General features: G+C 60.2%; 53 protein-coding genes and 1 riboswitch (1 of these 54 running past the window's edge). Of the genes, 21 read left to right on the top strand and 32 right to left on the bottom strand.

Annotated elements, in window-relative coordinates; genetic code table 11:
• Together FJ320_04660 and FJ320_04655 are read right to left on the bottom strand one after the other, a co-directional pair.
• Positions 1 to 289: the start of a queuosine precursor transporter gene (locus FJ320_04660; protein MBM3925267.1), read on the bottom strand. 431 nt of this gene lie to the left of the window's left edge; 289 of the gene's 720 nt are visible here — the first part of the coding sequence; its start codon is at positions 287 to 289; its stop codon lies off the left edge, out of view.
• A 409-nt stretch (positions 290 to 698) separates the two neighbouring features.
• Positions 699 to 1,694 (bottom strand): cation transporter, encoded by a 996-nt coding sequence (locus FJ320_04655; GenBank protein MBM3925266.1) that lies wholly within the window; start codon positions 1,692 to 1,694, stop codon positions 699 to 701.
• Positions 1,695 to 1,789: 95 nt separating this feature from the next.
• Positions 1,790 to 1,977, top strand: a riboswitch (cobalamin riboswitch).
• A 252-nt stretch (positions 1,978 to 2,229) separates the two neighbouring features.
• Between FJ320_04655 and FJ320_04650 the strand changes: the two genes are divergently transcribed.
• The 9 genes from FJ320_04650 to cobU all read left to right on the top strand — a co-directional run bounded on the left by FJ320_04650 (position 2,230) and on the right by cobU (position 10,794).
• A complete protein-coding gene (locus tag FJ320_04650; protein MBM3925265.1) occupies positions 2,230 to 3,198 on the top strand; it encodes an iron chelate uptake ABC transporter family permease subunit in 969 nt (322 codons plus the stop codon).
• A gap of 141 nt (positions 3,199 to 3,339) precedes the next feature.
• Complete coding sequence (locus tag FJ320_04645) at positions 3,340 to 4,347, top strand: ABC transporter substrate-binding protein (protein ID MBM3925264.1); 1,008 nt, start codon at positions 3,340 to 3,342, stop codon at positions 4,345 to 4,347.
• Between the two features lie 19 nt (positions 4,348 to 4,366).
• Positions 4,367 to 5,647, top strand: a complete 1,281-nt coding sequence (locus tag FJ320_04640) for an ATP-binding cassette domain-containing protein (GenBank protein ID MBM3925263.1) — start codon at positions 4,367 to 4,369, stop codon at positions 5,645 to 5,647.
• A gap of 13 nt (positions 5,648 to 5,660) precedes the next feature.
• Positions 5,661 to 6,242, top strand: coding sequence for a cob(I)yrinic acid a,c-diamide adenosyltransferase (gene cobO, locus FJ320_04635; protein MBM3925262.1), 582 nt, complete (start codon positions 5,661 to 5,663; stop codon positions 6,240 to 6,242).
• Positions 6,243 to 6,255: 13 nt separating this feature from the next.
• On the top strand, positions 6,256 to 7,323 hold the full coding sequence (gene cobT, locus FJ320_04630; GenBank protein MBM3925261.1) for a nicotinate-nucleotide--dimethylbenzimidazole phosphoribosyltransferase: 1,068 nt from the start codon (positions 6,256 to 6,258) through the stop codon (positions 7,321 to 7,323).
• On the top strand, positions 7,320 to 8,075 hold the full coding sequence (gene cobS, locus FJ320_04625) for an adenosylcobinamide-GDP ribazoletransferase (protein MBM3925260.1): 756 nt from the start codon (positions 7,320 to 7,322) through the stop codon (positions 8,073 to 8,075). The genes cobT and cobS overlap by 4 nt, the downstream gene beginning before the upstream one ends.
• Before the next feature lie 30 nt (positions 8,076 to 8,105).
• Positions 8,106 to 8,720, top strand: a complete 615-nt coding sequence (locus tag FJ320_04620) for a histidine phosphatase family protein (GenBank protein ID MBM3925259.1) — start codon at positions 8,106 to 8,108, stop codon at positions 8,718 to 8,720.
• Positions 8,721 to 8,734: 14 nt separating this feature from the next.
• Positions 8,735 to 10,240, top strand: coding sequence for a cobyric acid synthase (locus FJ320_04615; GenBank protein ID MBM3925258.1), 1,506 nt, complete (start codon positions 8,735 to 8,737; stop codon positions 10,238 to 10,240).
• Positions 10,237 to 10,794 (top strand): bifunctional adenosylcobinamide kinase/adenosylcobinamide-phosphate guanylyltransferase, encoded by a 558-nt coding sequence (cobU, locus tag FJ320_04610; GenBank protein ID MBM3925257.1) that lies wholly within the window; start codon positions 10,237 to 10,239, stop codon positions 10,792 to 10,794. The genes FJ320_04615 and cobU overlap by 4 nt, the downstream gene beginning before the upstream one ends.
• On the opposite strand, the gene FJ320_04605 is transcribed toward cobU, so the two are convergent.
• From FJ320_04605 to FJ320_04595, 3 genes are read right to left on the bottom strand one after another with little or no spacing between them, the layout of a single operon-like run.
• Complete coding sequence (locus tag FJ320_04605; GenBank protein ID MBM3925256.1) at positions 10,791 to 11,519, bottom strand: polyprenol monophosphomannose synthase; 729 nt, start codon at positions 11,517 to 11,519, stop codon at positions 10,791 to 10,793. The two genes, cobU and FJ320_04605, sit on opposite strands and share 4 nt — an antisense overlap.
• Positions 11,520 to 11,534: 15 nt before the next feature.
• Positions 11,535 to 11,789, bottom strand: a complete 255-nt coding sequence (locus FJ320_04600) for a hypothetical protein (GenBank protein MBM3925255.1) — start codon at positions 11,787 to 11,789, stop codon at positions 11,535 to 11,537.
• A 33-nt stretch (positions 11,790 to 11,822) separates the two neighbouring features.
• The gene (locus tag FJ320_04595; GenBank protein ID MBM3925254.1) at positions 11,823 to 12,773 is read right to left on the bottom strand and encodes a geranylgeranyl reductase family protein; all 951 of its coding nucleotides are present in this window, start codon (positions 12,771 to 12,773) and stop codon (positions 11,823 to 11,825) included.
• Positions 12,774 to 12,829: 56 nt separating this feature from the next.
• Between FJ320_04595 and FJ320_04590 the strand changes: the two genes are divergently transcribed.
• Positions 12,830 to 15,025, top strand: a complete 2,196-nt coding sequence (locus FJ320_04590; protein ID MBM3925253.1) for a hypothetical protein — start codon at positions 12,830 to 12,832, stop codon at positions 15,023 to 15,025.
• On the opposite strand, the gene glmS is transcribed toward FJ320_04590, so the two are convergent.
• Together glmS and FJ320_04580 are read right to left on the bottom strand one after the other, a co-directional pair.
• Entirely contained in the window at positions 15,012 to 16,856 is a 1,845-nt protein-coding gene (gene glmS, locus FJ320_04585; protein MBM3925252.1) for a glutamine--fructose-6-phosphate transaminase (isomerizing), read from the bottom strand. The genes FJ320_04590 and glmS overlap by 14 nt on opposite strands.
• Positions 16,857 to 16,924: 68 nt before the next feature.
• The gene (locus tag FJ320_04580) at positions 16,925 to 17,908 is read right to left on the bottom strand and encodes a YvcK family protein (protein MBM3925251.1); all 984 of its coding nucleotides are present in this window, start codon (positions 17,906 to 17,908) and stop codon (positions 16,925 to 16,927) included.
• Positions 17,909 to 18,045: 137 nt separating this feature from the next.
• Here FJ320_04580 and FJ320_04575 point away from each other — a divergent pair, with 137 nt between their 5' ends.
• The 6 genes from FJ320_04575 to FJ320_04550 all read left to right on the top strand — a co-directional run bounded on the left by FJ320_04575 (position 18,046) and on the right by FJ320_04550 (position 23,357).
• Positions 18,046 to 19,026: an NAD(P)-dependent oxidoreductase gene (locus FJ320_04575; GenBank protein ID MBM3925250.1), complete on the top strand. Its 981-nt coding sequence runs from the start codon at positions 18,046 to 18,048 to the stop codon at positions 19,024 to 19,026.
• A 10-nt stretch (positions 19,027 to 19,036) separates the two neighbouring features.
• The gene (gene mgtE, locus FJ320_04570; protein MBM3925249.1) at positions 19,037 to 20,437 is read left to right on the top strand and encodes a magnesium transporter; all 1,401 of its coding nucleotides are present in this window, start codon (positions 19,037 to 19,039) and stop codon (positions 20,435 to 20,437) included.
• Positions 20,438 to 20,642: 205 nt separating this feature from the next.
• Complete coding sequence (locus tag FJ320_04565) at positions 20,643 to 20,993, top strand: hypothetical protein (protein MBM3925248.1); 351 nt, start codon at positions 20,643 to 20,645, stop codon at positions 20,991 to 20,993.
• Between the two features lies 1 nt (position 20,994).
• A complete protein-coding gene (locus FJ320_04560) occupies positions 20,995 to 21,813 on the top strand; it encodes a biotin--[acetyl-CoA-carboxylase] ligase (protein ID MBM3925247.1) in 819 nt (272 codons plus the stop codon).
• Positions 21,803 to 22,585, top strand: coding sequence for an SDR family NAD(P)-dependent oxidoreductase (locus FJ320_04555; GenBank protein ID MBM3925246.1), 783 nt, complete (start codon positions 21,803 to 21,805; stop codon positions 22,583 to 22,585). The genes FJ320_04560 and FJ320_04555 overlap by 11 nt, the downstream gene beginning before the upstream one ends.
• A gap of 10 nt (positions 22,586 to 22,595) precedes the next feature.
• Complete coding sequence (locus FJ320_04550; GenBank protein ID MBM3925245.1) at positions 22,596 to 23,357, top strand: SDR family oxidoreductase; 762 nt, start codon at positions 22,596 to 22,598, stop codon at positions 23,355 to 23,357.
• An 18-nt stretch (positions 23,358 to 23,375) separates the two neighbouring features.
• Here FJ320_04550 and FJ320_04545 read toward each other — a convergent pair whose 3' ends face one another.
• The 5 genes from FJ320_04545 to FJ320_04525 all read right to left on the bottom strand — a co-directional run bounded on the left by FJ320_04545 (position 23,376) and on the right by FJ320_04525 (position 29,839).
• Entirely contained in the window at positions 23,376 to 23,600 is a 225-nt protein-coding gene (locus FJ320_04545) for a ribbon-helix-helix protein, CopG family (GenBank protein ID MBM3925244.1), read from the bottom strand.
• 119 nt (positions 23,601 to 23,719) lie between these two features.
• Positions 23,720 to 24,838, bottom strand: a complete 1,119-nt coding sequence (locus tag FJ320_04540; GenBank protein ID MBM3925243.1) for a hypothetical protein — start codon at positions 24,836 to 24,838, stop codon at positions 23,720 to 23,722.
• A 303-nt stretch (positions 24,839 to 25,141) separates the two neighbouring features.
• The gene (locus FJ320_04535) at positions 25,142 to 26,791 is read right to left on the bottom strand and encodes a thiamine pyrophosphate-requiring protein (GenBank protein MBM3925242.1); all 1,650 of its coding nucleotides are present in this window, start codon (positions 26,789 to 26,791) and stop codon (positions 25,142 to 25,144) included.
• Between the two features lie 256 nt (positions 26,792 to 27,047).
• Positions 27,048 to 28,715: a DUF885 domain-containing protein gene (locus FJ320_04530; GenBank protein MBM3925241.1), complete on the bottom strand. Its 1,668-nt coding sequence runs from the start codon at positions 28,713 to 28,715 to the stop codon at positions 27,048 to 27,050.
• Between the two features lie 2 nt (positions 28,716 to 28,717).
• Positions 28,718 to 29,839, bottom strand: a complete 1,122-nt coding sequence (locus FJ320_04525; protein ID MBM3925240.1) for a Gfo/Idh/MocA family oxidoreductase — start codon at positions 29,837 to 29,839, stop codon at positions 28,718 to 28,720.
• Positions 29,840 to 29,970: 131 nt separating this feature from the next.
• On the opposite strand from FJ320_04525, the gene FJ320_04520 reads away from it, so the two are divergent.
• Both FJ320_04520 and FJ320_04515 read left to right on the top strand, forming a co-directional pair.
• The gene (locus tag FJ320_04520) at positions 29,971 to 31,419 is read left to right on the top strand and encodes an amidohydrolase family protein (GenBank protein ID MBM3925239.1); all 1,449 of its coding nucleotides are present in this window, start codon (positions 29,971 to 29,973) and stop codon (positions 31,417 to 31,419) included.
• A 22-nt stretch (positions 31,420 to 31,441) separates the two neighbouring features.
• The gene (locus tag FJ320_04515) at positions 31,442 to 32,773 is read left to right on the top strand and encodes an MFS transporter (protein MBM3925238.1); all 1,332 of its coding nucleotides are present in this window, start codon (positions 31,442 to 31,444) and stop codon (positions 32,771 to 32,773) included.
• Positions 32,774 to 33,083: 310 nt separating this feature from the next.
• On the opposite strand, the gene FJ320_04510 is transcribed toward FJ320_04515, so the two are convergent.
• The 20 genes from FJ320_04510 to FJ320_04415 form a co-directional block, all read right to left on the bottom strand.
• Entirely contained in the window at positions 33,084 to 34,277 is a 1,194-nt protein-coding gene (locus tag FJ320_04510; protein ID MBM3925237.1) for an amidohydrolase, read from the bottom strand.
• A gap of 371 nt (positions 34,278 to 34,648) precedes the next feature.
• Positions 34,649 to 35,569: an ABC transporter permease gene (locus FJ320_04505; GenBank protein MBM3925236.1), complete on the bottom strand. Its 921-nt coding sequence runs from the start codon at positions 35,567 to 35,569 to the stop codon at positions 34,649 to 34,651.
• Positions 35,570 to 35,900: 331 nt separating this feature from the next.
• Positions 35,901 to 37,079 (bottom strand): hypothetical protein, encoded by a 1,179-nt coding sequence (locus tag FJ320_04500; protein ID MBM3925235.1) that lies wholly within the window; start codon positions 37,077 to 37,079, stop codon positions 35,901 to 35,903.
• Between the two features lie 44 nt (positions 37,080 to 37,123).
• Complete coding sequence (locus FJ320_04495) at positions 37,124 to 38,083, bottom strand: hypothetical protein (GenBank protein MBM3925234.1); 960 nt, start codon at positions 38,081 to 38,083, stop codon at positions 37,124 to 37,126.
• 193 nt (positions 38,084 to 38,276) lie between these two features.
• Complete coding sequence (locus FJ320_04490; protein MBM3925233.1) at positions 38,277 to 38,966, bottom strand: cysteine hydrolase; 690 nt, start codon at positions 38,964 to 38,966, stop codon at positions 38,277 to 38,279.
• The gene (locus FJ320_04485; GenBank protein MBM3925232.1) at positions 38,966 to 39,814 is read right to left on the bottom strand and encodes an SDR family oxidoreductase; all 849 of its coding nucleotides are present in this window, start codon (positions 39,812 to 39,814) and stop codon (positions 38,966 to 38,968) included. Before FJ320_04485 ends, FJ320_04490 begins: the two co-directional genes overlap by 1 nt.
• 2 nt (positions 39,815 to 39,816) lie before the next feature.
• A complete protein-coding gene (locus tag FJ320_04480; GenBank protein ID MBM3925231.1) occupies positions 39,817 to 40,932 on the bottom strand; it encodes a hypothetical protein in 1,116 nt (371 codons plus the stop codon).
• A gap of 139 nt (positions 40,933 to 41,071) precedes the next feature.
• Complete coding sequence (locus FJ320_04475) at positions 41,072 to 42,124, bottom strand: Ldh family oxidoreductase (protein ID MBM3925230.1); 1,053 nt, start codon at positions 42,122 to 42,124, stop codon at positions 41,072 to 41,074.
• Positions 42,125 to 42,381: 257 nt separating this feature from the next.
• Positions 42,382 to 42,930, bottom strand: coding sequence for a hypothetical protein (locus FJ320_04470; GenBank protein ID MBM3925229.1), 549 nt, complete (start codon positions 42,928 to 42,930; stop codon positions 42,382 to 42,384).
• A 68-nt stretch (positions 42,931 to 42,998) separates the two neighbouring features.
• Positions 42,999 to 44,189, bottom strand: coding sequence for an amidohydrolase (locus FJ320_04465; protein ID MBM3925228.1), 1,191 nt, complete (start codon positions 44,187 to 44,189; stop codon positions 42,999 to 43,001).
• Positions 44,190 to 44,543: 354 nt separating this feature from the next.
• Positions 44,544 to 46,634, bottom strand: a complete 2,091-nt coding sequence (locus tag FJ320_04460) for an MFS transporter (GenBank protein ID MBM3925227.1) — start codon at positions 46,632 to 46,634, stop codon at positions 44,544 to 44,546.
• A 293-nt stretch (positions 46,635 to 46,927) separates the two neighbouring features.
• Positions 46,928 to 47,449 carry a hypothetical protein gene (locus tag FJ320_04455; GenBank protein ID MBM3925226.1) on the bottom strand — a complete coding sequence of 174 codons (522 nt, stop codon included), beginning with the start codon at positions 47,447 to 47,449 and terminating at the stop codon, positions 46,928 to 46,930.
• A 14-nt stretch (positions 47,450 to 47,463) separates the two neighbouring features.
• Entirely contained in the window at positions 47,464 to 47,649 is a 186-nt protein-coding gene (locus FJ320_04450; GenBank protein MBM3925225.1) for a hypothetical protein, read from the bottom strand.
• A gap of 65 nt (positions 47,650 to 47,714) precedes the next feature.
• Complete coding sequence (locus FJ320_04445) at positions 47,715 to 48,815, bottom strand: metal ABC transporter permease (protein MBM3925224.1); 1,101 nt, start codon at positions 48,813 to 48,815, stop codon at positions 47,715 to 47,717.
• Positions 48,523 to 49,305, bottom strand: a complete 783-nt coding sequence (locus FJ320_04440; protein ID MBM3925223.1) for a metal ABC transporter ATP-binding protein — start codon at positions 49,303 to 49,305, stop codon at positions 48,523 to 48,525. The genes FJ320_04445 and FJ320_04440 overlap by 293 nt, the downstream gene beginning before the upstream one ends.
• On the bottom strand, positions 49,302 to 50,360 hold the full coding sequence (locus FJ320_04435) for a zinc ABC transporter substrate-binding protein (GenBank protein MBM3925222.1): 1,059 nt from the start codon (positions 50,358 to 50,360) through the stop codon (positions 49,302 to 49,304). The genes FJ320_04440 and FJ320_04435 overlap by 4 nt, the downstream gene beginning before the upstream one ends.
• Before the next feature lie 28 nt (positions 50,361 to 50,388).
• Complete coding sequence (locus tag FJ320_04430; protein ID MBM3925221.1) at positions 50,389 to 50,829, bottom strand: transcriptional repressor; 441 nt, start codon at positions 50,827 to 50,829, stop codon at positions 50,389 to 50,391.
• 64 nt (positions 50,830 to 50,893) lie between these two features.
• Complete coding sequence (locus FJ320_04425; GenBank protein MBM3925220.1) at positions 50,894 to 53,185, bottom strand: c-type cytochrome; 2,292 nt, start codon at positions 53,183 to 53,185, stop codon at positions 50,894 to 50,896.
• Between the two features lie 63 nt (positions 53,186 to 53,248).
• Positions 53,249 to 53,881 (bottom strand): hypothetical protein, encoded by a 633-nt coding sequence (locus tag FJ320_04420; GenBank protein ID MBM3925219.1) that lies wholly within the window; start codon positions 53,879 to 53,881, stop codon positions 53,249 to 53,251.
• 89 nt (positions 53,882 to 53,970) lie between these two features.
• On the bottom strand, positions 53,971 to 54,411 hold the full coding sequence (locus tag FJ320_04415) for a hypothetical protein (protein MBM3925218.1): 441 nt from the start codon (positions 54,409 to 54,411) through the stop codon (positions 53,971 to 53,973).
• 481 nt (positions 54,412 to 54,892) lie between these two features.
• Here FJ320_04415 and FJ320_04410 point away from each other — a divergent pair, with 481 nt between their 5' ends.
• The 3 genes from FJ320_04410 to FJ320_04400 form a co-directional block, all read left to right on the top strand.
• A complete protein-coding gene (locus FJ320_04410) occupies positions 54,893 to 55,903 on the top strand; it encodes a D-alanine--D-alanine ligase (GenBank protein MBM3925217.1) in 1,011 nt (336 codons plus the stop codon).
• Between the two features lie 11 nt (positions 55,904 to 55,914).
• Entirely contained in the window at positions 55,915 to 56,937 is a 1,023-nt protein-coding gene (locus tag FJ320_04405; protein ID MBM3925216.1) for a hypothetical protein, read from the top strand.
• 257 nt (positions 56,938 to 57,194) lie between these two features.
• Positions 57,195 to 57,671: lysine 2,3-aminomutase (locus FJ320_04400; GenBank protein MBM3925215.1), on the top strand; the 477-nt coding region annotated here is incomplete at its 3' end.

The raw sequence follows: 57,671 nt of genomic DNA, 5'->3' as shown, positions 1-57,671 counted from the left end.
CGGGGAGCAGGCCGCCGACCCACATGCCGCCGACGGCCAGGAGGTTGCACAGAAAGCCGAGCCATATGACGGCCCGGGCGCGTCGGAAGCCAAACACCTCGGTAAGAACGTCGCCGAGGATATAGCTGACTGGGAAGATGACAATGGCGGCGGGGAGGACCTCATCGGCGATGACAATGAGCTTGACGGCGATGATGTTGGCGGTGATGAGGGTGGTGACAAAGAGGGCGGCGACGAGGACGAAGAGGGGCGTTATGGGATGGGAGTGCTGGGCTTTAGGGTCTGACATGGCGTCCCATGCTAACAGTCTAGGGGGACGGATTCAACAGAAACTTGCGCTAAGTCCTCATAGACTGGCGGCGTCAATCTACAACTTTTGTCCATCCTTCTATCCAATTCTTCCTCTCAAGATGAGTGATGCTAGTTTTTTGGTACTAGTACTAAATATGAGGGGGAAAGGACAAGCCAGTGGGAGGTGTTGTGCGGCCTGGCGGACGAAGCGTTGAGCTAGTGTTTCACCATCATCTCTCCACGGTGAGTCTTCGACCTGCGCCTTCCCCCATCAAGGGGGAAGGAATTTTCCTGGTGGCTGTCAACCACTTCATACGCCTCTAACCTTAACTAGCATCGTGCGTTCAAAAAGAAAGAAACCTAGGGAAACGGGCTAGTGCGGCGTCTATTTTCACAGGAATGACAATTCATTCCTTTTTGTGAGCATGTTCGCGATCATGGTCGTGGGTTTCGTCCGTCTTAGAGACGAAGTGATGGCCGGTGATGTCGTGGACGAGGGCGCCGTCATCGGGGAAAGGTTCGATGTGGACGAGACACCGCTGCAGTTTGGAGATGTCGTGGAGCAGCTTGTGTTCGACTTCCTGCGATAAGCGATGGCCTTCTGACACTGAGATGTTTGGATTTACGCCGACGCTCAGCTCAGCGATGAGGGAGTGGCCGAGCCACCGGGCGCGCACGTCGTAAACGCGGCGGACGCCGGGGATGGCCAGGGCGGCTTCGTTGACCTGCTGGAGGAGGCTGGGATCCATGCGGTCAACGGCGCGGGAGATGACGGCGGGGCCGGCCTCGCGAATGAGGATATAGACGATGAGCAGGGTTATACCCAGGCCGACGAGGGCGTCGCCGATGGGGAAGCCAATGGCGGCGGCAATGAGGCCAAAAACTACGGCCAGGGAGCCCAGGCCGTCAGCGCGGGCGTGGTGGCCGTCGGCGACGAGGGCGGCGCTGCCGATCTGCTTGCCGACCCGGACACGGTACTGGGCCACGAGTTCAGCCACTATAAAGGTGGCTGCGCCGGCGGCCATGCCCAGGGCCAGATTGTGAGGCTCCTCTCGGTTTATAAGCTTATCGACGGACTGATAGCCGACGACAACGGCGCTGATGGCAATGAAACCCAGGATTATCAGGCCGGCCAGGTCCTCCATTCGCGAGTAGCCGTAGGGATACCGCTGGTTGGCCCGACGCTTTCCGAGGGCAAAGGCGATCCATAGGGGTACGGTGGTGGCGGCGTTGCTGCCGCCATGGAGGGTGTCGGCCAGGAGACCGGCGCTGTCAGTGAAATAGACTACCACGGCTTCGCCAACGGCGGCGGCCAAGAGGGCGAAGAAGGTGAGCCGGGAGGCGCGCAAGCCCTGGACCGTGTCGGCTAAAAAGGCGTCCTGGTGCGTGTGCTGGTGGGCCATATCAACTACCACTCCTTACACCAGTCTTAATTCCATAATACAACAGAGTTGATTGACAGAAAGTCGGGATAGCCTTTAGGATAGGGTTGCTCTTTAAAAGATTACTGTCCTTGAGCGCCTGAAAAGGCTGAAAAGGGAAGACGGTGAAAAGCCGTCGCGGTAGCGCCACTGTAAGCGGGGAGCCGCCGACATAAGACCACTGTCCCGATAATCCGGGGCGGGAAGGTGTCGGTCAAGCAAAGATCCGCGAGCCAGGAGACCTGCTCAGGAAAATTGGAGCCAAACTCTGCGCCTTACAGATTGCTCCTGCGGCAGGCTTTCACCTGCTATTGCCAAAGCGTACGTGATTAACCCCTGGCCAGAGTCGGCTAGGGGTTTTTTGTTGTCCGGAAATTAGGCAAGGCAGGGACGAGTGGAAGCAACGGTTGGACAGAGAAAAGCGTCGGGCTTGATGAAGGTGTCACGACACTCCAGCGTCGTGCGGCGGCTGACCGTTGGCGTCGCGCTGCTGTCGCTGGCGCTGCTGGGGACAAGCATGGCGTCGATGAGTATGGGGCCAGTGAACATACCCGTCGCCAACGTCGCCAGCGCGATGCTGGACAATGTGGGGATCGACGCGTGGCAGCACACCGAGACCGAGGCGCTGGTGCTGGAACAACTGCGGCTGCCGAGGATTGTGGTAGGGATACTGGTGGGGATGGCTCTGGGCGCGGCGGGAGCGACGATGCAGGGCCTTTTTCGGAACCCGCTGGCGGACCCGGGGATCATCGGGGTATCCATGGGCGGGGCCACCGGCGCGGTGCTGGCGATAGCGTTAGGGCTGAGCGGCCTCTTCTACATGGCGCTGCCGACGTTTGCTTTCCTGGGGTCCCTGGCGGCGGCTTTTGTTGTGTACAGCATCGGCGGCGTTGGAGGCCGGTTCTCTATGGCGACGATAATACTTGCGGGCGTAGCGGTCAGCTCGTTTTTAGGGGCGGTGATTTCAACGATTATCGTGGTGGAGGCGGATGAGGACTCGCTGCGTGGGATACTTTTCTGGCTGGCGGGGAGCCTGGACTCGCGCTCTTGGGAACATGTGGGGATATCGGCGCCGCTGATACTAGGCGGCGCGGCGGTAATCCTGGTCTTTTCGCGGGACTTGAACTTATTGATGTTGGGGGACGACGACGCTCGGTCCATGGGTGTTAGGGTGGGCCTTTTGAGGCCGATGCTCATCGGCGTGGCATCCATGATTACGGGCGTGGCGGTGGCGGTAAGCGGGGTGGTGGCCTTCGTGGGGCTGGTGGCGCCGCATATGCTGCGGATTATCTTTGGCCCGGACCATCGAGTCCTCATTCCGGTCAGCGCACTGGGCGGGGCCTTTTTCCTGGTGGCGGCGGATACCATCGCGAGGACAGTGATACAGCCGGCGGAGTTCCAGGTAGGCATTGTGACGGCCTTTGTGGGTGCGCCGTTTTTCATTTTCCTGCTGATTAAAAACAAGCGTAAGTCAGGAGTTTTTTAAGGCTCAACTAACGGAGGAAACATGATAGGAAGAAGGGGAATCGCTTTAATACTGGGAACACTGATAGCAATGGCCGCTCTATTGTCGGCGTGCGGGGATGACGCTACATCGACGGCGACACAGCAGCCCGCTGCTTCGCCAGTGGCCACCGCGACAGCAACGACGGCTCCGACAGCCACAGCGACTGCGACGGCTACGGCGGCACCTACAGCCACGCCTACGCCGCAGCCGAGCCCCTTTGCAGGCGTACCGGGGATCGTGAACCCAAACAACAGGGGCTGGCCCCGGCAGGTGGAAGTGCTGAACGGCATATTTGAGATAAGGGCCAAACCTGCCCGCATCGTAACGGTGTCGATTGGGCACGACGAGATAACCTACGCGCTGGTGCCGGCAACTCGTGTGGTGGGCGTCGGCGGGGTCTCCAAGGATACGACGTATTCCAACGTCGCCGAGATTGCGAAAGCAGCGCCGTCGATCAGCACCGAGCCTGAGACTATACTTTCGGTCAAGCCGGACATCATGGTCACCAGCGCCTTCTTCAATAAAGAAAAGGTGGCCGCCCTGGAGAGAGCGGGCCTTCAGGTGCTGGTGACGGACCTGAGCGGCGATCCGGCGGGCCGCAGGAACACGATTTTGCTGATGGGGTACATCTACGGCGAAGAGGAACGGGCTATCGCCTTTGCCAAGGAGATAGATGACAGGCATAAGGCGCTGCAGTCGGTGGTGGGGAACAAGCCCAGCAAGCCCAAGGTGTTGGCGGTGGCGTCGTACGGTGACCAGATATACACGGCGGGGCTGAAGTCCACCGAGGGCGGGATCATTGAGGCTGCCGGGGGCATCAACGCGGCGGCGGAGGCTAAGCTGGAGTTCAACCCGGTCATCAGCGCCGAAAGTATCATATCCATGAGCCCGGAAGTCATAATTATCACTCAGCCCAACGACAGCGGCGACCCATTCAAAGACCAGCTTATGAAGAACGCGGCGCTGGCCCAGGTGCCGGCGATAAAGAACAACAAGATTTACGTGGTAGACCCTAAGCTGTATACCACTCTTTCCCACTGGAACCTGCGTGGCGCGGAGGACCTGGCAAAGATATTGTGGCCGCAGGACTTCGCCAATAAACAGTTCGGAGGGTTCAGTTCCCCGTAATGAGAAGGCACGGACACAGATGAAGAATCCAGCGTCGGATTCAGGCAAACCCTTAGACGCCGTGGGGGTGACGGTGGAGGTGGAGGCGGCGCGCCTGCTGGACTCGGTCAGCATGGGAGTGGGGCGGGGTGAGCTGGTGGGGCTTATCGGGCCTAACGGGGCGGGCAAGACAACGCTTATAAAGGCGATGTCCGGGCTGATGCGCCGCCAAGGGGGCGCCGTGGCGTTGGAGGGGCGCGACATGGACGGCATGTCGCCGAAGGAGATTGCGCAGGCGCTGGCTATGGTGCCCCAGGCCGCGCCATACACCTTCGGCTTCACGGCCCTGGAGGTGGTGGTCATGGGCCGTTACCCGCACATGAGCAGGTTCCAGGTGGAAGGGGAGGCGGACCGTCGCATAGCGATGGAGGCCATGGCAAAGACGGAGGTGGAGGGTTTTGCCGACCGCCAGGTGACTACGCTTTCGGGGGGCGAGCGGCAGCGGGTGATGGTGGCGCGGGCGCTGGCGCAGGGGCCGAGGGTGCTGCTGCTGGATGAGCCGACGGCCAACCTTGATATCCAGTACCAGATTCAAGTTATGGAGCTGGTGCGGGGGCTGACGGACAGGGGGCTGGCGGCGGTGGCGGCCATGCACGACCTGACGCTGGCGGCGCGATACTGCCATCGGCTGATACTTATGAGCAAGGGCAGGGTGCTGGCGGAGGGGACGCCGTGGGATGTGCTGACACCGGAGAACATCGAGAGGGCTTTTGCGGTGAAGGCGCTGGTATATACAGACCCCGTGACGGACACGCTGGCGGTTCGAGTGCTTTCTCAGGCGTCAGATAAGGGCGGGAAGACGGGTACGCCTCAGAGGGTCCATGTGATTGCGGGTGGAGGCAAGGGAAGCCGTGTGATGTACCTGCTCAAAGACGCGGGCTTCGATGTGACGGCGGGAGTGCTGGGCGAGGGCGACACCGATTTCCACGCCGCGCAGATGCTGTCGATACCATGCGTGAAGCAGCCTTCGTTCGCGTCTATAAGCCCGGCTCTGCACCAGGAACACCTGGAGTTGATTCGGCAAGCTCAGTGTGTGGTAGTAGCGGACATATGCATCGGCGAGAACAACTTCTTGAATTTGGAGGCGGCGGGGGCGGCGGGACGGCTGGTGCTGGTGGAGGAATTGTGCTTCGAAAGCAGGGACTTCACCGGCGGGAAGGCGGCGTCGCTGTACGCAGATCTGCGCCGTCGAGGACTGGTGAGCAGGGCGGAGAAGGTGGTGGAGGGCGTGCGGCTGGCGCTGTCGCAGTCGAGAAGCTGAGGGAGGCAACAAGATGGAACCAAACAAGGGCGTGTGCAAGGCGGAGGAGCCGCAATCAGTAAAGGGGCCGGGGGTGAAGAAGGGGTTGGTCATCGTCAACACCGGCGACGGCAAGGGGAAGACTACCGCGGCCCTCGGGGTGCTTTTCAGGGCATGGGGTCGCGATATGAAGGTGTGCATGAGGCAGTTCTTAAAGCACACCGGCGCGCATTTCGGTGAGCACCGCGCCGCCAAGAAGCTGGGCATCGACCTGGAGGCGATGGGCGACGGGTTTACATGGCGCTCCAAGGATATGGAGCAGACCAAGGCCCTGGCGATTAAGCAGTGGGAGCGGTGCAAGGACTTGATCCTGAAGGGCGGCCACGATGTGCTAATCATGGACGAGTTCACTTACCCGCTGCACTACGGCTGGGTGCCTGTGGAGGAGGTAATCGAAACCCTTCGACAGAAGCCGCATATGATGCATGTCATCATCACTGGGCGAGACGCGCCGGAGAAGCTCATCGAGTTCGCGGACCTGGTGACGGAGATGAAGGTGGTCAAGCATCCGTACAAGGACCAGGGCATCAAGGCCCAGCCAGGCGTCGAGTTCTAGGGCGGGCTTCTGAATGTGGATAGATGACATAAATGAAGAGATTGTGCCGCTGGACCGGCGGGCTATGTCGTCGGCGCAACGGAGACAGGCAATCCTCACCAAGCCAGCGGGCAGCCTGGGACGGCTGGAGGAGCTATCGGTAAAGCTGGCAGGAATTTATAGAGAAGCGACACCTAAGGTTGGTCGGAAGGTGATTGTGGTGGCGGCTGCCGACCACGGCGTTACCGAAGAGGGTGTCAGCGCATACCCATCGGAAGTCACTGGGCAGATGGTGCTGAACTTTCTAAAGGGCGGGGCCGCCATAAATGTGCTAGCGCGACACGTGGAGGCAGAGGTGGTTGTGGTGGACGCCGGTGTGAAGGCCAAGCTGCCGCCGAGCGAAAACCTACGGTCGCTGAGAATTGGGCCAGGCACTAAGAACATGGCCAAAGGACCAGCGATGACCAGGGCGCAAGCATTGAGGTGCCTAGAGGAGGGTATGTGTCTGGCGGAGGAATTGGTGGGAGATGGGGCGTCATTGCTGGCGACGGGAGATATGGGGATTGGGAATACCACGTCAGCCAGCGCGGTGACATCAGCGATAACAGGCGCGCTGTCGGAGGCGGTGACGGGGCGAGGGACAGGTATATCGGAGGAGGTATGGCGGCGGAAGGCGGAGGTGCTGAGCCGGGCGCTGCGAGTGAACGGGCCGGACCCGGAAGACGCCATAGATGTACTGTCGAAGGTGGGAGGATTTGAGATAGGGATGCTGGCGGGGGTAATCCTGGGCGGGGCGAAGTGTGGGAGGCCGGTGGTGCTGGACGGTTTCATCAGCGGGGCGTCGGCGCTGATTGCCTGCGGGATAGCGCCAAGGGCACGGGAATACCTCATCGCGTCCCATCGGTCTGTGGAGCCGGGGCACAGGAGACAACTAGCGCATCTAAGACTCAAGCCGCTGCTGGATATGAGGATGCGATTAGGAGAGGGGACCGGCGCGGCGCTGGCGATGCCGATAATCGAGGGCGCAGCCAAGTGCCTGTCGGAGATGTCGACGTTTTCCAGCGCGGGTGTATCTGAACGGTCAGAGCAGAGGCAGGATTGAGGGCGTTTTTCACGGCCCTGGGATTTTTGACGATTGCTCCTGTGCCTAGGGCCATGATGGGTTCTAATTACTCCATGTCCATGGCCTATTTCCCAGTCGTTGGTCTGGCTATCGGCGCAGCTTTGTGGGGCATAGATAAGGGGATGGAAGGCCGGCTGCCGGACGCAGTTATCGCGGCGCTGCTGGTGGCGGCGTTGATGATCATGACTCGCGGGCTGCATACCGAAGGGTTCATGGACACCTGCGACGGCCTGCTGGGGGGACACACTCGGGAGCGGCGATTGGAGATTATGCGCGACCCGCATGTTGGGGCCTTTGCAGTGATGGGAGTGGTCGTCCTGTTGCTAGTTAAATGGTCAGTTTTGATGTCTCTTGACGGGCCATCTAGGGGCTGGACGCTCCTTCTCTTTCCTGCGATGGGCAAATGGGCTATGGTGATGTCGGTGACAGCGTTTCCGTATGCCAGATCGGAGGGGTTGGGGAGGGCATTTCAGGAAGGGCCGAAGGCGACACCTTTAGTAATTGCTGGGATATCCATACTGGCGGCGGCATTGCTGCTGGGTGGCGTCGGTGGCATGATTTTGCTGTCACTGGCGACGGGGGTGTCGGTGCTGCTGGGGAGGGTTATGGCATCGATGCTAGGCGGGCTGACGGGCGACACCTACGGGGCGATTAACGAATCGTCGGAGGCGGCGGTGCTGGTGATGGTGGCGGGGCTGGCTTCGACGGAGTTATCGCAGCCTTTTTTCTAGGAGATAAAATGCCAGCGAAGGCGACGAAAAATGGCTAAATGGTATCTGACACGCCATGGCGAGACCTCCTGGAACGCCGAAGGCAGGCTTCAGGGCCACCAGGACGTGACAATAAACGACCGAGGCCGCCGGCAGGCGGAGCGCCTCGGGGACAGGTTCTCGAATATCAAATTCGACGCCGCGTATACCAGCGACCTGATTCGGTGCGTCGAGACCGCGACGCTGGCGCTGAAGGGAACCAATGCGGCTGTCATCAAGTCGCCGCTGCTGAGGGAGCAGGGTTTTGGGTACTGGGAGGGACTGAGCTATGAGCAGATTGAGGTGCGAGAACCAAAGCTTTACGCGGAGATGATGAAATCTTACGAGAGTTTTACGCCGCCAGGCGGTGAAAGTTTTGGGTATGTGGGGAAACGGGTGAGGGTGTTTGCAGAAGAGGCAAAAGCAAGGCGTATCAGAGGCAACATTCTCGTGGTAGGACATGGAGGCTCGCTGCGGGCTTTAATTATGGTGTTGCTGGATATGCCGCTGATGAATGGATGGCGAATGAAGCTGGACTCGTGCGGGCTGACGGTCCTGGAAGTGGGCGACAAAAGCGTCACGCTGGAGATGATGAACAACACCTCTCATCTAAAGGAATCGACGTGACGGCCAGGGTGCTGATGGTGCAGGGGACGGCGTCGCACGTGGGGAAGAGCGTGCTGGTGGCGGCGCTGTGCCGGATATTTCGTCAGGACGGTTTCTGGGCAGCGCCTTTCAAATCGCAGAACATGTCGCTGAACTCCTATGTCACGCCGGACGGGTTGGAAATCGGGCGGGCCCAGGCCAACCAGGCCCAGGCGGCAGGTGTGAAGCCTTCGGTGGAGATGAACCCGATACTGCTGAAGCCCGAGGCCGACGCCAGGTCCCAGGTGGTGGTAATGGGGAAGCCGATGAGGACGGCGGGCGCGAGGGAGTATTTCGACATGCACACCCACTTGTGGGGAGTCGTGACCTCGGCGCTAGACAGGCTGAGGCAGCAGTACGAGGTCGTGGTCATCGAAGGAGCTGGAAGCCCGGCCGAGGTCAACCTGCGGGCGCGGGAGATTGTGAACATGCGGGTGGCGCGATACGCGGAGTCGCCGGTGATACTGGCGTCGGACATAGACCGAGGAGGCGTATTCGCCTCGCTTATCGGCACGCTGGACTTGCTGGAGCCGGAGGAGCGGGCGCTGGTCAAGGGGCTGATAGTGAACAAGTTTAGGGGCGACGCCAGCCTGTTCGACAGCGGGGTGTCGTTCCTGGAGGAGCGCACGGGGCTGCCGGTGCTGGGTGTGGTGCCTTTTTTCAAGGACATACACATCCCGGAGGAGGACGGGGTGTATTTGCAGGAGCGAAGGACTGATAAGCCTCCAGCTGTGCTCGACATCGCGGTGGTGCGGCTGCCGCACATATCAAACTTTGACGACTTCGACCCGCTGGCTAGGGAACAGGGTGTCAGGCTTCGATACGTAACATCGGTGAAAGAGTTGGGGGATCCGGACGCAGTAATCATTCCCGGCACCAAGACAACAATGGCAGACCTGTTCTGGATGCGGGAACGAGGGCTGGAGTCGTCGATTAAGAGGTTAGCGGAGCGAGGCAAGGCGGTTATCGGGATATGCGGCGGGTATCAGATGCTGGGGCGAAGCCTGCGGGACCCGCTGGGGGTGGAGTCGCCGGAGCGGGAGGCGGAGGGAATGGGGCTGCTGCCGGTGGACACCGGGTTTACGGCATCCAAAGATACCTACCGAATCGATGGTGAGGTAATGGAAGGACGCGGCCTGTTTGCTAAGGCGAAGGGTCTAGCGTTCCAGGGATATGAGATTCATATGGGGCAGTCGTCCCGCGCCGGGGGTGAACCGGCAATGCGACTGAAGCGCGGTTCCGCGAGAGGGGAGATTGTTTTCGACGGCTGTCTTGACGCCTCGGGCCGGGTCATGGGCACGTACGTACACGGACTGTTTCAGAACCCAAGGCTGCGCAGGGCGATTTTGGAGCAGATGGCGGAATGGAAGGGAGCTGCGCTGCCGCCGAGCGCTGACTTTGAGCAGGACTTGGAGTACGACAAGCTGGCGGACTGGGTGCGCAGCAGTCTGAAGATGGACCTGATTTACAAGATGACTGGGTTGGCCAGGGCAGCGATATGAAGGGGGAACTGGTACTGGTCACAGGCGGCGTGCGGTCCGGCAAGAGCGCCTTCGCGCAATCGATGGCTGAAAAGTCGGAGGGCAAAGTTTTGTTTGTCGCGACAGCGCAGGAGTTGGACAAGGATATGTGGGAGCGGATCCGGCGGCATCGAGAGTCGAGGCCGAGGGAATGGGCGACGCTGGAGGAGCCGCTGGATGTGGCGGGGGCGCTGCGGCGTTGGAAGGGCGGGTGTGACTTTGTGCTACTGGACTGCGTGACCTTGTGGGTGACCAACCTGCTACTGAGGGATGAGGACGGTCCCGAAGAATCTGTATTGGGGCCTGTGCATGATGTTTTGGAGTGGCGGCGCAGGATGAGCGTGTCTATGGTGCTAGTGACGAATGAGGTGGGCATGGGCGTGGTGCCGGCGAACACTATATCCAGGCGCTTCAGCGACTTACTGGGCAAGGCTAACCAGATGCTGGCTGGCGCATCGGATAGGGTGTATTTAATGGTCTCAGGGCTGCCGGTGCAGGTCAAGCCTGGGATGGATACAAAGAGCAGGAGAGGTTAACGCGGCAGCGCGCGCCGACGCTTTCGGAGGTCCAGGCAGAGACGGAAGAAGGTTATAACCTCGCCAGAGCCGAACTTGGACTTGCCAGCGCGGCGGTTGGCAAAGGTTATAGGGACCTCCACAACCCTGGCCTGCGGCGAGAGCGCGAGTACTTCCAGGAGAAGCTTGAAACCCGCGGGGCGCAAGTGTGGCGCGGCGTTCTCCAAGACGGACCGTTTGAACACTGCGAAGCCTGAGGAAGTATCGCTCATCTTGAGGCCCAGAATTAGTTTGGAAGACCAGATGGCGACTCGACTAGCCAGGTGCCGCAGCGGGGACCAGCCGACGATGCCGCCGCCAGGGACGTATCGAGAGCCGATGACGATGTCGGCGTCAGAGGCGGCGATTAGAAGTCGGGGCAGATCCTGGGGACGGTGGGAGAAGTCGGCATCCATCATGACGATGGCGGCGCCGGTGGAGGCTCGGAAGCCCTCCATGACAGCCGAAGCGAGACCCAGCTTGCCGGGGCGTTGGATGGCTTTTACCCGGGGATTGCCAGCGGAAACCTGCTGGACAGCGTCAAAGGTGCCGTCGGGGCTGCTGTCGTCGACAACAATGATTTCGTGGGACTGGTCCTGTAGGGTCCGGCCAAGGGCTTCGATGAGAGGGGCGATGTTCTCTCGCTCGTTGTAAGTGGGGATGATGATGGAGACGTGCTTGGCGGGGCCGTTCAAGTCGAAGTCCAAGCCAAGGTTGGCTGGCTACCTAGTGATGATGCGGGCGGCCATACGGGTGGCCAGGGGGCTGACGACCCGCAGGGCGCCAGAGAGGAGGGGGTGGCCCAGGGCGGTGACAATGGCGCTGCTGTGCCAGTCGAAGGAGAAATCCTTGCTGTTAAGGACATCGCGGCGGATGCCGTCGGTGGCGATGGTCTGCATCAGCGAATCGATCTGCCAGTCCTTGAGGCTCTCGAAGATGCGGCGGGCACTGCGTCCTACCTTCATATCGCGAAACATGACTGACTTCCAGGCCTTTTCGTAGCTGGACAGTTACGAGGCGGAGAAGTCATTTCGAGAGAGGGCGGAGTGGAGGGTGCCGGCGGCGCTTTCGCCGGCCAGGAGGGCATAGTAGATGCCGCCGCCGGTGGTGGGTTTGACCTGCCCCGCGGCGTCGCCGACTACTAGAACTCGGTCACGATAAGTGTGGGGGAGAGGCTCCAGGGGTATGCCCCACTGGCTGGAGGGCTTGATGACATTCAAGATCTTCTGCTGGGACCCAAGCATCGCAAGGAAGCCTGCCAGGCGCTCACGGGCGCCGCGGCGGGATATGAGACCCGCCAAGGCGCGGCCTGGACGGGTAGGCACCAGCCAGGCGAAAAAGTCAGGGGCCAGGTCGCGTCCAAAGAAGATGTGGACCGCATCATCGTCGGCGACTTGCACCTCGGCCTGAGCGCCGGTGGCGAAATCGCCCACAGAACCCATTCCCAACTGCTGGGGAAACTTGGAGCCGAAGCCGTTGGCGATGACGACGGCTTTTGCCTCCATAACCTGGGTGGAGCCATTATCCTCGGAAACAACGGCCACTCTATCATGTCTGACGTCGAGGCCAACCACCTGGCGCTGGAGATACCGGGCGCCGGCAGCGACGGCGCGGACGGCAAAAGAGTCCACGTAGCAGACACGGTCGAGGACATAGGCCTGGGTTGTGTCTTTTTGGAGACCCACGTCGACGCCAGAAGGCGAGGTGAAGACGGCGGCACGGGCCTCTCGAAGGACAGTTTCCGGCGGAGCGGGGAAGCGTCGGACGCATTCGGCGCCGACGATGCCGGTGCAGAGCTTGTCGCCGATGCGCTCTTTGCGTTCGATAACGGCCACGTCGTAGCCCTTTTGGGCTAACAGGCTTGCGGCGTTATTGCCTCCCGGCCCAGCGCCGATTACGATGACATCCAACAAAATGAGACCTCCGAGGCTATTGAGGATTAGGGAAATCCCTCGAAGCAATCAAGCGTCACATTATACTCGTGTCTCTAAACCATGGCTATGAAGCAGGCGCGGCTTTGGGCGTCAAGACTGACGGTAGGCCTGCCGGAAAGATACAGGGGGCCGCTTTTTTTGCCGTTCTATCTCTTTTAATCCTGGGCCCGCTGCTAACGCCTGGCTACATACTCACTTTAGACTCTCCAATAGCTTTTAACCAGGACCCGTGGGCGCACCTTGCAGGGTTGACCAGCATATCGACGAGCGTTTTTGGCGCGACGGACAATTCGGCGCCGCTGTCACTGATTTTGCGATTCTTCGACCTGTTCCTGCCAGGCTGGCTGGTGCAAAAGGCTTTGCTGCTGCTGATCTTCTTCCTGGCGGGCTGGGGGGCCAGCCGGCTGCCGATGCTGGAAGGGCTGGGCCGTTATTACTGCGGAGTCTTTTACGCCGTCAACCCGTTTACATATATCAGGTTCTTTTCAGGCCAGTGGGGCCTGCTGCTGGGCTATGCGCTGATACCCTTTGTGGTCAAAACCCTTCTGGACCTTTTAGACAGGCCGGACACGAAAAAAGGAATGCGGCTAGCTCTGTGGACGACGCTCATAGGGCTGGCGCAGCTACATGCCCTGGCGCTGTTCCTTGGGATTGGCCTGGTAATACTGGCGGCGAAGGTTGTATGGGGGCGGAAGGTTTTTGCTTACAAGCCGGCAGGGATGGCGCTGGGAGTTGGCCTGGCGGTATTTGCGCTGCTCAACCTGTACTGGATTGTGCCGTCGGTGGCGGACGCGGCGTCCGGCGAGACGGTGGCGGGAAACTTCGACAGGAACGACCTCGCGCTCTACCAGCCCCGGGCCGATTCGTCCTTCGGCGTGGCGTTCGATGTGGCGTCATTACATGGGTTCTGGCGAGGCAGCTACAAGTACGCGGGCGATTTCTTTTGGTCGTGGTGGCTGTTTTTTGTCGCCGCGCTTTTCCTGACGTTTTTGGGGCTGACCACGAAGGCAAACTATCGAAGGAAGGAGTGGCTGCCGTGGGCGGTGGGAGTCCTGGGCGTAGGCTCGTTTATCCTCGCCTTAGGAATGGCTACGGGCGTCACTTCATCTATTTTTTGGAGAGCGTGGGACATAGTGCCTGGATTCTCGATTTTCAGGGACTCGCACAAGTTCCTGGCAGGACTGGCGCTGGCATACGCTTTCCTAGGAGGTCTTGGAGTCCAGGAACTGAAGAGGCAGATAACCAAGAGTTTGAGCAGCACAGGCGGGAAGGCGTGGGCTGGAAGGGGCGCGGCGCTGGCGGTGGTATTGCCTATAGCCATAGCGTTCCCGATATTCGGCGCGGCGGGCCAGCTAGGCACTACGCAATACCCCAAGGACTGGCATGAGACGCGCGATATCCTGGGGCAGGATGAGCATGATTACAACGTCTTATTCCTCCCCTGGCATATGTACTCATGGTTCGACTGGCTGCCCAACGACGACAAAACGCTGGCAAGCCCGTCCATGGGCTTCTTTGGCCGAAACGTTATTTCGGGGGACAACATTGAGTATGGGACATACTCGCAGAGCAGGAACCCGGTCAGCGACTACGTGGAATACCTTCTCGCAAAGCCAAGCGAGGTGCATAACCTGGGGGAGCTTTTGGCGCCTTTGAATGTTAAGTATGTGATCCTGGCGCACGAAGCTGACTATGGCCAGTATGGATACCTGGACCGGCAAGGCGACCTAGAGGCGCTGATGCGCGGCCAATCCATTACCCTATACAAGAACAAGCATCTAGTCTCGCCGGTGTATTCACCCGGTCGGGTATACCGAATGAGCCGGTTCGACAGGTTTGTTGAAATAAGCAGGGAAGAGGATGTATTGGGTGGCGTATTTGTGTTAGAACGCCAGGTATCTCCAAGCGGCGTGCCGTTTAGAGGAAATCCTGACTTTGGCGTGCCCGCAGTGAAGAAAGAGGGCATGACCGGATATTCAGTGGACACATCTCAGGGCGAATATTTAGCGCTGGCGACCAAGTATGGGACAACGATGCGCCACTGGCGGAAGGACGGGGACCGACCGGTGGCGGTCAGTCTGGGCATGAGTCCTGTGTTTTCGAGTGACGGTTCGCCGGCTAGTATTACCTTCGGGCGAAGAAATTGGATGCTGATTTTAGTTGTGACTGCGCTTTTAACTGCTGTGGCGGGGTTGGCCTATGTCGTGCTGCCGGAGGGGCGGCTGAGAAGGCGTTGGCCCATAAAGCGCGTGTCCTCGGAACAGGCTATTCGACAGTAACCGACTTGGCCAGGTTGCGGGGCTGGTCGACGTCGCAGCCCCGCTGGACGGCAATGTAGTAGGCCAGTAATTGCAGGGGCGCCGCCGCCAGAAAGGGTGTTGACAGCTCAGAGGTTTGAGGAATATAGGCCACATGGTCGACTTCGGCGGCGATGGCCTGGTCACCCTGGGCGGCGACGGCCAGGACTAGCCCGTCGCGGGCCTTGACCTCTTTGATGTTGTTCAGCATTTTCTCGTAGAGGTCATTGCGAGGCGCTAAGGCCACGGTGGCTAGCTTATCGTCGATAATGGCGATGGGGCCGTGCTTCATCTCGCCGGCGGCGTAACCTTCGGCGTGGATATAGCTGACCTCTTTCAGCTTCAGCGCGCCTTCAAGGGCGATGGGCTGGAGGATGCCCCGGCCAAGATAGAGGAGGTGATTGTATTTATAAAGGTCTCGCGCTAGCTTCTTGTAAAGTTTTTGATGGGACAGGACTTCCCCCAGAAGGTTGGGGAGGCGGGCCAGTTCAGCCAGAAGACGGGCTTGTTCTTCGGCTGAGAGACTGCCGCGGGACTGGCCCAGATACACCGCCAGCAGTGCCAGGAGACTTAGTGAGGCCATGAAAGTCTTGGTACTGGCCACAGCCATTTCGGGGCCGGAGCGCATATAGAGAGTGCCTTCGGCAAGGCGCGAGGCCTGGCTGCCTTCGTTATTGCAAATGGTGATGAGACGCGCACCGCGGCGCTTTACATATTCCATGGCCGCGAGGGTGTCGGCGGTCTCACCGGACTGTCCGATGGAGACGACTAGCGTGTCCTTGTCCACTACCGGGTTGCGGTAGCGAAATTCGGAGGCGCTTTCGGCCTCGGCAGGAAGTTGAGCGATGCCCTCGATGAAATGGCGGCCTACCATGGCGGCGTGGAGGCTGGTGCCGCAGCCGACAAGGAAGACTTTTTTCAGCTTACGCAAGTCGGGCTGTGAGATAGGGAAGTTCTCCAGTTCCACCCGGCCTGCCTGAAAGTCCACCTGGCCGCGAAAAGCGCTGGCGATGGCCTGGGGCTGCTCCATAATCTCCTTGAGCATGAAGTGGCGGTAGCCATCTTTGCCTATGGCGGCCCACTCCTGGGGGATGACTTGGGCGCGTTTGGAAAGGGTCTTGCCTTGGATATCTAGGTATCGAACAGAGTCGGCGGAGGCCACGGCGATTTCACCGCTCTCGAGGAAAGTGACCTGGTTGCTGAAGGTTATGAGGGCGGGGATGTCGCTGGCGAGGATAGTCTCGCCTTGCATCTTAGCGACGGCGATGCCTCCAGCGTTGCCAAGTCGAAGAGCGAAGAGCTTGCCGGGCTCGCTCTGGCACATGGCCACCACGGCGTTGGCGCCCTTGATAAAGGATGCCATGCGCCTGAAAGCTTGCTCGAAGCCTTCTTCGTTGGCGAGGCCCTCTTCCAAAAGGTGGGGGATAACCTCACTATCGGTCTCGGAAGAGAACTTGTGACCTTTGGAAATTAGGTCTTGCTTAAGGGCGAGGAAGTTTTCGACGATGCCGTTGTGAACGACGGCGACGGCGCGTTTGCAGTCGGTGTGGGGGTGGGCGTTGGCAACGGAGGGCCGGCCGTGGGTGGCCCATCGCGTGTGGCCGAGGCCAAGGACGCCCTCGGGGCTGCTGCCGTTGAGGGAGGCTACCAGGTGGGAGACTTTGCCGACGGCCTGATGGAACTCCAGGGGCCGGGGCGGCTGCAAGGTTACGACGCCGGCGCTGTCATACCCGCGGTACTCCAGCCGCTGCAGGCCTTCCAGAATCAAGGGCCAGGCCTGTCGATGGCCCGCATATCCGACAATGCCGCACATGAGCGCCTCGAATGTATAGGCTAGAGGGAGAGCATGATGCGCCTCTGATTGAGGCCCCTGGGAATATGCTATCTCCGCAGGGCAGGGCTGTCCACTATGGACATGATGGCGTCGGCCAGGGCGTCGGGATTGTGGCGGACGTACAAGCCTTCCATCATAAGAGGCGCTTCGACGACATGGCGGACGTAGGGTTTGCAGTTTTCGATGTCGGAGACGACCTGGTGCTGGCCGAAGCTGCCATACCGTTTGCGAAGCCGCTCATGGAGTCTAGTGTTGTTTATTAGACAGTAATCAATGGAGCCGGCTCTGCCGAGATACTCGGAGACGGTGCGAAGGAAGTCGGAGGCTTTGAAGCCGTCGCTCTCGCCGGGTTTGGTCATGAGGTTGCAGACAAAGATTTTGACGGCTTTGGACTGTCTAACAGTCTCGGCCACGTCCTCCACCAGAAGATTCGGGAGGATGCTGGTGTAAATGTCGCCGGGGCCGATGACGATAGCGTGGGCGTTGGATATGGCCTCCAGCACAGGACGGTAGGGGTAGGCCTTGGGATCTAGGGAGACGTAGTCTATGGGCGTGTCCAGCTTCTCCTTGCGCAGGTCTATGTTAGACTCGCCGGCGATCTCGGTGCCGTCGGTCAGGCGGGCTTTGAGGACACTTTTGGTGAGGGTCACAGGCAGCACCTGGCCCTTGATACGGAGCATGCGGGAGGCCTCGATGATGGCGGAGGCGGCGTCGCCGGTGATTTCGGTGAGGGCGGAGAGGAAGAGGTTGCCGAAGCTGTGGCCGTTGAGGCCCTCGCCGGCGGTGAAGCGATAGTTGAAGAGCTTGCGAAGCTGGGCGGAGACGCCGTCGTCGGCGGCCAGGGCGACGAGGCACTGGCGGATGTCGCCGGGTGGAAGCTGGCCGAGGTCGTCGCGGAGGCGGCCTGAGCTGCCGCCTTCGTCGCTCATGCTCACGATGGCGGTGATGTCGCAGTCCTTTTTCTTGAGTCCCGAGAGGGTGGTATGATTACCAGTCCCTCCGCCAATGACGACTATTTTCTTATCCGACATCGGACAGCACCGCCGCGCCTTTAAGCTGGGAGTGATAAGGACTAATCAGGATACGAAGTTTTCATCGTTAAGTTTATGGACTAGGATTACGGGGTGTCAATTGAAAATCGCGCCGATAAAAGTGTAAGGAGGCCAGCATGGCTACTCTGGTGACGGGAGGCGTTGGATTCGCCGGGTCAAACATTGTGAGGGCGCTGGCGCAGTCGGGCCATGAGGTGGTGTCGCTAGACGTGGCGCCTGTGGACGCTTTGGCGAAAAGATACCTGGAACCGTGGAAGGGCCGGGTGCGGTGGTTGGAGGGAGATATCCTGGACCGAAAGGGGTTGGATGAGCTGGCCTCCAAGCATAAATTTGACAAGGTTGTGCACGCCGCGGCCTTCACAGGCTCCCGGCCTGAGACCGAGAAGCTGAACGGGCAGCGAATACTCGATATAAACATAACTGGCACAGTCAACATCGTTGAGATGGCGCGGAAGGCAGGAGTGCGGCGGTTCCTATACGTGGGGACGGCGGGGGTATATACGGGGCCGAGGTCGCACAAGGACGTGCTGAAGGAGGACGTGAAGCTGTTCCCAGATAGCTTTTACGGGATAAGCAAGCTGGCGTCTGAAATGATCGTGGGCAAGTACGGACAGGTACACGGGTTTGAGACGGTGGGGGTGCGCATGACCTCGCTTTACGGGCCCATGGAGCGGGTCAGCGGGCACAGGTCCAACCTGTCGCTGCCGACGCAGTGGACTCGCGCGGCGATACGCGGTGAGGCGGTGGACATGTCGCTGACATCTCAGGACCGGGACTTTATCTACGCCCCGGACGCTGCTAAGGCAATCCAGACTGTCCTCGACGCCCCGGCTAGCAAACATAAGCACGGAGCGTATAGCGTATATAACGTGGGCCGTGGCCTTCGAGTTAGCTCGGACGAGATGTTGGAGGCAATGAAGAAGGCGTGGCCTAAGGTTACGTTTACAGGGGCGAAACCGGCTCCTGAGGAGGACTTGAGGCGGGCGCTGGTGGACACGGGCAGGCTGCGGGAACTGGGGTACACGCCGGAGCACAGCATTGTGCAGGGGCTAACGGCGTACATGAAGTGGCGCACCGAGTTCAGCTACAAAGATTAGGCTGCAGACAGTGCACCAGCCCGAAATCAAATCGCCGGAGGCCGCTCCCGAAACGCAGGTCACGGACAGGGAGCGCATCGAGAGGTTGATTGGCGAGCTGACGGAGCTTCTCAGCGGTGAGGACCAGGGCCCGGCGATGGCCCTTTTCGTGAGCCAGCACCCGGCGGACCAGGCCGAGGTGCTGTCAGCCCTGCCATCGGAGCGGCAGCTGGCGCTACTGAAGGCCCTGAGGTCGGAAGAAACGGCCCGGATTATGGAGCATCTGGACGCCGAGGTGGCCTCGAGGCTTGTCGAGCAGCTAGAGGGGCCTAGGGCCGCGAGGGTCTTGCGAGAGACGACGGAGGACGTGGCGACGGACATACTCAGGCGATTGCCGGAGGAGCAGTCGCGCAGGATTCTGGAGGTCATGGGCAGGCCGGAGGAGCTGCTGGCCTTGCTGAAGTACCCCGACGAAAGCGCCGGCGGCCTGATGGTCACAGAGTTCCCGTCGGTGCGGGCGGACCTGCGGGCGGCCAACGCCTTGGATTTGCTGGGAATATACGGGCCGATGGCTGAGGATATCGGGTCGCTGCTGGTGGTGGACAACGCGGGGAGGCTGGTGGGACTGCTAAGCGTTACGCGGCTGGCGCTGGCGCGTCCAAATACTCGCGTGTCTCAGGTGATGAACACGGATGTGAAGTGGGTCCTGCCCACAGCAGACCAGGAGGAGTGCGCCCGCATCAAGGAGCGCTATGACCTGAGCTTTCTTCCGGTGGCGGATGAGAACCAGAGGCCGTTGGGAATAATCCTGGGTGATGACTTGGTGGACGTGCTGAAGGAAGAGGCCACGGAAGACATATATCGATACGGCACCGTGCCTGAGACCGAGGTGAGCTATTTCAAGTCAAGGCTGCTGGACGTGGCAAGGCGGCGAGTGGTGTGGCTGTTCCTTCTAATTCTGGTCAACACTGTCACGGGTTCGATCATCGCCAGCCAATCGGACTTGCTGGAGGAGGTGGTGATACTGGCGGCGTTTGTGCCGCTGCTTATCGGGACGGGAGGCAACGTGGGGGCGCAGTCGTCGACGGTGGTAATACGAGGCATCGCGACCGGGGAAGTGACAAGGAGCCAGGCGGTATATGTCATTGGGCGCGAGATAGCGGTGGGCGCACTGCTAGGCGTGGCACTAGGGGCAATAGTCATCGGGTGGGCGTTCCTACTGGGGCGGGAGTTGGACGTGGGATTTGTGGTAGGGATAACCATGGTGGTCATCGCGGCGACGGCGGCGATGACGGGGGGCGGGCTGCCGTTCCTGTTTCGATGGCTAAAGCTGGACCCGGCGCTAGTGTCGGCGCCGTTCATAACCACGTTTATGGACATCATCGGCGTGGGCGTGTATTTCCTGGTGGCGCACCTGGTGCTGAATCTGTAAGCATCGGGAGGAGATAACCCCACGCACCACTCTGACCTCCCATTCCTTCGGCCCTTCGACCAGGCTCAGGGCAGGCTCCCTCAGGACAGGCTCTAACCTTCCCCCCTTGAGGGTGAGGGAACCTAAAGGAAAGGCCTTTCAGCACTCTGGCAAAACTGGTAGATTGGGGGCGCTTTCTACATCAATTCAGTAAAGAGGTACTGGAATGGCATTCTCGCGCATATACACCGGCCCGGACGGGAAATCGCGTTTTGAGGACTTGAAGCTGAATTTTAATCCAGCCGACCTGACCAAGACGGGAGAGTTTTCAGGCGGCGCCAAGATGGTGTTGTTCCGCCGCCAGCCGCCGGGAGTGGTGCAGAACTGGCATCCAGCGCCGAAGAAGCAGTATGTTATCACGGTGCAGGGCATGGCGGAGATTGAGGCTGGGACTGGTGAGAAGCGGCGGTTTGGGCCCGGCGACGTGATGCTGGCCGACGACCTGACGGGCCAGGGGCACATAACCCGCGTAGTGGGCAACCAGACCCGAATATCCATATGCGTGGTGCTGGACTAGCTTGGCTGTCAACCTGGTGCAAGAGGTCCTCAAAGGCGGCCTGTACACTCGAGTGGTAGGCAAGCGGCTCCTTTACTTTGAGGAGCTGACTTCCACTATGGACCGGGCGGTGTCCGAGGCCTCGGGCGGGGCGATGGAGGGGACGGTGGTGGTGGCGGGGAGGCAGAGCCAGGGGAGGGGTCGGTTCCAGCGCCTGTGGGTGTCAGAGGCTGGGAACCTGCTATTCTCGGTGGTTTTCTATCCGTCGCTGAAGACGCTGCCGTTCTTGAGCATTGTGGCGTCGCTGGCGGTGGTCAGAGCCATCGAGCAGGAGACCACGCTGAGACCGAGCATCAAGTGGCCTAACGACATCCTGCTGCGGGGGGAAAAGGTGTGCGGGCTGCTAGTGGAGAACGCCATCGAGGGGCAGAAGGTAACGCATGCCATCGTCGGCGTAGGGCTGAACGTATCGCTGGACACGTCGGCGTACCCGGAGATAAAAGACATCGCGACGAGTCTCAACGCCGAGGCCGGGAAGGATATAAGCCAGGCGGGCGTGCTGCGTCGGCTGCTGTACGCGATGGACGGGCTGTATGTGTCGATGCGGGAGGGGTGGTCGCCGGTGAGCGAGTGGAGGGAACACCTGGCGACGCTGGGGCAGCGGGTGGAGGTACGGTGGAAGGAGGAGGTGATCGCCGGCGTGGCGGAGGACGTGGACGAGATGGGGCATCTGATGGTGCGCCGCGACGACGGGACGCTGGCGCGGCTGACGGCGGGGGAGGTCACTTTCAAGAAGGCATCGGAAGAAACTGGAATGAAGGGAGCAGTTGATGCTCGATAAGCTGAGTCTGGACGGTAAAGTGACGATTGTGACCGGCGGCGGGACGGGATTGGGCCGCGCGATGGTGCGGGCGCTGGCGAGGGCCGGGTCCAACATCGCGCTGTCGGCGAGACGGAGGGAGCCTATCGAGGAGGTGGCGGCAGAGGTGAAGTCGCTGGGGCGGGACGCTGTTGCCATAACTGCTGACCTGACAAAGTCGGACCAGGCTAACGCGATGGTGAAGAAGGTGCTGTCGCATTTCGGGAAGGTGGACGTGCTGATGAACAACGCGGCGCAGTTAGGCGCGCCTCGCACGCCGATATGGGACATGTCGGACGAGGAGTGGCGAGTGGGCATGGACACCACCTTGACTAGCGCGTTCTATTGCAGCCGGGCCATTGCCAAACACATGGCGGACCGGCGGAGGGGGAAGATAATCAACGTGGCGTCAGGATACGGGATGCGGGGCGGGAAGGATATGTATACGTACACGTGCGCCAAGGGCGGGGTCATACAGCTAACACGGACGTTGGCGCTCAGCCTGGCGCCCTACGGCGTGACGGCCAACACCATCGTCCCCGGGTTTATACCGACGCGAGAGGGGCAGGGGACGAACCCGGAGTACATGCCGACGGGGAAGTTCCCGAAGCCGGAGGACCTGGGGCCGGTGGCGGTGTTCCTGGCGTCGGAGGCGTCGGACTATATGACGGGGGAGATGATATCGGTGGACGGAGCGGCTATGGCGGCGGGGTTCTCACCGACGGGGTACGCGCCGGTGGTGGCTCTTAGATAAAGGAGACGATATGCCTGTACTTCCTGAGTTTCGATTGGATGGCAAGATTGCGTTCATCGCTGGCGAGGGTGAGGGAGAGAGCCCGGTCATCGCGGCGGCGATGGTGGAGGCCGGGGCAAAGGTGTTCATGTTCGCGCCTCGACAGGTGACGGTGGAGGGCGGGATGACGGCGGCGTCTAAGATCGGAGGGCAGGCGCTGGGGTTATTCGGCGACCCGTCGGACGCGGTGGGACTGGAGAAGGGGATGGCGGCGTTCATGCCGATATTCGGGCGGGTGGACATCCTGGTCAACAACTCGAGGGTGCCCTTCGCCAAGCCTTTCGAGGAAGTGACGCCGCAGGAGTGGGATGAGGCGGTGCGAAAGAACCTGCGCTCGGCGTATGTGCTGAGCCATCGGATTGGGAAGGAGTTCTTGAAGCAGGGCAAGGGCAGGATTATCAACGTGGTGTCGGGGCTGGCGGAGCGGGGGCAGTGGAACTCGACGGCCTTCTGCGCGACACAGAGCGCCATGATGGGGTTCACTCGCGCGCTGTCGCTGGAGTGGGCGAAGAAGGGGGTGCGGGTCAACGCGGTGGGCGTGGGCTGGCAGGAGGGGCAGAATACAGGGGCGGGCGCGTTGGAGGACGAGAAGCTGGTGAAGTACATTCCGCTGCGGAAACGGGGGAGGCCGCAGGACATTGGGGCGCTGGTAGCGTACCTGGCGTCGGACGCGTGCGAGTTTGTGTCAGGGCAGGCGATATACATTGACGGCGGACTGATGGCGCATCCGTAGGGGGCGGATGAGGATTTGCTAATTCCAGCTACTTGGCTTGGGACGCTCCACGGCGCTGCGCATGGCAGTGTCGGTGTAGCCAGAGGCACCAATTCCGAAGCTTCTGGGTTTTGGACGATGGCGGTTGACCTTCTCCTCTATAGCTTCACGAACCAAAGGGGCCATGGATATGTTGCGCTCCACGGCGATGGCGCGCAATCGCTGCATCAGGTCGTCTGGTAGAGATGTGGTGATGCGCTGCATGCAGTAATGATATTACAGGCGGCCTGATTCTACAGCTATCACCAGGCTTCATAGAAGCGGGCTGACTGCTCATCCGTAGAATTTGCTTGCTATAGCATGCTTTTTGGTCACATCGACGCTTATATGCCAGTTAATACAGGTAGATCAGTCCAGCGGTCGCTTTGTGGATCGAATACTTCAACAGAAGTCATAATCCAGCCACCACAGAACTTATTAAATCCCACTGCCAACGTCGTGCCACTCTGAGCACTAAAAACTCCGTATACACTACCATTAAATTTTTTATCTACAGTGCTTTGCCAGTGTCCGTTCTGGAGGTCGTATATTTCCGATTCAGCATAATTGCCTTCCACGGCTGGGACATTTGGAACACCGCCGATGACCAAGATTCGTCCGTCACCAATGTCCCTTAGACGCGGTAAAACACGAGGATAACGCATCAGAGATGTGAGGGACCAGTCGTTGGCAACTGAATCGTAAATCTCGGAGTCTGTGTTGAAGGGATTGTAAACATCACCTGTCCGTCCGCCGACTATTAGGATTCTTCCGTCATTCAACACAATCGCCGCATGTCCTTCCCGAGGCCTCATCATGCTGTTGACTGGTATCCATCTGTTTGTCGAAGGGTCAAATAGTTCGGCTGATGAAGAGGTCGAGGAGCAAAGTGAGACCCCTGGCTTACAGATTACGCCGCCCGTAATTAGAACTCTCCCATCTTTCATTAGTGTAGCTGTATGTCCGGCGCTTGGACGTGGTAAGGTCGCCGTGAGGACTAATGACTCCTCTCGGGGATCGAAGATCTCTACCAAATTCGTAGCATCACCTCCACAGAATTCATTTTCAACAGAGCATAGATTACCTCCGACCAGAAGAACTCTACCGTCAGATAGGGTCGTGGCGGAATAGCCAATTCGCGCAGTCCAAGAACCTTTTCCCTCAACCCATCTGAGATTTAATGGGTCGTAAACCCCATACCCTTTGATACCTAGCGTCAGCAGGCGCCCGTCTTCTAGAGTAATCAGCCTGGAAGCTTTGTCAGTAGGGATATCCACGCCTGGATCCCACTCATTTAATGACGGGTTGTATTGTTCGATCTTGCCGATTGCCTTACCAGCTCGGAAGCCTCCGTACACAACCAAATGTCCGTTTGAAAGAAGGTGTACAGACGCATCAATCCGTCCGGTCTTAAGCGTTCCCATTTCATTGGCCTCTGGTATCGTGTAGGGCTTTGTTGTCAACGGGTCATAACTTGCTACTCTTGTGACAGGATTGCTGGGTTTTCCGTTAGTGTGTAGGAGTACCACTTGACCATTTGGGAGAAGACTATAGTTCGAATAATCCAACTCTTTGTCATCCCCACAATCAATGCCTCACAGGGGCCCGCTATCACTGCAAGCTAGACCTACAGAAAATCCGACTGCTAGAGCGACAACAAGCAGATGTCTGATACGGTCTACTCTCCGACTCCAGGGCATAGACAGAGGAATCAACTCGACCTCCTAGTAAGAGAGTCGTCAAAACCTGTTCTTGTAGGGTCAGTTCTACCCCTGGAACGCCCGCTTGTGGGAGGTCTGGGTCTCCTGCTTGGTGATGAACTCCAGCAAGGCGGCCTTGCCGCCCTCCGTCGCCTTACGAGCGCGCTTGATGGCCCCGGCGATTTTGCCCGGGTCGGTGACGCGCTCCGACCAGCCGCCCATGGCACTGGCCATATCAGCGTAGTTACCGCCGAGGTCGCGGGCGTTATAAAGGCGGTGGGAGGCGGCCATGGCGTCGGTCTCGCAGGCCATGGAGGAGTTGTTTAAGACTATCGTGCAGATGGGGATGCCTGAGCGGGCCGCGGTCTCGAAGTCGGTGCCGACCATGCCGAAGGCAGCATCGCCCATAAGGTTGACGCAGAACTTCTCAGGCTGGGCCATCTTGGCGCCCATGATAAGGCCCAGGCCGGTGCCCAAGCCGTGGGACTTGCCCCAGCCGATATAGGTGCGAGGGCCGTCGGACTTGTAAAAGGGCATGATCTGGTCTCGGGGGCTGCCGGAGTCGTGGGTCATGATGGCTTCGGAGGGCTTCACCGCTTGCATGAATTCATGAATGACGCGATAGGGGCTGATGGGGACTTCGCTGGAGGTGAGACGGGGGTTCCACTCCTTGAGCCAGGCTTGGCGGGCCTTGGCGACCTCCGCCTCGGTCTTGCCGTTGCGCGACTTCTTGCCCAGGAGGTCTTTGCAAGCCTCGATGAACTGGCGGAGGACCAGCCTGGCGTCGCCGATGACGGGGTAGTCCACCACGTAGTCCTTGGAGATGTCGATAGAATCGTTGGTGGCGTGGATAATCGTCTTGCCAGCGGGAATGTGGGTGGTCATGGCATGCTTGGTTAGGCTGGAGCCGATGGCGAAGACCAGGTCGGCGTTCTTGAGGAAAGAGTAGGCCGCGCCGTTCATGGTGGTGGAGACGCTGCCGAGGGCGAGGGGGTGTCCTTCAGGGAAGCCGCTTTTGCCGGCCATAGTGGTGACGACGGGGACCTGGAGGAGTTCGGCTAGTTCGATGAGTTCGTTAGTGGCGTCGGCGTAGAGGACGCCCTGGCCGGCATGAATGACGGGGGCTTTGGCCTTGAGAAGGGCCTTGGCGGCGGCGAGGACATCGTCAGGATTGCCCTGGGACATGGTCCTCTTGACGGGCTGGTAGTTCTCGGCCAAGGCGGAATCGGCCTGGGAGGTGGCAATGTCTACGGGGATCTCTACCATGGCCGGGCCGGGCCGGCCCATCTTCATGGCGGCGAAGGCGCGTCTGAGGGCAGGGGCGATGCGCTCCGGGGAGTTGACCTGCTCGATGTGCTTGGTAATAGGGGCGTAGTTCCTAAGGGAGCTGAAGTGAGGGAAGATGCCGTCCTGATGCCTGGGATGGCCCAAGGGGAGGAGGAGCATGGGAACGGCGTCGGAGAAGGCGGTGGCGACGCCGGCGTAGGCGTTCTCGGCGCCGGGGCCGTACTGCATGGCGAAGGCGCCTGGAGGATTGGCGTTGGTGACGCGGGTGAAGCCGTCGGCGATGCCGACACCGACGCGCTCCTGTCGGCAGATGACGGGACGAATGCCAGCCTCGGCGCAGGCTTCGATGACGGGCGTAGTGGGGAAGGCGCTGAGGAACTGGACGCCTTCCTTCTTTAAGATTTGGGCCATGACGTCTATGGTGCGCATGATGGGCCTCCCTCGGTTGGTGGGTAGATGATAACAGAAGTTTCAGACCTTTACCCCACCCACTTCCTGAATGGAAGCTTTGAATAACACCCGTTACGCGGAGCTAGGGTTCCACCCCTCAACCTGCACCTTCTCCCACAAGGGGAGAAGGAGGGAACTGCTTGGCGATGACAGGAAAATGAATGTGATACTAGACTAAAGTAGGACCAGCTTCTTCGGCTGCGTCGGAGTTCCGACTTCGCTCAGAATGACAGGTCTAATCGCCTAGCATAGCCTCAGCGATAAGGGGGACGGGAATAGAGCCGTAGGCGAGGAGGCGGTCGTGGAAGGACTGGAGGTTGAAGCTGGCGCCTTCTTTGCGCTGCATGTCGCGGCGGAGGTTTTTGATGCCGTCGATGCCCAAGAGGTACATCATACCGACCCCGGGGATGATAGCGTCGCGGACGGTCTCGGTGCGGGCGGCGGCGGGCGTGAAGTTGACGTGCTCTTTATAGAAGGCCTCGCAGGTCTCGAAACTCCACTGGCCGGTGTGGAGTTTAACATCTACGATGGCACGGGCGGCGGCGCGCATCCGGGCGTAGTGCTGGCTGTACTTCTCCAAGGGCGTCATGAGACCGATCTCTTCCATCAAGTCAACGGTATATTGGGCCCAGCCCTCGCACAACGTGCCGCCGCTGAGCATAGCGATTCGGTAGGCGACATCGACGGCGGCAATCTGCCCTATGCGCGACTTGGCGCGGTAGGCGTAATAGTTTTGGATGTGATGGCCCAGGCCGCCGTGGTGGACGACGTAGTTGAGCTTGACCACGCTGTCGTTGTTGGCGCGGAGGAAGGGTTTATGGGCGGAGGGGTCGTCGGGCATGGGACGCATCATGTAATCGACGAAGGGGAGGTGGTCAAAGGCGGGCTCGGAATGGTAGGGGAGGACGTAGAGGTATGGGGCGGCCTCGCGGAGCCAGGGCGGCTGCTGGACGAACTGGATGTCATAGTCCTCGGGCCAGGCGAAGAGGTGGTGTTCTATGGCGGCGGCGCGGACGGCGTCGTGGTGGCGCTGGTGGCTGGCGTAGAAGCCGCTGGCGCTGGCCTGATGGTCATCGAGGAGGGCCAGGGCGGTGGGGTAGTCGCGGACGCCCATCTTGAGGGCGCCGGCCTCCAGGAGGGCGCGGGAGGTGTGGAACTGCTCCAAGGCGTAGGCCTCGATTTCGGCGGCGGACTCTTTGAGGAAATGGCACTTTTTGATGATGATGTCCAGGGCTTCGGGGCCGCAGGAGTAGGCGTCGCTGGGGCGTTGGCGCAGGTCGGATTCCAGGAAGTGCTGGAACTTGGCGAAGGCGGCACTTCCTTTCGTGAGGGCGGAATTGAGGGTAGAGCTGGCGAAGCCTTCCTGTTTGGCGAGGATGGGGATGCCTTTATCGATCAATATACGTGCGCCGACGCACTCCTTGATGGCCCGGTCAGTCCATGATGGGGGCGCGTCCTGAAGGTTGGCCTGGGCTTGTTGTAGGAAGGCGGGGATGGCCTCAAGGCGCTGGATTAATGACTCGGCGCGTTGCTGTATAGGGGCGAAGGGTCGGCGGAGAAGGGCGATGAGGCCAAGGGCGGCCTCGCCGGAGTAGACGGCCGGGCAGTGGTTTATCAGGAAGCCGGAGGAGTATTCCCAGGTGCGGGTGGCGATGAAACCTTCGACCAGCTTTTTGTCGAGGGCCTGGGTGTGAGTGAGGGAGGCGGGGGAGATGGCCCGCAATTCGCGGCCTCGGCGGGCGAGGGCGTAGAGGAGGGAGTGGACGCCGCCAGGCGAGAAGTCGGGAAGGTTGCCGTCGTAGTCATGTACGCCGATGAAGGTGGCGTCCACGGGGTGGTGGGCGTAGAAGAACCGCAGGAAGTGGTCCAGGGCGCGGTCGAAGTACTTGGCTTGCGTATCCATGGTTATCGAGGGAGGGGGAGGTCCACCCAGCGGCGCTGATGGTGGGAAATTTCGACGGCGTTAATCATCTCCTGGACCCAGGCTCCGTCGTCAAAGTTGCCCTGATTTCTGGCGCCGCCGTCGTGAATCTCCTCGACAAAATCGGTGACGAGGTTGGTATAGAAAGTGTTCCTGGCAGACTCGCCGGGGACGTAGTCGCGGGGGAAGAAGCGGCGGGGGATGTCCAGCTGCTTGTATTCGATGCTGTCCGGCTTGGCGGCACGGACGGTCTCGGGCACGCCGAACTCCTCGACGACGCGGACGATTATCGCGCCCTTGTCGCCGTAGAAGCGGGCCTCGACGCCGGGGAAGTTGCCGACGGTGCAGAAGCTGGTCTGGATAGTGGCGAAGGCGCCGTTGGCGTATTCGGCCAGGAAGACATCGCCGTCGTCGATGTTGACGCGGTGCAGGCCGGTCTTGCCGCGGATGGCGCGCTCGGGGATAAAGTTGCGCATGGTGCCGACGACGCTGGTATAGTCGGCGCCGACCCACCATCGGCTGATGTCGATGATAGGCGCGCCGTAGCCTTCCAGGGAGGCGACGTTGATGCCGGGCTTTTCGGTCTTGACCTGGGAGTCGCGCAGGGGCGTCTGGGGGTTGAGCCACTGAGAGTTCTGCTCGTAGCCGTTGAAGATGAGGGGCCGCCCGACGAAGCCTTCGTCGATAAGCGACTTGGCGTAGCGGACGCCCGGAGTGTAGCGGAAGGTGAAGCCTAGCTTGGTCTTGAGGCGCTTTCGCTTGGCCTCCTGGCTGAGGGCGAGGGTCTTGCGGAAGTCATAGTTGACGGGCTTTTCGCAGAGGACGTGCTTGCCGGAGGCGATGGCAGCCTGAGCGATTTCATAGTGGGTCTGGGAGGGAGTGCAGATATCGATGATGTCCAGGTCAGGGCGCGAGACGACTTTCTGCCAGTTGGTGGTGGCGTGAGGCGCGTTGTACTCTTTAGACATCTGACCGGCGAGGGCCTCGTCGATGTCACAGACCCAGACGAGTTTGACGTTCTGCTGACGGCTCCAGGCAGGCAGGTGGGCGAACTGGGCCCATCGCCCCGCACCGATGATGCCGACTCGAAGAGTTTCTTTTGGCATGGCGTTCTACCTCAAGGGATGGCGGTAGTATAGCGAGATTTTAGGACGCAGCCTATGGCCGACTTGACACCTACCAGGCTAGGACTACAATCGGCTCATTCTTTGGCAGGGGTTAGAGGCAGGAGGGCGATATGCTGGACACGGTGATAAAGGGCGGGACGGTAGTGACGTCTGCGGGTGTGGGGAAGTGGGATGTGGGGATTATCGGGGAGAGGATTGTGGTGGTGGCGGCGCCGGAGTCGGTGCCGATGGAGGCTAAGCGCATCGTCAACGCCGAGGGGCGGATTGTGGTGCCGGGGGGCATCGAGCCGCACATACATGCGGCGTCGAACCTCCAGCCGAACATACCGCAAATCGTGCCGGACATGCCCAACGCGGGGCCGTTGGACCACACGCTGGGGGCGATATGGGGCGGCACGACGACGGTGGTGGACTTTGCGCCGGTGCCTAATGAAGGCGATTTAGTCAAAGGCGTCCACGATTTCATGAAGGTGTGGAAGGGGCAGGGTTACACCGATTATTCGACGCACTGTGTTTATACAGACAAGAGCACGCCCGACGCGATTTCTCGGTATGGCGAGCTGGTGAGGGCGGGATTTCCCAGCGTCAAGATTTTCACTACGGACACGAGGCCGGAGGGGCACAGGCCGTCGTACAGCGTCGTCGCCAAGATTGACATGGGGCGGCTGGACGCGCTGATGCGGGTGATGCAGAGGGAAGATGGGATGCTGGCGGTGCACGGGGCGGACGACGAGCTGACGATGTACAACTACCTCATCGCCAAGCAGATGGGGTGGTGGGACTGGCCGCACATCTCCAAGGTCCATTCCAACCTGGTGGAGGAGATGGCGTTCCAGCGGGTGGTCCGGCTGGCGAAGAAGACGGGCGTAGGGATGTATTTTGTCCATGTGACGGCCAAGGAGGGGCTGGAGGCTATCGAGGAGGCGCGAAGCGACGGGATGGCGGTGTACGGCGAGGTGCTGACCCTGGCGCTAAGCTTCAACGCCGACAACTACAAGGCCTCCGACGGGATGAAGTTTCATACTTATCCGTCGTTGAAGTATGAAGAGGACAAGCAGCGATTATGGAAGGGGCTGCTTCATGGCGAGCTTACCGTCACGGCAACGGACAGCGGATTTACTACATACACAGACAAGATTGCGGGCCGCAACGTGCTGGACATGCGAGGCGGGAACATTGGCATCGAGATACGTATGGGGGTGGTGTATTCGGAGGCGGTGGTGAAGCGTGGGCTGAGCCTGGAGCGCTATGCCGACATCACGTCCACCAACGCCGCCAGGATGCTGGGCTTCTACCCTCGGAAGGGGGTCATCGCCATCGGCAGCGACGCCGACATCTGCATTATCGACCCCAAGTTAAAGAAAAAACTGACGATGAAGGACCTGCACGTGCGGGACTACAGCCCGTGGGAGGGCTGGGAGGTGCAGGGGTGGCCGACGACGGTGCTGCTGAGGGGGAAGGTTATGGTGGACGGCGGGAAGCTGCTAGGGAAGCCAGGCGACGGGCAGTTAATACCGAGGAAGATGACGCCAGCTTATTTGCAGCGGCCTGCGTTTTAGTCGAGTCTGTGGCTTCAGACCTTTGCTAATTAAGGCCTTGCGGTCGGCGCTGGACTGGCGGCCCCCGACGCCCTTTTACTACGGCTGGCTGGTGCTGGCCATGGCGGCCCTGGCGACCTTTGCTGCCACGGGGTTCACGCAGATAGTCCTGGGCGCCATTCAGAACTTCATTTTCGATGAGACAGGGTGGAACCGCAGCACTATCGCGCTGGCGGTGAGCATTGGAACGTGGACGTCGGGGCTGATATCGCCGCTGGTGGGAAGGCTGGCGGACCGGCACGGGCCTCGATGGCTTATGCCGGCGGGGCTTATAGCGGCGGGGGTGTGCTTCTTTGGGCTGGCAGGGATACACGCCGTGTGGCATTTCTACGCAGCGTACATTGTGGGGCGCGCCATCAGCAACCCGGTGGTGATAGGGGTAGTGCCGAGGACGACGGCGGTAAACTTCTTCCGTCGACGGCGGAACCTGGCGCTGGCTATAAGCTCTACTTTCAGGCCCCTGGGCGGCGCCATCAATATACAGATAATATCGGCGGTGGCGGGGCGATGGGGGTGGCGCAACGCATATCGAGGGCTGGGGATAGCGAGCTTCGCGCTGATTCTGCCGCTGGTGGCGGTAATGCGTCGCCAGCCCGAGGACATCGGCCTTCTGCCAGACGGCGCGAAGGCAGAGACGGGGCGGGAGGCCGGCGCGGCTATCGCGTCGAATCCGGGACACAGCAAGGGCCAACCATCGCCGCTTTCGCCTGAGGAGAGCTGGAACGCGCGGGAGGCTGTCAGGACCAACGCTTTCTGGCTCATTGGCATCACGGCGTTTCTCAGCCTCCTAGGCGCGGCGACCATTGGCTACAGCATGGTGCCGTTCCTGGTGGACCAGGCGTCTATATCGACGGCGCAGGCCGCTGGTGTGTTCAGCCTCAGCACTTTTTTGTCGGTGGCGAACGTGGGGTGGGCGTATGTGGCGGACCGGTTCAGCCCCAGAAGGGTGTTGATGGTCCTCCTGGTGGCGACAGGGGCGACGGCGCTCTACATACCTTTTATTGACTCGCTGGCCTCGGCGTACGTGTTCGGGATGGTGTACGGGCTGCTGACGGGGACTGTGGGTGTGCTGGAGCAGATGATGCTGGCGCAGTATTTTGGGCGGGGGTCCTACGGGACGATATCCGGGTTGATGATGCCGAGCCAGACGGTGGCGCTGGGAATGGGGCCGGTGATCGGGGCTGTGGTGAAGGACACGACGGGGAGTTATTACGCGCTGTTTATTGTGATGAATTTGTTGAATTTAGTGGCGGCGTATCTGGTATTTAGGGCGAGGAGACCGGAGAGGCCGACGGCCTCGATGATGGTTTCGTAGCATCTTTCACGAAAATGCAGCGCTGTTCATAGGCGGGATACCATCCCCTGACCCCTTCCCCGACTGCATCGGGACTGAGTACAGCCTGCTGGAAGGTGAAGGAAATAAAAAGCACCTCATCACCCCCCTTCGGCCAGGCTCAGGGCAGGCTCTATCCCCCTCTTCTCTTTTGCAATAGGAGAAGAGGGGGTACCCGAAGGGAGGTGCTCAGACTTGACTCCAACGCATCCAAACGCTAGCCGTCGGTGTGAGTAAAAAAGAGAGGGACCGCTGAAACAGCGGCCCCTCTTAAAAGTTTCCTTGGTTGGAACTACTTGCCGATTTTGTAGAGCTTGGTGGCGGTGTCCTTGGTGATCTTGGCCCTTATGCTGGGTTTGACGCCGTTGAGGGCGTGGTCCAGGACTTTATGGGAGTCGGGCCAGACGCTGTCGGGGTGGGGATAGTCGGAACCCCACATGATGTTGTCTTCGCCGACCAGGGGTATCATGTCGGCCACGTCGTACTCTTCCTGGAAGGTGGTCATGCCGTTGCGGGCCCAGTACTCGCTGGGCTTCATCTTCATGGAAGGACTGGTGAACTTGTTTTCGTACATACCGTCGTGGTAGACGTGGTCCATGCGGTCCAGGGCGAAGGGGACCCAGCCCACGCCGCATTCGGCCATGACGAACTTGAGCTTGGGGAACTTGTCCAGGGCGCCGGAGGCGATCATGGACATCATGTGTTGCACCATGGAGAACATGCCCAGGGCGCCGCGCACCAGTTGGAAAGCCTGCTCGTTCTGAGTGAAGTCTCGGCCTTGGACGGCGAAGCCGGTCTCCATGTCGGGCGTAGTGCCGATGGGGATGCGGGTGCCGCCGATGTGGAAGGAGATGGGCATGTTGATGTCCACCATGGCTTCCCAGAGGCCGTCCCAGTAGCCATCGCGGGCGTAGAGGGGGTAGTTGAGGCCGCCGGCCATGAGGTCGCAGCCGCGGATGAATTTGAGATTGGCGACGCGCCGGGCTTCAGCGGCGGCCAGCTTGGAGTCGTGGACGGGGAGGCATGCCAGGCCGTACCATCGGCCGGGGTAGCTGGCGCCGAACTCGTTGACCCAGTCGTTATAAATTCGATAGACCTCGGTCACCACAGGCATCTGTTTGAGGTTCTTGCCTGAGCCGGTGATGCCGTAGAGGATTTCGCAGTCCACGCCGTCGGTCATCATGTCCTTGAGGCGCAGTTCGGGGTCGACGGGGCGGGCAGGGCCGTCGTAGAAGCCGGCGTCCAGCATCTTGTCGGTGCGCATGCGACGTCCGCGGGTGGGGGCGATGAACTCGAAGCCTGCGGACTGGGCGACGCCGAGGACGTTGTCCTTTTCGGCGATCCACTGGAGGCCCTTCTTTGTCTCCACTATGCGGGGCATAAGCTCCAGCAGTTCAGGCTTGGAGCAGTTCTTGACGAAGAGGTCTCCCGGGAGCCAGCTCATATCTACGTGGGAGTCACCTGAAATAAGGTTGTACTTAACCATGCGCACCTCTTAGTTGCATTTTCATCCTAATTTAACAGAAATTTGAGGAGTCCGCCAGGTGCCGTGGGGTTAGCTCCCGTTCTGTTCCTCTCCATCAAAACCTTGATGTTTGATACCAACCTAGTCATAGGCGGGATACCATCCCCTAGCCCCTTTCCCGACTGCATCGGGACTGAGTACAGCCTGCTGGAAGGGGAAGGAAAATAAGGATCACCTCATCACCCTCTAACTCCATCTTCTCCTTTGCTATAGGAGAAGAGGGAGAACCAGAAGGAAACTCTCGGTACCATCTCGCACAAAAGGCTTGTGGTAGCAAGACAAGCCTTACCATAACGAAGAATGTACGGGCTAAAGTTCCGGGCCACCAGGCGTCAGGAGCTGAGTGTGATTCGGTGGGAGGTGCGGGCGCGGAGCGGGGCGCGGGGGTCCAGGGCGTCGCGGAGGCCGTCGCCGAGAAAGGTGAAAGCCATCATTAGCAGGCCGATGGCGATGGTGGGGAAGAGGACCAGATGAGGAGAGGCGAAGATTAGCGAGTAGCCGTCTTGGACCATGGACCCCCAGCTGGGCGTCGGCGGGCGGACGCCAATGCCAATGTAGCTCAGGGCGGTCTCGATGAAGATGGCCCGCGGCACGGCGAAAGTGACGGCGACGATGATGGGGCCGATGGAGTTGGGCAGCACGTGCTTCATTAATATCCATCGCGGCGGCGCGCCCAGGGCTTTGGCAGCCTTGACGTAGTCCATCTCTTTGGCTACAAGGACTTGCCCCCGGGCCAGCCGGGCGATATCCACCCAGGACACCAGGGCGATGGAAAGGAACAGCATGAAGATGCCGCCGCCCAGGACGCTTCGCAAGAGGATGATAAAGAGGAGGTCGGGGAAGGCGTAGATGATGTCAACGAATCTCATCAGGAAGTTATCAGTCTTGCCGCCTATGTAGCCCGCCAGGGCGCCGAGGGGCAGACCGATGGCGAGGATTATGACCTGAGTGAAAATGCCGACCATTAGGGAAACCCGAGCGCCGTGGACTACCCGGCTGAAGATGTCCCGCCCCAGATAGTCGGTGCCGAACCAGTGGGAGAAACTAGGGCCGTGGTTGATGACGGTGTAGTCCTGGGCGTTGGGGTCGGCGCTGATGATGGGGGCGAAGATGGCGGCGAGGGCGATGACGCCGATGACGACCAGTCCCGCCAGGGCGACCTTATGTCGCAGCAGCCGTTTGGCGGTCAGCGCCCACAAGCTGTCGAATTGGAAGGAGTCCGACGGAGCGTCGATGGGAGCTGCTCGCGCCATGCTATTCGTACCTGACGCGTGGGTCGGCGACGGCGTAGAGCAAATCGACGGCGCCGGAGCTGCGGGAGGTGGCGACGGGCCACTGGGCGGCGTGTATTAAGGCGGCGGGGTATGAGAAAGGGAAGGATAAGTAGCAGGAGAAGGAAGGGCGAGGCAACCTCGCCCCTATGCAAGCGGTGATGCCGCCTATCAGAGGATGGGGCCTGCATTCCAGTGGCAACAGATTCTTCGGCTACGTCGGATTACCGACTTCGCTCAGAATGACAGGCATTCCTCTTTTTACTAGCCTCAACCCTCTGTCAACAACGGCTGTCCTGACGCCTGTGACTTGCTATTTGCCCATTCGGTATGTACGGACGGCGTTGTCGCAGACGATTTTTTTGAGGACCTTTGGCTTGAGTTGGCCCATGGTGTCGTGGATGACTTCTTTGGAGTCGGGCCAGACGCCGTCGGGATGGGGGTAGTCGCTGCCCCACATAAGGTTGTCCTCGCCGACGAGGTGGGCCATATCGCCGACGCAGGGCTCTTCCTGGAAGGTCGTCGCGCCCTGGCGGAACCAGTACTCGCTGGGGAGGAGGGACATGGGCGGATCGAACTTTTTGTCCAGGGCAGCATCCTTATATATGTGGTCCATGCGGTTGAGGGCGAAGGGTATCCAGCCCGCGCCGCTTTCTCCCATGACAAAACGGAAATTGGGGAACTTTTCGCAGGCGCCGCTGTATATGATGCCAATGAGCCACTGGACGCAGGAGAACTGGCCCAGGGCCTGGGTGACGCCCTGGAAGGAGAGGTCGTTCTGGCCGACTTCCTGGCCGAATGCGGGGTCGGCGGCGGCGCCGGGGGGCTTGGGCACGGGGATTCGGCCTCCGCCGACGTGGAAGGAGACGGGGGCCTGGGTGTCCGCCACGGCCTGCCATAGTGGGTCCCAGTAGCCGTCACGGACGTAGATGGGGTGGGTGACCTCGCTGGCGATTAAATCGGCGCCGCGGACGTAGGCGCTTTTGGCGGCGCGTCGCAGCTCCTGGGCGGCGAGGTTGGGGTCGTGGATGGGGACGCAGGCGAGGGCATACCATCGCCCTGGGTTGGTGGCGCAGAAGTCGGCCACCCAATCGTTATAAATGCGATACGTCTCAGCGATAGTCTCGTGGTCTTTAAGCCTCATGCCGGTGCCGGTGATGCCGTAAAGAATCTCGGCGTCGATGCCGTCCACGGCCATGTGGTTGAGTCGCAGTTCCGGGTCGACGGGGTGGGGCTTGCCGTCGTAGAAGCCGGCCTCTTTCATGCGCTGGATGCGGCGGCGCATGTCCGGGCGGGCCTGGACGAAGCCGTGGCCCGCGCCGTGGACGACGCCGAGGACGCGGCCTTCCGCCACCCATCGGGGGCCTTCAGGGGTGTCGTGGACCTGGGGGACTTTGTCTTTGAGGTGGGGCCGGGCGTTGGCTTTGAAGAGGTCGCCGGGGAGCCAGCTGAGGTCTACGTGGGAGTCGCCGGAGACGAGGTTGTATTTCATGGCGGTACCTCACCCTTTGTTAGGGACACTTTAGCACAACAAGGTTAGTTCATCGACAAGGCCTTGGCCGGGTTCTTGACCATGATGGTGTTGATCTGGGCTTCGGTGACGCCCAGCTTGCGGAGGCGGGGCAGAAAGGTCTCGAAGATGTGGCAGTAGCCGGTGCTGCCGCTGTAGCGCATCTCGTGGTCACGGTTGCGGTCGTGGGAGATCATGAGCTGATTTACATAACCTCGTCCGATTAAGGCATGGACTATCTCAGCGCGGGTCTCGTCAAAGAGGTAGTGCTCTTTGCCGATGACGTCGAACTGGATGAAAGAGCCTTTATCGGCCAGCTTGGACAACACGTCGATGTCAGGGCGCTCGTCGACGTGGCCGACGATAAAACGCCGCAAGTCCACGCCCTCGGCGGCGAGGATTTCGGTCTGGTGGACGCCGGCGACGCCGCCGGGGACTTCCATGCGCCGCGCGCCGGTGGTGTGGGAGGTGATGGCGGCGCCGGTGCGCTTCTGGGCAATGGCGATGGCCTTGAGGGCTTTTAGCTCCGGGCCTTCGACTCGAGCGCGGTGGATGGCGGACTTGAAGAGGCCGCAGCGCCGCTTGTCAGGGCCGATGCCTTCGGTAATCTCGCGGGTGATGTGGTCGGCGATTTTTTCCACCGACCACTCGCTGATATGCCACGGCATGTGAGGCTCGATGTAATAGCCGGAAGTGGAGATAATGTGGACTTCCGACTCGTAGGAGAGGCGGGCCAGCATGTCCAGGTCGCGGCCCCAGCCCTGGCAGGTGACCTCGATGATGGCGCCGCCGCCGGCGGCCTTGTAGGCCTTGAGCTCGCCGACGACGCGGTCGAAACTGTCCAGCTTCATGAAGCCGGCGGGGTCTCGCGTCGCGCCCAGGAGGTCGAGGCGGGGACCGAGGTTCTGGTCGCACCAGATGTGCTCGTGAGGCAGGCAGACGCCGAGGTCTTTTTCTTTTATGGGACCGAGGACGGTCTGGATCATGGGATTGGACCCCCCTTTCTAACCTTCCCCCACTGAGCGGGGGAAAGGAGATTTCGCAGCGTGGCAGGTGGCACTGATAAAGGAACGTGCCTCCAGTGTTTACCCCTCACCTTAGTCCTCTCCCACGAGGGGAGAGGAAATATGAAGCAGGGACACGGCATTTAGTAATCCTCAGGTGATAATGATTTCAGCGTTAGACCAACACCTTCCCCTGCTGTTTCATAACGTCAAAGAGACCTAGAAGCTCGCCGGTGTAGCGGAGCTTGATGAGGCCCTGGCTGATGCTGTCGAAGGTATAGTCGTGGCCAAACTGGGTGGTGCCGGCGGAGCAGTCGGTGATGACGAGGCTGCTGACGCCGCGGTCGTTTAGCTCCATGGCGGTCTGGCGCACACCGAAGTCGAAGTAGCAGCCCATGAGGACAACGTTGTTGAACTTGTTGTCTTTAAGCCATCGTTCAAATTTGGGGTTGGCGAGGGCGCTCCAGGCGGGCTTGGAGAAGACAGGCTCATCGGGCAGGGGCCTCCAGGCATGGGGGAAGCCGCCCAGGGGGCCGTCCAGGTCCCACTCCCAGCCGGTGGCTTTCTGGAACTCGGAGGGTTTTTCGCCTTTCTTATAGCCTAGACAGCTATAAGCGACGCTGACCCCGAGGCTCCGGCAGGCGTCTAGGACTCGCGGGATGTTGGGGGTGATGAGGCGGAGGAGGTGAAAATATTCGTCGAACTCGCGGTCCAGGACTTTGGCCTTGATTCGCTGGGCGAGGAGGCCATTGCGGTCCGAGAAGGGGTTGTGCATGTCGACGCAGACGAGGCAGGTGTTGCGCTTGGTGAGGAGGAGGGGCTTGGTCTCCTTGGTCAGCAGAGGCACGGGATGGCGAATAATCATTACCCGTTCACCTTGTCGTAGTTGGCGTGCCAGTTCATGCGGTACTTCACATCTTCGGGAAGAGTGGAGACCTTCTCGGGGGCGAACTTGAAGTCCCAGCCTTCTTTGGTGATGGTGTCGTAGATGGGGCCGGCGTCAAATCGAAGGCCGGTATACTTGCCCGGCGGCTGGGATATGAGCCAGACGAAGGCCTTGCCCAACTCGGCGGCGTCGAACCACTGGTCACGGACTGCCGGCGGCGTGCGCTGTATCTGGTCCCAGCCCAGGGCGGTGGGCTTGATGCGCTTGCCCGGGCCGACGGCGTTGAGCGAAATCTTGTAGGGCACGGCCTCCAGGGCCAGGGCCTTGATAAAGCCTTCGATGGCGTGCTTGCCGGCGCAGTAAACGACTTCGTTCTTATAACCTCGGAAGCTGGAGCCGCTGGCGATGCCGATGATATGGCCGCCGCCCTGCCGCTTCATCGCCTCCCAGGCAGCGCGGGCACCGTTCATGTAGCCACCAAAGCTGACGCGCATCTCGCGCCACCACTGCTCCTCAGGGGTATCCTCCCAGGCCTGGAGGGGCATGATGACGCCGGCGTGAACAATGGCGTCGATGCGGCCATGCTTGCTCACCACCTGGTTGACGGCAGACTGGAAGGCCTTAAGGTCTGCGGCGTCCAGGTGGAGGGACACGACGTCGGAACCGTCGGACTTCATGTCGGCGACGGAGCGGGCCAGATTGGCGTCGTTGACGTCGGTAGCGAGGACGCGGGCGCCGGCGCGGCCCAGGGCGCGGGCGATGCCCGCGCCGAAGCCTAACGCGGCGCCGGTTACTAGAACAGCTTTGCCTTGAAGTCGTTTTTCCATAACTAACCTACCGTCCTTCTGAGGAAATTGAGGGCGTTTTCGCCGGCGAGTTTTTTAATCTGGGGGTCGGTGTAGCCTCGGAGGATGAAGCCCCGGATAAGGTTTTTGCCGTCGGCTGGGGACTCGAGGCCGTCCAGGTAGGGCACGGGGTACTGGCGCAGCATACCCGGCAGCATGAGCTTGTGATACGCCACGTGGTCGCCGATGAGGGTGTCAGTGCCGATGGCGACGTGGTCGATGCCCAGGAGTTTGACTAGATAATCGTAATGGTCGAGGACGACATTGATATTGTGCTTGGGATCGTCGCTGAGGGAGTTGGGTACGGCGGTGACGGCCACCAGCCCGCCCTTCTTGGCGCAGGCTTTCAGTTCCTCGTCCTTTCGAGTGCGCCAGGTGGGCCGCAGGGTGTAGGCGGCGTTGTGGCTAAAAAGGATGGGGGCCTTGGAGTGCTTGACGGCGTCCAGGGCGGTCTGCATGCCGGCGTGGGACACATCCACTGCGACGCCCAGGTCGTTCATGCGGTGGACGACGTCGATGCCGAATTTGGTGAGGCCGGCGTCGTGGCGCTCTGTGAGGCCCGAGCCGAGGTTGTTCTGGAGGTTGTAGGTGAGGCCGGCGATGCGAACGCCGAGGGCGTAGAGGGTATCGACGCGCTGGATCTGGTCGCCGAGGGCCATGTGCTCGACGGTGGGCATGAAGCCTACCTTGCCGTAGGCCTTGGCTTTCAGGATCTCGTCGGCGGTAGTGACCTTGACCACCGAGTCTTTGTGCTGGACCATGTGGGCCACCATCATGCCGACCTCGTCGGCCAGGTCTTCGAAGGAGATATATGATAGCTCGCGGTTTTTGGCCATGCCTCGGAAGCAGTTGGCCGTCGCCACCGCGGCCCAGCCGCCATGCTCCGCGGCCTGATACCCCCAATCGTAGTCGCCGACGCGGAGGTATTCGATGATGTTTGTCATGTCGTCGGGCAGGACCATGGGGTGCTCGTGGAGGTCCACCATGACCGCTTCTTCCATGAGCTTCTTGAATCGGGCATCTTGTTTGGCATCCAGGGGCAGGGTCATGGAGGGCACTCGGCCCACCTGTTTGGCGAGGGGGAAAAGAAGTTGGGGCATGTGGCCTGCTTTTGTCACGCTGAGAGATTGAGGGATCCGGCCTGACGTATCGCGTGAGAGTGTAGCGTGTCAGCCGTCAGAACAGATTCTTCGACTACGTCGGAGTACCGACTTCGCTCAGAATGACATATTGGGATCTCTATTTCTTAAATGGGGAGTCTATTTTCAATGTTTTGGCTAGTTGGCGTAGCTCTTCAACTATTACAGGGTCTATCTGGCAGCCGTGCTTGCGGAAGTGCTGCTCCTGGCGGTAGTCGAACTCGCCGGGGACGAGGATTTCGTCGAAGCCCGGGCGCCGCTTGCTGGACTTGACCTCTTTAACGAAGGCGTCCATTCGCGACTTAAATTCGGCCACGGGCATGAACCAGGCGATGTCCAGGGCGATGAAGGTGTGGGAGCAGTCTTGAATCGGGCCGGAATAGGGCGCGAGACCAAAGCCGCCGCCGCTGATGACGCCGGTCAACACGTCGGTCATCATGGCGAGGCCGTAGCCCTTGTGCCTGCCGATGCCCAAAAGAGCGCCCGCCATGGCGGCGTTGGGGTCGTCGGTCTCGTGGCCGTCAGGCGTCAATGCCCAGTCCAGGGGCATCTTCTTGCCCTCACGGGCGTACCATCGCATCATGCCTTTGCCTGCCGTGGTGAGGGCGATGTCGAGGACAACGGGGAAGGGGCCGCCGGTGGGCGCGGCGATGGCCCAGGGGTTGGTGCCTACTCGGCCCTGGCTGCCGCCCCAGGGGGCCATCTCGGGCCCGGCGTTGGTCATGGCGATGCCGATGCAGTCGTTATCGACGGCGATGCGGGCGTGGACGGCGGAGGAGCCGTAGTGGGTGCTGTTTCTGACGATGACGGTGCCGACGCCCGAAGCCTTGGCTTTCTTGGCGGCGAGTCGCATTGATTTCTGGCCGATGGGCGAGCCGAGGCCGTTATGGGCGTCGACCAGCGCGAGGGCAGAGCTTTCTTTCACGATTTGGAACGGGGCGCCGGGCTTGACGTGGCCTTTAGTGATGCGCTCGTAGTAGTTGGGAAGGCGTCGGACGCCCTGGCCCTGGCCGGGGAGGCAGTGGAGCTCGCTTTGCATGAGGGCATTGGCGCACATGCGGGCTTCGTCGTCGGGGACGCCCATGGCGCGGAAGCATCGGTAGGTGAAGTCGTCCAACTGATTGAGCGGTATGGTGACCAGATTGATAGGCATGAGAGGCCTCAGAGAAGGATGGGGGAAAGTGTAGTGGTGGAAGCGCGGGGGCGCAAGGTGCGGTTTTATGAGGGCTGTTTATTGGAAATAGTTAACCTTGTTCTCATTTGGCACGACCTCATCCCCTTAATCCCTCTTCGCCCTCCAGGCCGAAGGGGGAGAACTTGAGGAGATTCTTCCACAGCCAGCCATCGCGGAAAATGACTGGCTCCGTGAATCTCGCAAGAGGCGAATCGCAGTAATAACAGCCGGCAAGATTAGGGGCTTTGTTTGAGGCGGGTTATTTTCTTCAAGGCCTGGTTTCTACGCCAGGCAAGGTATCCCCAAGCGCCGGCCAGGGCGGCGATGGCGGCGATGGGGTAAAACCAGTTGAAGCCGCCGCCTTCGCGGATGGGGCCTTCAAAGTTGGTAGAGGCCTGGCCCAGAGGGCCGTTGATGGTCATGTGGAAGCGCCACTGGCTGGGCTTGGGAGCCGGGAAGGTGACGGTATGCCACTGCTCGCCCGCGCTGGAGGGCTCGGCAGTGGCTGGGCCGATGGTAAGGCCGGGTTCGGCGACGCTTTGGCCTCGCACGACTACGGTGGGGCGCGAGGGGAGGATGGCGCTGCTGGTGTCGACTATGGCGATGGTGAGGTGGAACTGGCTGCCCTGCCGGACGGCCAGGACGCGGGCGGTGTAAGGGCCTATGGGGCCGTTGAAGATTTCCTCGCTGCTGGGGTGGATGCCGTTGGCGGATGCGATAGACAGCGAGAAAAGGATAGCAGTCAGTAAAGCAAAGATAGTGGTGATGTAGATTGGGAAGGGCACAGGGCGCCCCCTAAAAAGAAAAGCCGCCCCGAAGCCTTTCGGCGGTCGGGGCGGCGTGGCGGACAGGGTTACTTGCCCACGTTGTAGAGTTTAATGGCGTTGTCGCGGAGGACTTTCTTCAAGTCGGCGGGTTTGAGGTTACCCAGGGCTTCGTGGATGACCTCCTGGGAATCGGGCCAGGTGCTGTCGGGGTGGGGATAGTCACTGCCCCACATGACGTTGTTGATGCCGACGAGGTGGGCCAGCTGGCCGGCGCTGGGCTCTTCCTGGAAGGTGGTGTAGCCCTGCCTGGCCCAGTAGTAGCTGGGCGGCTCAGGCATGGGCGGGTTCTTGACAATCCTCTCGAAGTACTGCTCGCTGTAGGCGTGGTCCAGCCGGTTGAGGATGAAGGGTATCCAGCCAGTGCCGGCCTCGCCCATTACAAACTTAAAGTTTTCGTACTTCTGGCAGGCGCCGTTCATGAGGAAGGCGCACATATACTGAACGCCGCTGAGCTGTCCCAGCGCGCCCATGACGCCGCGCCAGGCGATCTCGTTCTGGTTGGCTTTGCGGCCTTCAATGACGAAGGCGGTGCTGCCGCCGGGCGGGTCCTGGACAGGGATGCGCCCGCCGCCAAGATGGGATGAGATGGAGAGGCCGGTGTCGTTGACGACTTCCCACAGCTCGTCCCAATAGCCGTCACGGGCGTAGATGGGATGTTTGCACTGGCTGGCCATGAGGTCGAAGCCACGGACGTACTTGAGCTTGGAGGCACGCCGGGCCTCGGCGGCGGCCAGCTTGCCGTCGTGGAAGGGCAGGGGCGCGAGGACATACCAGCGGCCCGGATAGCTGCCGGCGAACTCATTAGCCCAGTCGGTGTATGTGCGGTAGACCTCGGCGATGACATCGTCCTGGTGGAGGTTCTTGCCTGCGCCGGTGATGCCGTAGAGGATTTCGCAGTCTACGCCGTCGGTCATCATGTCCTTGAGGCGAAGCTCTGGGTCGACGGGGCGGGCGGGGCCGTCGTAGAAGCCGGCGGCCAGCATCTTGTCGGTGCGGCGCCATCTTCCGGGCTGGGGCTTGATGAACTCGAATCCGGCGGACTGGGCGACGCCGAGGACGTTGTCCTTCTCAGCGATCCATCGAAGGCCGTCCTTGGTCTCGACGATGCGTGGCATGAGATCCCGAAGCTTGGGTTTGCTGCAATTTTTGACGAAGAGGTCGCCGGGTAGCCAGCTCATATCTACGTGCGAATCGCCGGAGATGACGTTGTACTTCAAGGATAGCCTCCTTATTTGCTGCCTAGGTGTTTATTTTCTGTCGTTGTGCGCAACCTTTAATATAGCAAGGGGAAGGCCGTTGTCAACTTAGGGTGAAGGATGGTTTGCAGGAAAGGGGGCGTTGGGCCTCACGATTCCATCACCAGGTAACATGAAAAAGCAGACCTCCCCTCAGTAGGGATTCCATCCCCTGGCCCCTTTCCCGACTGCATCGGGACTGAGTACAGCCTGCTGGAAGGGTAAGAGATATGAAGGATCACCTCATCATCCCCTATCCCCCTCTTCTCCCTTGAAATAGGAGAAGAGGGGGGACCAGATGTGACAAGGGCATCCCGGCCCCAATGATGCGCGTACTTACCCTTTGCTGTCAGTGTGAGACGGCCCGCTCTTGTCTGCCTCCGTGGAGTTGGAGGACTCCTCATGCTGCTTGATGGCGGCGTCGACTTTGGCTACGGCCTCGGGGCCGCGGGCGCGGGCGGCGAGGGAGAGGCCGGTGGCGACCTGGCTGGCGACGGCGTCGGGCTCAAGACCAGTCTGCTCGGCGATTTCCTTGGCGCTTTTGAGGGCCTGGCCGGCGGTGTCGAAGAGGTCGGCGCCAATCTCCTCGGCCCCTTCCAGCAGGCCATAGGCGGCGCCCCATAGGACCTGCTCATGGTCGGCCTTGGCGCCCTCGGCCAGTACGTCGAAGACGCTGACCATGGTCTGATGGGCGGCATGGCCTACCTCCTCCTTGACCTCGTCGGAGGCGTGCATAGCGCCCCGGGCCACGTGCCGCGCGACCTGGTAGCCGTGGACGCCGACGTGGCCCATGCTTTCCACCAACTCCTTAGCCGTATCACCGACCAGGCTTCTTATGCTGGCCGTGGCCCGGCCGCCGCGGGCGGCAGCGGCAGCGGCGGTGCGCAGGGTCTCCGACACCTGGTAAGCGGTCACGCCAAGGGCTACATCCAGGCCGGGGACCCGGCCCAATCGAGTCAAAGGGAAGCTGGCGACGAAGCCCAGGCCGGGGACGGAGCTTACGGCCCGGGTGGTGTCCTGGGTGTGGGCCATCAGCGCGCCGAGGGCCTCCTCTTTGCTGACATCTCCCTGCTCCTTGAGGGTGCTCAGGAGATTGAGGGTGCCGACTCCCAGGATAAAGGCGATAACGAACAGAAAGTCGTAGCCGTTGAGATGAACGATTCCCAGGTCTATGTTCCTGGCAGGGCTGGTCCAGGAGAAGTTTATTTGAAGGTCGCGAACGCTGAAGAAGTCGGCGAAGAGGCCGCCCAGGAGGGGGCCGATGGCAGTGCCGATGTTGGTGGCGAGGGAGGCGGCGGTGAGATAGGAGGTGGCCTGGCCCTGGGGCGCCAGCTTCATGCCGATGGTGCTGATTCCCAAGGACACGCCGGCGGCGGCGACGCCCGCCATGAGGTGGAGGGCGGCGAGGATAGGAAGGGTGGCGGAGTAGCCTTCGGGCAGGGTGCTTAAGGCCCAGCCGAGGATGACCAGGGCGTAAAGGGAGGCGCCCATGGACAGGACAGTCTTGGAGCTGAAGCGGTCCACCAGAAGGCCCCACATCCTGAGGGACAGGGCGTTGGCCATCTGACTTAAGACGCTAAGCTGGATGACGGCGGACACGGGGTAGTCCAGCTCGTTGAGCATATAGACGGCAAAAAATGGGGTAGCGAGGTTGAGAGCTACGCCCCAGCAGAAGAGGAATTTTAGAAGCTGCCGGAAATTTTTATCCCTAAGCGGGACAGTCAAGGCTTCGCGAATGGAGAGGGGCTTTCCTTCGGCGGGGGACATTTGAGGCTCAGGGATACGCGTCATCAAGAAAAGGCTGGTCATGCCCATAAAGGCGGCGCCGAAGAGCAGGACTAGGGTGTAAGCGTAGACCTCGTCTTCAGCGGGGTTGCGGTCGCTCCAGTAGTCGACAAAGAAGGCGGCGGACAGGCCAAAGACCGCGGCGGCCAGGGTGGCCCAGGCGAGCCTTCGTGAGAAGAACAGCCCCAGGATTTGCTGGGGGATAAGGTCTCGCATCCAGCTATTCCACGCGCAGTTGGTGGCTGAGTTGACAACGCCTCGAAGGCCTATAAGGACAATGAGCGCGGACACCGCCAGGTCCCCGGGGGTGTCAATCAGAACGGGAATAAGGGCTATGGGAAACCACATAAGCTGGGCGGCGGCCCAGGTGGGTACGGCGATGATCTTTCGGCGGCGGAGTTTTTCGATAACCAGGATGTAAGGGAGCTGGAGGAGCTGGGTGAGGAAGGGCAGGGACGCCAGGATGCCGACCTGGAAGTTGTTGGCGCCCAGGGCAAGGGCGAAGGCAGCCAGGAACCCGCTGGTGATGATGCTGCCGAAGCCAATCGACGCGACGCCCTCCCAGGTAGCGAGCCGCAGGGCGCGATCCCGTGCCTCTGGGGAGAGGGAGGGCGCAGGTTGTAAGAAAGGGAGGAAAGCCATAAAGCCTGAGGTCTAAAAAAATAGGCCGGCGCGCAAGTTTCTAAGAGGCGCCAGCCTGTGGAATTATAACATCTAAACCAGGGTTTTGGACGAGCATCAGCGGCTATTTACTCTGAGATAAGTGTGGGAGATGGTATGCATTGTATATACAAAGCCGCCGATGGTGGGACTCACGCTAGGGGAAGACCGTAGGAAAAAGAAAACCGGCTGGGAGGGAGGTCGGCTCCCAGCCAGTTAGAGAGGGCAAACCAGGTGCCGGCCCGGCTTAACCCCATCATATGAAGCAAAGAACTCTATTTTGATGCTGTGAAATTGTCCAAAGGTCTCACCCGGGCCGTCTTAGACAAATTGTTGACGAGGTTAGCGCCAGGACTCAGAGACAAGCAGTCCGGGTCTAGATGGCGGGCCACAATTGTCTCCGTTTGGCGGTAGGCCCTGTATAAGGCATCCCTGATCCGCTCCGGGTCGGAAGGTCTAGCCTGGAAGGCCATAGACTGTTCCCTGCGTCCCCCTATTAAAAGTTCCACGGCGCTCCAAGAAGCGCTGGCTTTCTGGATTTCCGTCAAAACCACCTTCCACAAAGAGGGCCGTATCACCCGATAGAGGACATACCCTACCCTGCTGTTGGCAGCCCATTCCTCATTTTCAGGATGTCCGCAGCAGGATGAGAGGGTTTCCACCAGGTCCGTATGATTAAGGCTCCAGACCAGTCCTCTTATAGGCTCTTCCACCAGCTCGTAATCCAGATACCAGGGATGCATTATCTGGGATTGCGGCTCTGCCTTATGGAAAGCGGCCCTCTTAAACCACCACATGGCTAATTGACACCCTATCCTTTGGCGGCTTTTAGAGAATCGTACTGAGCCTTGCTGATAATCTTGAATATTTTGACGCCATTGTCTTCCGCGGTGGCGGCATAGGTCTGCCCGCCGGTCTTACGCTTCAGGACCACCTTTTTGATCCTGCTGTCCGGCACATCAACCTTTTTCCGAGTCTTTACGTTGTAGAACTGCATATCCTCTCCTTGTTGTTTATTGGGCCTTTTTGGAGGGCCTTAGCCCGCCATTTACCCGCGATAGGTTAAACGGTTCTCTTCCTGAAAATCGCGGCGATGGTAAACCCGCCGGTAGCTACAAGGGTCATGGCAGCGCCGGATGGTAAGTCCAAATAGTAGGAGAGATAGAGGCCGGTAATAGCCGACGCCATTCCCAGGACGGCGCCCAAGAGCATCACGCCCACAAAGCGCCCCGCCAGCAGATAGGCCGTCGCGGCGGGTGTGACCAGCATGGCCATGACGAGAACTATGCCCACTGTCTGGACCGAGATGACTATGACTAGGGCCAACAGGGCCACCAGCAAGTAGTCAATTGCCGCTGTGGGCAGACCCACAACTTTTGCCCCCACGGGGTCGAAGCTGGTGAAGACCATCTCTTTGTGGAACAGGAAAAGCAGCAGAATTACCAGGGCCGCCAGGGCCACAGTCACGAAAATGTCCGCCGTGGAAACGCCAAGTACCTGGCCTAACAGAAGGTCCTCCAGATTCACTCTCAGGCCGTCGTTGAGGGACAGGAGCACAAGGCCGAGGGCGAACAGGCTGGCAAAGAGAATGCCGATGGATGTGTCTTCGCTGACACCCGTTCTCTGGACAACAAATCCGATGAGCAGGGCCAGGGCTATGGCCACGGGAACGGAGCCGATAAAGGGACTCACGCCGACGATGAATGCGGCGATAACGCCGGGGAGAATGGCATGGGAAAGGGCGTCGCCCATAAAGGCAAAGCCGCGAGTCACCACGTAGCCGCCCAGGAGGGGACAGAGGATTCCCACCAGCACACTGGCGACTAAGGCCCGCACCATAAAGCCGTACTGAAAAGGATCGGCCAGATAATTAACTATGGTGTCCATGACCTTGCTCAACCGAAGGGTTGGTATAGAGCATCCCATGGGCCCCGTACAGTTCCTCCAGGACCGCGGGCGTGAAAACTTGGGACGGCGGACCGCAGGCGCAGATATGGCGGTTAATACACAGAACCTCATCAAAACGGCGGGCGAGATTGGTGAGGTCGTGGGTAGCGGTGAGGATGGTCTTGCCCTCGTCTCGAAGAGTCCTGAGGACTTCCACAAGACCTTCTTGGGAGCCGACGTCGATGCCGCTGAAGGCCTCGTCCAGCAGAAGGACATCGGCCTCCTGGGCGAGGGCGCGGGCGACAAAGACCCGCTGCCGCTGGCCGCCGGAAAGCTGGGAGACCAGGGCCAGGCGTTTATCCAGGAGTCCAACCTTTTCCAGACACACTATGGCTAATTCCCGGTCAGCGCGGCCCGGGCGGCGAACAACGCCGATTTTGCAGCAGCGGCCCAGCAGCACCACATCCCACACGGTGAGGGGAAATCGCCAGTTCACCTGCTCACGCTGGGGCACGTAGGCCAGGGGCCCTCGGACTCGCTGGGGTGCATGGCCGTGAATTAGCACCTGTCCATGCTGTGGAGCGACCAGCCCGGCAATGGTGTTGAATAGCGTTGACTTGCCCGCGCCGTTGGGGCCGACCACGCCCATAAGCACGCCCTGTTTCACGCCGAAACTGACGCTCTCCAGCACGCGTACGCCCCCCAGCTCAACTACAAGGTCTCTGGCCTCGACGGCGAGGGGCTTGCTGCCATTTTGGGAGTTCACTTCAGGGCGTGCACAATGGCCTGAACATTGTAACGCATCATACTTATATATGTATCGGCGCCGCTCCCGGAGGGGCCTAAGGACTCGGTGTAGAGTTTAGTGACCACTTTGACGCCAGCATCGCGGGCTATATTTTGGGCCAGACGGTCGCTGAGGGTGCTTTCGGCAAATATGGCGCGCGCGTTGTGTTCTTTTATTTCTTCCACGAGGTGGGCAATGGCCTGGGCCGATGGCTCCTGCTCTGTGCTCAGGCTTGGAATGATGGCGCCAGCCACCTCAAATTCATACCGGTGAGCAAAGTATCCCAGGCTCTCGTGGCTGGTTATCAAAAGCCGCCGCTCCACGGGAATTTGCGCCACCTGCTGCCGTATCCACTCATGAAGCTCATCAAGCTGCTGAATATAGCGGCCAGCGTTCCGCGAGTAAACGGCGGCGCCGTCAGAGTCGGCTTGAGAAAGCGTGTCGGCGATTTTGCTGACCGCATCCTTAACCTTTAAGGGGTCAAACCAGAAATGGGGGTCGAATTTGCCATGCTCTTCTTCATGTTCGCCCTCCTCTTCCTCCTCATCGTGTTCCGCCTCCTCCTCGTCCACGTGCTCTTCGTGAGTCTCTTCAAAGGGTATAGGCTGCACCGATTCGCCTAGAGCGACAAGATTTGTTTTGTCGGTTACGGTGTTATCCAGCAGGCGGTCGAAGTTTGAGGACTCGAAAGTGAGGCCGAGCTTGAATACGATGTTAGCGTCTGCTAAGCGGCTGACATCGCCGGCGCCTGGCTGGTAGGTGTGGGGGTCGGCGCCGAGGGGGATGAGGCTAAAGCTGTCCACCCGCTCCCCGCCCACCTCCCGGACCCAGTCATCAATGAAGCTGGCGGTGGTGACTATTTTTAGCTTGTCGGACGCGCGGGCGGAGCCGTTATCGCCGCAGGCTGACAGGGCCAGGCCCGCCAGTAGGCAAAGTGCGAGAGGGAAAGATGCCAGCAATCGTAGGCTGTGACGTTTTATATGACCGGCGAGAGTGGACAATGCTGTCTCCTTATTAATGAGATGTAGTATCACTAAACTTCAAAAAAAGAGAGGCTAAGATTTAAGGCGGTGTTCCTTCTTTTCCGTTAGTATCGCGGCACCTGGCGCACCGTCCATAGACCTCCAGTCGGTGGCCCTCAGTCTCGTAGCCGAAGCGCCGGGACACGCGCTCGACAAAATCGTCGAGGCCGCAGCCGGCGATGTCCTGTACCTGGCCGCAGTCGACGCAGACCAGATGGTGGTGGTGCCTGCCGCCGCCCAACTCGTATCGTGGCGAGCCGTTGTCTACCATGACGCGGCAGAGGATGCCGGCTTCTTGCAGGGATGCCAGGGTACGGTAGACGGTAGCGCGGCCCGCGCGGGGGACGGTCTTGCAAAGCTCCTCGGCGGAGAAGTGGCCGGGCCATGCGGCGACAGCGTCAAGGACGGCGCGGCGGGAGGAGGTGCGGCGGGCGAAAGGCTCCTCAAGCTGGGAGATGGTTATGTGCTTTTCTGAGACCATTATTGATACATACTCTCAATTATCCACATATTACATGATTTCTCGCACGCATGTCAATATCTGCTCATTCGGCCAGAGACTTGATGTAGTTGATAAGGTGCCATTTCTCTTCGTATGAGAGTACGTCGTCAAAGGCGGGCATGGCGGTGCCGGGGATTCCGTTTTCGATGAAGCCGAGCAGCTCCTGGGCGGTGTGCAGGGGCACGTGTACCGTCAGGTCCAGGGGAGGCGGGCTGAGTCCGCCGGCGGCGGGGCCGTCGCCCCGGCCGCCGACGCCGTGGCAGGCGATGCAGTGCTGTTGGTATAAAGCCTTGCCTTTAGCCAGCGACTCGGCGTTGGGCGGGAAGGGGCCTGTGGTTATTTCCTCGTCCGAGAAAGCGCCGCTGTTGAACATTAGTGAGACCCCGAAGATGGCCGCCACGACGCCCGGCCCCACAAGGACCGCCCCCCTGCCGGTAAACCAGCCGCCGACGGCGATGCCCACCGATACGAAGAGCGCTCCCATCAAAATGATCTCGATGCCCAGAAGCAGTCTGGCGATGTCCTCTTCCGGGGCGGCGCCACCGACAGCCTGGCCCGGAGCGGCGACAGCAAATCGAAAGGCGGTGCGGGTATCAAAGGCGTCGGGGCGGCGGACTGTCACCTCAGCCTGCCACTGGCCCTGGAGACTGAGGAAGGCGGAGTCCGAGACGTAAATCCCGCGGCCCTGGTTGGATAGGGTTAGAGTCGACGCGCCGACGTCGGCCTCCAGATAAGCGAAGGTGACCTCCACCTGCGACGCGTTGCCGACGGGCGTCCCTCCGGCGTCTCGAAGCTCCGCCGAGGCGCGGTTCACGCCTATCTGCCCAGGCTCGACGCGCAGGGTGACATTGATGCCCTCGACGGTGTCGCTCAACCGTATGCCCGCGCCTGAGACGCCGTCGGACTCGTCCGCCTGCCTGGCGGGCTCCAGGCTTGTGAGAAAACCGACGGACAGCGCCACCAGGACCACCAGGACGGTTTCGCCTATCACAAACCTTCTTAGCCAGAGGCTGGCCGCAGAGTTACCCTTTAATCGAGGGCGCACCCAGAGGATGTTGAGGGCGCCGAAGGCGAGGAGAGGCAGGATAATGACAGTCTTCGCGATAAGGGTGTATGCATAGGGAGTGTCGACAGCGGAAAAGGAGCCGACGTGCATCCAGGCGCTGTAGAGGCCGGTGATGATGAGCGTCCCGACGCTCAAGGTCGCGATGATGGAAAATCGAGGCGTCAGGGAGGCCAGGGCGGTCTGACGTTCCGAGGGGTTGAGGGACTTAAAGAAGAGGGGCAGGGCCAGGGCCAGATGGACCAGGGCTCCGGCCCAGAAGGCGGAAGCCAGCAGATGGCTGTAATCGGTGAAGACCGCGGCGGCCTTAATATCGGTAAGGGCGGCGCTGTGGCTGGCCATGCTGATGGCGAAGAGGGAGGCGCAGCCAAGGGCCAGGGCCAGGTAGGGGCCGAAGGTTTCGAGATATACACGGATGCTTTCACGTTTCGCGTCGGAGGACTGGAAGGCTTTAAACGATAGGCAGCCCAGGGTGAGGACAAGGGCAAGGCCCAGTCCAGTCCGCCAAAGCCAAAGATGGCCCCATTCGGTGTCGCGAAGGGCCGTACGCAGGGGACTGCCGAAGGCCTTGAGGAAGGTCGTGTCGGCGGCTGTGGAGGCCTGGACCAAGAGCTGGGCTGCGGAAGCTGCGAGAAAGAGGAGCGCCATCAGAAGCGAAGTTTTCAGCGCTTGGGATTTTAGGGACTGGCCGAGTTTCCGTATTTGTGGGCTTGTGGAGTTTTTCGAGAAGAATGGCGACAACACCAGAGTGTAGAAAGCCAAGCCGCCAACCATGACCATCCCGCTTAGGAGAACGAGCCATCGTATCGGAGGCGAGGCTGGAGACTGAAACAACCCTGGCTCGGATTCCACCGGCTCCTGGGGTGTAAGCGGCTCGCCGATGGAAAAGGCGAAGCTGCCTCTGACCGAGTGGCCGTCCACCGTGGAGAGGTTGCGCCAGACGACGGTGTAGGTGCCGTTGGGCAGGACAGGCAGGTCCAGCGCCATAAGCGTCAAGTCGTTGGCGTCGAATCGCAGGGCGCGCTGGTCCACGCGCTGCCCCGCGGCGTTCAGGACTTCGATAGAGCTGAAGGACGGAGCGATAGGCTCGCTGAACCGTAAGGTAATGCCGGCCGGAGTCGAGTCCAGGACCGAGTCAGGGGCAGGTCCGGACTGGATGAGGTTGGCATGGGCAGAGGCGGGCGCGGCGGAGGGAAGCGAGAAGAGGGCGGCCAGACCCAGCAAAAGGGCTGCTAGAACAACTCGTGTAGGGGTCAATAAAGAGAATTTCATAGGCACCCCGCGGTTACAGATAAAGCGGCCAGGCACGCGCGTGCCTGGCCGCTTTTCTTAAAACTATTTTCTGCGCAAGGCGAGCCAGAGGCCCGCGCCGCCGGCGATGAGGCCGATTACGCCCAAGGCGATGCCAGCCACGGCCAAGACCTGAGCGCTGGAGGCTTTGTCATCAGCTTCGGAGGCGGCGGTCTGGGCGCCGCGGGCCGCGCCTTCGATCTGGCGGAGGGACGCCAGCTTTTCGGGGAACTGGATGGCGTCTATGGCCTCCATGTCGTCGAAAGTGTTAGGACCCGACTCGAAGGTCTCGTTCACCGTCGTGCCGCCCACCGTGCCGAAGAACCGGAAGCGGTACTGGCCGGGGGCCGTCGGCAGGATGTCCACGGTGTAGTGGCCGGGGTCTCGAAAGACTGCGCGCATAAGTGAAGTCTGCCTGGCACCCGAAGGGACGTGGGTCACTTCCACCTGCAAGGTTTCCTGGGCGCCTTCGACGGGCTGTGTCGTGTTGGATGCGGTGATGCGCACGCCAACGCCGTTCCTCTGGCCTTCGTAAGCTGGTTCCGCATCCCAGCCGACGACGAACTTGTAGGGACCAACGTTTCGCCGCTCATGGGCCTGGACGACGGCGAGGTTGAGCGCCAGGACCAGGAGGGCTAAGAGGACAGCGGCAAGAGCAGGTCTATTCCACGAAAACATAGGACGGCTCCTCTATATATAAATGTGTGTGGCAATCACCCTTCAGCGGCTAATTGCCTCCGAAGGGTTCTGGAAGAGGGAAGAGGAGCTCAGGATCGAGGCGGCTTCTTGGCCAGGGATATGTGGCTGGTGTACTGAAGAAGATTGTCAGATGGGAGGGGGAACAGATTGTCGGCGATGCCGCCGTCAGAATACATGGGAGCTTGCTCGGCAGGGATGGGAGGAGTCATGGAGACAGCACGGCTAATACCGTCTGATGGTGAGAGATACACCGTCTCGCTGGAAAAAGCGTTGGACTCGGGGGAGTCGTGGCTATGGGCGGTGTGGCTGTGAGGCGCCTGGTAGGGGTGAGAATGGGAGGAGGGCGGTGAGGATGTGTGGGGATATAGGTGGAGGTGGAAGGGGTTGCGTTCCGGGAAGTGGTGGTCCAGGGCGGGACCGAAGGACGTCAGGATAAGGGAGGCGGCTATGGACGCCGCTCCGACTTTGCCAAGACCATGGAAGAGTTTATGTATAAAGGTCCGCGTCATAGTGGCATGGATAAAATTATAGCGCAACTTTGGATGGAAGGATATACTGCCTGGATAAGGAGACCGTAAAGAAGGTTTGTCAGAGGAAATGGCCGATTAAAAAACTGGTATAAAATCTGTCCTGGCACTTTTATAAAATCGATGATAAATGCCTTGACAACGGTGGTATATTGTGGCAAGGTTTTTTTAGTACTATTTCACTGCCTTCAGGAGAAAGAAAAAACTGGGCTGAGATGAAAGTATCTCGGCGGTGGCCAGGTAACATAGCGGCGAACGCAGGCCAGATTTTGAAGGACAGTGTACTCACGCCCCGTTTTCTTTCGATATCCATTGCTCCATTTTTTAAGAGTTCCAATCGTTTAGCGCTCTCCCTTTGTCCCTCGTCCTACCTCAGGTTTAAGCCCCGGCAAATTTCTATACCTATGTCCTTCTCTGTTTTCGCATAGTCCAACGCCATAGAAAACTAATTGAGGAGAGGACGTTGAAGATAGGGCTCACCTACGACCTGAAGACCGCGGTAGAGGTACGCCCGGGCGCTCCGGAGGACGAGACCGAGGAGTGTGACCCTCCGGATACCATTGACGCCCTGGCTGGCGAAATTGAGCGGCTGGGGCACAAGGTGGTACGTCTGGGAGGCGGGATCGAGTTTTTGCAGTCGGTCCTGAACGAGAAGGTAGACTTTGTCTTCAACATTTCCGAAGGCCGCGGCACCTATCGAAGCCGTGAAGCGCAGGTGCCCGGCGTCCTGGAGATGCTAAGGATCCCATACGCCGGGGCTGACCCGCTGACCCTGGCGCTTTGTTTGGACAAACCCCTCACCAAGAGAGTGGCCGAGTCCCTGGGAGTCAGGACGCCGCGCTACGCTGTTTTAGATCATACGCAGGCCGTTGACCTGGCCCTAGCTGATGGACTTAGCCTGCCTCTGGTTGTCAAGCCAGCTTTTGAAGGTTCCAGCAAGGGTATCCGGCTCACTTCTAAAGTGGGAAATCTGGAAGACCTGGCGGCGTCGGTTGAAGCCGTACATAGGATGTATAGGCAGCCCGCTCTGGTGGAAGAGTTCATCGCCGGCAAGGAGATAACAGTAGGGGTTACGGGAAATCGCCCGCCGCAGGTGGCAGGAGTTATGGAGGTGGTGCCGCGCAACGGCGCGGGGGACAATTTCATGTATACGCTGGAGGTGAAACGGGACTGGCAGCGGCTGGTGTCGTATCGCTGTCCGGCGCATTTGCCCCCGCAGACGCTGAAGGAGATAGAGGGCATGGCGCTGGCTTTGCATAAAGGACTGCAATGCAGAGACATGGCGCGATTTGACTTCCGGGTCGATGGAAAAAATCGACCCTATTTTCTTGAGGTGAATCCCCTGCCGGGGTTATCGCCGGTTTATAGCGACTTGCCGATTATGGCAGGACTCATGGGCCAAAGCTACAACCAGTTAATTGGGGGTATCTTGGAAGCCGCCCTGGAACGCTGTGAACTGGTAGGTGTGAAATAACCACGTTGCGAGTGGCGGTCATTTATAACCAGCCTGCTCCCTCAAAACGGTGGACCCGCGGCGACAAGGCGGCCATTGCCGGCGTTATGGAGTCAGTGGCGGCCATCAAGGAATCGCTGGACGCCCTGGTCTATACCACAACCCTTTTGGGACTGGAGCCCCCGCTGGCTAGCGCCGTTGAAAAGCTGCGCGCCTGCGACGCGGACGTGTTCTTTAATCTTTTTGAGGGCTTCGGGGACGATTCCGATACTGAATGGCAGCTAGCCGAAGTGCTGGAGGATATGGGCCGGCCCTTTACCGGAGCGGCTTCTTCCACCCTCGCGCTCTGTCTGGACAAGGCCAGGACCAAGGAGCGGCTGCGCTCCTTTGGTGTGCTGACGGCTGATTACCAGGTGTTCGAGAAAGTGGAACCAGGGCAGTTCCGCCTGGAGTTCCCAGTGATCGTAAAGCCGGCACGGGAGGATGCCTCCCAGGGCTGCAACTTCTCCAGCGTTGTATATAACGTCAGCGAACTGGATCGACAGGTTGAGTTTATAGTCGAGACGTACCGGCAGCCCGCGCTGGTGGAACTGTTCTTGCCGGGCCGGGAGTTTAACGCTTCCATTCTTGGAGGGAAAAACCCCAGGGTCTTGCCGCCGTCTGAGATTGTTTACGCTGAGGACTATCCTGGTCCTCGCATACTGACCTACGCGTCGAAGTGGACAACCAGCGACCCGGCATACAAGAAGGCGACGCCGGTCTGCCCGGCGCTGGTGGAGCAGGAGACAATGCGGGAAATCGAGGCGATGGCCCTGTCGGCCCACCGGATCGTCGGGGCGCCTGATTACGCCAGGGTGGACCTTAGGGGGGACGTCGCGGGACGCTTGCATCTCCTGGAGGTGAACCCAAACCCGGACCTATCCCCCGGCGCGGGCCTGGCTTTGCAGTCCAGGACCTGCGAGATGACATATAAGGACCTGGTGGGACAAATTATGGAGCTTGCTCTAGAAGGAGCCAGATCTCATAGCCATGACGCCGCGATACGCGCTTCATAGGAAGGCCGAGAAAATGGCGGCCGCTGATAGTTGGCCGTCCCGGAAATACCGTCCCGCCCGGGGGTTTTATCGCTCATCGGGATACATCCAAGTGAGCGTCATACCTGACTTTCATGATATAGGGGATTCCTGGTTTGCCTTACGCAGGATTTTTAGCGGGGGAGGTACGCAAGGAATGACGCCCTGACTTCCTGAATTGCCCTGTGGAACCCTGCACGTTGGCCGCGGCCTAAAAAGCAAGAAAGAGGAATAGTCTGATGACCACCATAACCCAAATCAAGGAGCCTCCGGGTAGTAGGCCCAAACTTACCTTAAAAGACCGCATTTGGGAGGCGTTAAAGCCTACCCAGGAGCAGTGGGACGACTGGAAATGGCACTTCAGGAACCGGTTCAATAACGTTGAGAAGCTGGCTAGAGTCTATCCGCTTACGGAGACTCAGAGGAAGCAGCTGGAGCTGGTCAGCGTCAAGTACCCCTTTTCCATAACCCCTTACTACCTGTCGCTGGTCCAGGCCGACGACCCCAACGACCCGGTATTGCTGCAGTCCCTGCCATCCTTTGAAGAGATTACTCACCCCGAGGCGGGTGAGGACGACCCGCTGGACGAGCGGGACGATTCGCCGGTCCCCGGGCTGGTGCACAGGTACCCTGACCGGGCGCTTTTTGTCATAACGGACATCTGCCCGCTGTTGTGCCGTCACTGCACGCGCAAACGCGAGTGGGACGGCGGCAAC

This window comes from SAR202 cluster bacterium, from assembly GCA_016872285.1.
In the GTDB taxonomy this organism is placed as follows: domain Bacteria; phylum Chloroflexota; class Dehalococcoidia; order Lucifugimonadales.
Note: the sequence above shows the minus strand (reverse complement) of the source record. Positions and strands in the feature narration are given on the sequence as shown.

Bases quoted from the DNA above. Each gene is read 5' to 3' on its own strand.
- FJ320_04655 (MBM3925266.1), bottom strand. From the start codon at position 1,694: ATGGCCCACCAGCACACGCACCAGGACGCCTTTTTAGCCGACACGGTC.
- FJ320_04650 (MBM3925265.1), top strand. From the start codon at position 2,230: ATGGCGTCGATGAGTATGGGGCCAGTGAACATACCCGTCGCCAACGTC.
- FJ320_04640 (MBM3925263.1), top strand. From the start codon at position 4,367: ATGAAGAATCCAGCGTCGGATTCAGGCAAACCCTTAGACGCCGTGGGG.
- cobO (MBM3925262.1), top strand. From the start codon at position 5,661: ATGGAACCAAACAAGGGCGTGTGCAAGGCGGAGGAGCCGCAATCAGTA.
- cobT (MBM3925261.1), top strand. From the start codon at position 6,256: ATGTGGATAGATGACATAAATGAAGAGATTGTGCCGCTGGACCGGCGG.
- FJ320_04620 (MBM3925259.1), top strand. From the start codon at position 8,106: ATGGCTAAATGGTATCTGACACGCCATGGCGAGACCTCCTGGAACGCC.
- FJ320_04615 (MBM3925258.1), top strand. From the start codon at position 8,735: ATGGTGCAGGGGACGGCGTCGCACGTGGGGAAGAGCGTGCTGGTGGCG.
- cobU (MBM3925257.1), top strand. From the start codon at position 10,237: ATGAAGGGGGAACTGGTACTGGTCACAGGCGGCGTGCGGTCCGGCAAG.
- FJ320_04600 (MBM3925255.1), bottom strand. From the start codon at position 11,789: ATGTTTCGCGATATGAAGGTAGGACGCAGTGCCCGCCGCATCTTCGAG.
- glmS (MBM3925252.1), bottom strand. From the start codon at position 16,856: ATGTGCGGCATTGTCGGATATGCGGGCCATCGACAGGCCTGGCCCTTG.
- FJ320_04580 (MBM3925251.1), bottom strand. From the start codon at position 17,908: ATGTCGGATAAGAAAATAGTCGTCATTGGCGGAGGGACTGGTAATCAT.
- FJ320_04575 (MBM3925250.1), top strand. From the start codon at position 18,046: ATGGCTACTCTGGTGACGGGAGGCGTTGGATTCGCCGGGTCAAACATT.
- FJ320_04565 (MBM3925248.1), top strand. From the start codon at position 20,643: ATGGCATTCTCGCGCATATACACCGGCCCGGACGGGAAATCGCGTTTT.
- FJ320_04555 (MBM3925246.1), top strand. From the start codon at position 21,803: ATGCTCGATAAGCTGAGTCTGGACGGTAAAGTGACGATTGTGACCGGC.
- FJ320_04550 (MBM3925245.1), top strand. From the start codon at position 22,596: ATGCCTGTACTTCCTGAGTTTCGATTGGATGGCAAGATTGCGTTCATC.
- FJ320_04545 (MBM3925244.1), bottom strand. From the start codon at position 23,600: ATGCAGCGCATCACCACATCTCTACCAGACGACCTGATGCAGCGATTG.
- FJ320_04535 (MBM3925242.1), bottom strand. From the start codon at position 26,791: ATGCGCACCATAGACGTCATGGCCCAAATCTTAAAGAAGGAAGGCGTC.
- FJ320_04530 (MBM3925241.1), bottom strand. From the start codon at position 28,715: ATGGATACGCAAGCCAAGTACTTCGACCGCGCCCTGGACCACTTCCTG.
- FJ320_04525 (MBM3925240.1), bottom strand. From the start codon at position 29,839: ATGCCAAAAGAAACTCTTCGAGTCGGCATCATCGGTGCGGGGCGATGG.
- FJ320_04520 (MBM3925239.1), top strand. From the start codon at position 29,971: ATGCTGGACACGGTGATAAAGGGCGGGACGGTAGTGACGTCTGCGGGT.
- FJ320_04510 (MBM3925237.1), bottom strand. From the start codon at position 34,277: ATGGTTAAGTACAACCTTATTTCAGGTGACTCCCACGTAGATATGAGC.
- FJ320_04505 (MBM3925236.1), bottom strand. From the start codon at position 35,569: ATGGCGCGAGCAGCTCCCATCGACGCTCCGTCGGACTCCTTCCAATTC.
- FJ320_04500 (MBM3925235.1), bottom strand. From the start codon at position 37,079: ATGAAATACAACCTCGTCTCCGGCGACTCCCACGTAGACCTCAGCTGG.
- FJ320_04495 (MBM3925234.1), bottom strand. From the start codon at position 38,083: ATGATCCAGACCGTCCTCGGTCCCATAAAAGAAAAAGACCTCGGCGTC.
- FJ320_04490 (MBM3925233.1), bottom strand. From the start codon at position 38,966: ATGATTATTCGCCATCCCGTGCCTCTGCTGACCAAGGAGACCAAGCCC.
- FJ320_04485 (MBM3925232.1), bottom strand. From the start codon at position 39,814: ATGGAAAAACGACTTCAAGGCAAAGCTGTTCTAGTAACCGGCGCCGCG.
- FJ320_04480 (MBM3925231.1), bottom strand. From the start codon at position 40,932: ATGCCCCAACTTCTTTTCCCCCTCGCCAAACAGGTGGGCCGAGTGCCC.
- FJ320_04475 (MBM3925230.1), bottom strand. From the start codon at position 42,124: ATGCCTATCAATCTGGTCACCATACCGCTCAATCAGTTGGACGACTTC.
- FJ320_04460 (MBM3925227.1), bottom strand. From the start codon at position 46,634: ATGGCTTTCCTCCCTTTCTTACAACCTGCGCCCTCCCTCTCCCCAGAG.
- FJ320_04455 (MBM3925226.1), bottom strand. From the start codon at position 47,449: ATGTGGTGGTTTAAGAGGGCCGCTTTCCATAAGGCAGAGCCGCAATCC.
- FJ320_04450 (MBM3925225.1), bottom strand. From the start codon at position 47,649: ATGCAGTTCTACAACGTAAAGACTCGGAAAAAGGTTGATGTGCCGGAC.
- FJ320_04445 (MBM3925224.1), bottom strand. From the start codon at position 48,815: ATGTCCTTCTGCTGGACGAGGCCTTCAGCGGCATCGACGTCGGCTCCC.
- FJ320_04430 (MBM3925221.1), bottom strand. From the start codon at position 50,829: ATGGTCTCAGAAAAGCACATAACCATCTCCCAGCTTGAGGAGCCTTTC.
- FJ320_04425 (MBM3925220.1), bottom strand. From the start codon at position 53,185: ATGAAATTCTCTTTATTGACCCCTACACGAGTTGTTCTAGCAGCCCTT.
- FJ320_04420 (MBM3925219.1), bottom strand. From the start codon at position 53,881: ATGTTTTCGTGGAATAGACCTGCTCTTGCCGCTGTCCTCTTAGCCCTC.
- FJ320_04415 (MBM3925218.1), bottom strand. From the start codon at position 54,411: ATGACGCGGACCTTTATACATAAACTCTTCCATGGTCTTGGCAAAGTC.